This window comes from Pseudomonas sp. GW822-FHT02G04 (assembly GCF_058802085.1).
In genome coordinates this window covers 282,028-339,377 of the sequence record NZ_JBXANU010000003.1, presented here as the reverse complement: position 1 = coordinate 339,377, position 57,350 = coordinate 282,028, and the positions used below count along the sequence as shown (strand labels likewise).

Genomic DNA, 57,350 nt, shown 5'->3' with positions numbered 1-57,350 from the left:
CCCCTACCGGCAAGGTTCCGGGGAAAAATCTCCTGCTCCTTGCGCGCAATAACGATCTTGATCACCCCCGTCTCGGGCTGGTTATCGGGAAAAAGAGCGTAAAGCTCTCCGTCGAGCGCAATCGCCTCAAACGTCTGATGCGCGAATCGTTTCGCCTGAACCAGGATTCACTGGTCGGTTGGGACATTGTTATCGTCGCGCGCAAAGGTTTGGGTGACGTAGAAAACCCCGAATTGATTCAGCATTTCGGCAAACTCTGGAAGCGTCTGGCACGCAGCAAGCCGGTACCAGCAGTCAAAGCCGAAACTGTAGGGGTAGACAGTCCCGATGCGTAAACTGGCACTCGTTCCGATCCAGTTTTATCGCTATGCCATTAGTCCCCTGATGGCCAATCACTGTCGTTTCTACCCCAGTTGTTCCTGCTACGCGTTAGAAGCCATAGAAAATCATGGCCTTCTGCGCGGTGGCTGGCTGACCTTTCGTCGTTTAGGTCGCTGTCATCCGTGGAATCCCGGTGGTTATGACCCGGTTCCACCTATCCCTACCTCCCGTTCTTCTTCGATGGCCGAGTAATCATGGATATCAAACGCACGATCCTGATCGTCGCCCTGGCAATCGTGTCCTACGTTATGGTTCTTAAATGGAACCAGGACTATGGCCAGGCTGCCCTGCCGACTCAGAATGTTGCTTCCAGTACTACCGCACCGGGCCTACCGGATACGGCGACTGGCAATAATGCTTCCGCCAGTGACGACATCCCGCGCGCCGCAAGCGATACCAGTGCAACTGCACCTGCTGAAACGCCAGTGGCTGCAAGCAAAGACCTCATCCAGATCAAAACGGATGTGCTCAACCTGGCCGTTGACCCACAAGGTGGCGATGTTGCCCAGTTGACGCTGCCGCTGTATCCACGTCGCCAGGACCATCCGGAAATTCCATTCCAGCTGTTCGATAACGGCAACGAGCGGACTTATCTGGCTCAGAGCGGCCTGATCGGCACCAATGGACCGGACGCAAGTCCTGCCGGTCGTCCGGTTTACTCCTCCGAGAAGAAGACTTATCAACTGGCTGACGGTCAGGACCAATTGGTCGTGGACCTGAAGTTCAGCAAGGACGGCGTCAACTACATCAAGCGTTTCACCCTGAAACGTGGCCTGTATGACGTAACCGTTTCCTACCTGATCGACAACCAGAGCGCTCAGCCCTGGTCCGGTGCAATGTTCGCGCAACTGAAGCGTGATGCCAGTTCCGATCCTTCTTCCAGCACTGCCACCGGCACCGCGACTTACCTGGGCGCCGCCCTGTGGACAAGTAACGAGCCGTACAAGAAAGTGTCGATGAAGGACATGGACAAGGCTCAGCTGAAAGAAACCGTCAGCGGTGGCTGGGTTGCCTGGTTGCAGCACTATTTCGTGACCGCATGGATTCCGGCCAAGGGCGAAAACAACGTCGTCCAGACCCGTAAAGACAGCAAAGGCAACTACATCATCGGCTACACCGGTCCTTCGCTGACCGCTGCGCCAGGTGCCAAGGTTGAAACCAGCGCCGTTCTGTACGCAGGTCCAAAAAGCCAGGCTGTGCTGAAACAGTTGTCCCCAGGTCTGGAACTGACCGTCGACTACGGCATTCTGTGGTTCATTGCCCAGCCAATCTTCTGGTTGCTGCAACATATCCACGCACTGGTTGGTAACTGGGGCTTCTCGATCATCTTCCTGACCATGCTGATCAAGGGGATTTTCTTCCCGCTGTCGGCCGCCAGCTACAAATCCATGGCTCGCATGCGTGCAGTGGCACCGAAACTGGCCGCGCTGAAAGAGCAACATGGCGAAGACCGGCAGAAAATGTCGCAAGCCATGATGGAGCTGTACAAGAAAGAGAAGATCAATCCACTGGGTGGCTGCTTGCCAATCCTGGTGCAGATGCCGGTTTTCCTTTCGCTGTACTGGGTTCTGCTGGAAAGCGTGGAAATGCGCCAGGCGCCATTCATGCTGTGGATTACTGACCTGTCGATCAAGGATCCGTTCTTCATTCTGCCGATCATCATGGGCGCAACCATGTTCATCCAGCAGCAGTTGAACCCGACACCTCCGGATCCGATGCAGGCCAAGGTGATGAAGCTGATGCCAATCATCTTCACCTTCTTCTTCCTGTGGTTCCCGGCCGGTCTGGTACTGTACTGGGTAGTGAACAACTGCCTGTCGATCGCCCAACAGTGGTACATCACTCGTAAGATCGAAGCGGCTACCAAAGCAGCTGCCTGATTTACACTGTGGATAACCACTCAAAACGCCCCCTAGTGGGGCGTTTTGCTATCTGTCACTTTTGTCTGGATACCGGTTTATGAGCGTTCCTCGTGAAACCATCGCTGCCGTCGCCACCGCTCAAGGTCGCGGTGGTGTGGGCATCGTCCGTATTTCCGGGCCGCTGGCGAGTGTGGCGGCCAAAGCCATCAGCGGCCGCGAACTGAAACCGCGGTTCGCCCATTACGGCCCGTTCCTCAGTGAAAACGAAGAGGTGCTGGACGAAGGCATCGCGCTGTATTTCCCGGGACCGAATTCGTTCACCGGCGAAGATGTGCTGGAGCTGCAGGGCCACGGCGGACCAATCGTCCTGGATATGTTGCTCAAACGCTGCCTTGAACTGGGCTGCCGTCTGGCCCGACCGGGTGAATTCAGCGAACGCGCCTTCCTCAATGACAAGCTTGACCTGGCTCAGGCCGAAGCCATTGCCGACCTGATCGAGGCGAGTTCTGCACAGGCAGCACGAAATGCCCTGCGTTCGTTGCAAGGGGCGTTTTCCCAGCGTGTCCATAACCTTACCGAGCAACTGATAGGCCTGCGCATTTACGTCGAAGCGGCCATCGACTTCCCTGAAGAAGAAATCGACTTCCTTGCCGATGGCCACGTGCTGAGCATGCTGGATAAAGTGCGCGACGAATTATCCACAGTGCTTAGGGAAGCCGGGCAGGGGGCCTTGCTGCGTGACGGCATGACGGTAGTCATTGCCGGCAGGCCGAATGCCGGCAAGTCCAGCCTTCTGAATGCCTTGGCCGGACGTGAAGCCGCGATCGTGACCGAGATAGCCGGCACGACCCGGGACATTCTTCGCGAACATATCCACATCGATGGCATGCCGTTGCACGTGGTCGACACTGCAGGGCTGCGGGATACCGATGATCAGGTGGAGAAAATCGGCGTCGAACGGGCATTGAAAGCCATCGGCGAAGCGGATCGGGTGTTGCTGGTGGTCGATGCCACGGCTCCCGAGGCCCTTGATCCATTTGCCTTGTGGCCTGAATTCCTTGAAACCCGCCCGGATCCGGCAAAAGTGACGCTGATTCGTAACAAGGCAGACCTGACGGGCGAAGCAATTGCCCTGGAAGTCAGTAACGATGGCCACGTCACGATCAGCCTCAGTGCCAGGTCCGCCGGCGAAGGCCTGGAGTTGTTGCGCGAGCATCTCAAGGCTTGCATGGGTTACGAGCAGACCTCTGAAAGCAGCTTCAGTGCTCGCAGGCGTCACCTGGAGGCACTGCGTCACGCGAGTGCGTCCCTCGAACACGGCCGCGCGCAGCTGACGTTAGCGGGTGCCGGTGAACTGCTGGCCGAAGATTTGCGGCAAGCCCAGCAGTCTTTGGGCGAAATCACCGGCGCATTCAGCTCCGATGATCTGCTGGGCAGGATCTTTTCCAGCTTCTGCATCGGTAAATAGTCCTTCTGCGTTACCCACAGACAGGCCGTTCTGGCCTGTCTGCTCCTCTTCTTCTGAAATAGCCCTCTACTCCCGAGCAGATTTTTCTGTTCGGGCGGATTTTCCGTGCACGGGATTTACTCGGTCAGCCCTTTTCTGTGGATTAAGCCCTGTGAATAACTGCCGCTAAGGGCAGTTGATAACAAGGCCTCAAAACTGAAGATAACCGCCTCTGTGGATAACCACCCCTTTCATCCACAGGCTTACACCGGTTATCCAAGGGCCTCCTTGGCACATGACCACAGGGTTTTGAATCTCTGTACACATTGAAAATAAAGGCCTGTATGAATCTATCCACAGAAAGGTGGATCAGTAGAAATAAACATAAAAACAAAGATTTAATAAATTTCTCTCTTTTTAATTTCTATAACCCCGACTTCTCCACAGCTGGTTAAATTTTGTGCAAAGGGTTCTTTAGGAAGGGCGAAGTCCCTATACTTGCCGACCAGGTCCAAGAACCTGAGCTCAAACTATTCCGGATTACCTGACTAAAGCAGGCACGAGGTGCGTGGTGGATTTCCCTTCCCGTTTTGAAGTGATCGTCATCGGCGGCGGTCATGCCGGTACCGAGGCAGCACTTGCATCAGCACGTATGGGGGCAAAAACCCTGTTGCTGACGCATAACGTGGAAACCCTCGGTGCCATGAGCTGCAATCCCGCCATTGGTGGGATCGGCAAAAGCCATCTGGTCAAGGAAATCGATGCCCTGGGCGGCGCGATGGCCATGGCTACCGATAAAGGTGGTATTCAATTTCGCGTATTGAACAGCCGCAAAGGCCCGGCCGTGCGTGCAACTCGCGCCCAGGCAGATCGGGTGCTGTACAAGGCCGCTGTCCGCGAAGCTTTGGAAAACCAGCCGAACCTGTGGATATTTCAACAGGCCGCGGACGACCTGATCGTCGAACAGGAACAAGTGCGCGGCGTTGTCACCCAAATGGGCCTGCGTTTCTTCGCCGACTCCGTGGTGCTGACGACGGGAACCTTCCTCGGTGGACTTATCCACATCGGCATGCAGAATTATTCCGGCGGTCGCGCCGGTGATCCGCCGTCGATCGCCCTGGCTCACCGGTTGCGTGAATTGCCACTGCGTGTTGGCCGCTTGAAAACCGGAACGCCGCCGCGTATCGACGGTCGGTCTGTGGATTTCTCGGTCATGACCGAGCAAGCCGGTGATACGCCGATCCCGGTGATGTCGTTCATGGGCTCCAAAGAGCAGCACCCGAAACAGGTCAGCTGCTGGATCACCCACACCAACGCCCGGACCCACGAAATCATTGCCGCCAACCTCGACCGTTCGCCAATGTATTCCGATGCCGGGTTGATCGAAGGCATCGGCCCACGTTATTGCCCATCGATCGAAGACAAGATCCATCGCTTTTCCGACAAGGAAAGCCACCAAGTCTTCATCGAACCGGAAGGGTTGACCACTCACGAGCTGTACCCGAACGGGATATCCACATCCTTGCCGTTCGACGTGCAATTGCAGATCGTGCAATCGATCCGTGGCATGGAAAACGCGCACATCGTGCGTCCGGGCTACGCCATCGAATACGACTACTTCGACCCGCGTGATCTGAAGTACAGCTTGGAAACCAAAGTCATCGCCGGTCTGTTCTTCGCCGGGCAGATCAACGGCACCACCGGTTACGAAGAAGCCGGTGCCCAGGGTTTGCTGGCCGGAGCCAACGCCGCACTGCGAGCCCAGGGCAAAGAAGCCTGGTGCCCGCGTCGCGACGAAGCGTACATCGGCGTTTTGGTTGACGACCTGATTACCCTCGGTACCCAGGAACCGTATCGGATGTTCACATCCCGCGCCGAATACCGCTTGATTCTGCGTGAAGACAACGCCGACCTGCGCCTGACCGAAAAAGGTCGCGAACTGGGTCTGGTGGATGACGTGCGTTGGGCGGCTTTCTGCAAAAAACGCGAAAGCATCGATCTGGAAGAACAACGCCTGAAAAGTACCTGGGTCCGCCCGGGCACCGAACAGGGCGATGCGATTGCCGAGAAGTTCGGCACGCCGCTGACCCACGAATACAATTTGCTCAACCTGCTGAGCCGTCCGGAAATCGACTACGCTGGTCTGATCGCCGTGACTGGCGGGGGCGCAGAAGATCCACAGGTCGCCGAACAGGTCGAAATCAAGACCAAATACGCCGGTTACATCGACCGTCAACAGGATGAAATCGCACGCCTGCGGGCCAGCGAAGACACCAAACTGCCTGTGGATATCGATTACACGAACATCTCCGGTCTCTCCAAAGAGATCCAGAGCAAGCTCGGTGCGACCCGTCCAGAGACTTTGGGCCAGGCGTCGCGGATTCCGGGCGTGACCCCTGCGGCGATTTCGCTGTTGATGATTCATTTGAAAAAACGCGGCGCGGGCCGTCAGTTGGAGCAAAGCGCTTGAGTTCGTTGGTTACCTCGCAACATGCAGAAGAGTTATCCACAGGTGCTCGCCAGCTCGGTGTCACACTGACGGAAGCCCAGCACGCTCAGCTGTTGGGTTATCTGGCCTTGTTGATCAAATGGAACAAGGCTTACAACCTGACCGCCGTGCGCGATCCGGACGAAATGGTCTCCCGTCACCTGCTCGATAGCTTGAGCGTGATGTCGTTCGTCGAAAACGGTCGCTGGGTCGACGTTGGCAGCGGCGGTGGCATGCCGGGTATTCCGTTGGCGATCCTGTTTCCAGAGTCCCAGGTGACCTGTCTGGACAGCAACGGCAAGAAAACCCGCTTCCTGACCCAGGTCAAACTCGAACTCAAACTGGATAACCTGCAAGTTATCCACAGTCGCGTCGAAGCCTTCCAGCCTGAACTGCCATTCAACGGGATCATTTCCCGGGCGTTCAGCAGCATGGAGAACTTCAGCAACTGGACTCGCCATTTAGGCGACGCCGATACACGCTGGCTGGCAATGAAGGGCGTTCATCCCGCCGATGAGCTGGTAGCATTGCCGGCAGACTTCCACCTCGATAGCGAACACGCCCTGGCCGTACCCGGTTGCCAAGGCCAACGCCATCTGCTGATACTGCGCCGCACGGCATGATTGGGAACACAAGCAAGAATGGCTAAGGTATTCGCGATAGCGAACCAAAAGGGTGGTGTGGGCAAGACCACCACCTGCATCAACCTCGCAGCTTCCCTGGTCGCTACCAAGCGTCGGGTGCTGTTGATCGATCTTGATCCACAGGGCAACGCCACCATGGGTAGCGGTGTGGATAAACATGGCCTGGAAAACTCGGTCTACGATCTGCTGATCGGTGAATGCGATCTGGCCCAGGCCATGCACTATTCCGAACACGGTGGTTACCAGTTGTTGCCGGCCAACCGCGATCTGACCGCGGCCGAAGTCGTTCTGCTGGAAATGCAGATGAAGGAAAGCCGTCTGCGCAGTGCGTTGGCGCCGATTCGTGAAAACTACGATTACATTTTGATCGATTGCCCGCCATCGCTGTCGATGCTCACGCTTAACGCGCTGGTTGCCGCCGACGGGGTCATTATCCCCATGCAGTGCGAGTACTTCGCGCTCGAAGGGTTGAGCGACCTTGTGGATAACATCAAGCGCATTGCCGAACTGCTGAACCCGAACCTGAAAGTCGAAGGCCTGTTGCGGACCATGTACGACCCGCGCCTGAGCCTGATGAACGACGTTTCGGCGCAGCTCAAGGAACACTTTGGCGATCAGCTCTACGACACGGTGATTCCGCGCAACATCCGTCTGGCCGAAGCGCCAAGCTATGGCATGCCGGCGCTGGCGTACGACAAATCATCGCGCGGCGCGATTGCCTATCTGGCATTGGCCGGCGAGATGGTTCGCCGTCAACGCAAAAATTCACGCACCGCCGCTGCCCAGGCAACTTAAGGAATCCCCATGGCCGTCAAGAAACGAGGTCTCGGACGTGGACTGGATGCACTGCTGAGTGGTCCGACTGTCAGCTCGCTGGAAGAACAAGCGGTGCAAGCCGACCAGCGTGAGCTGCAGCACCTGCCCCTGGACCTGATCCAGCGTGGCAAGTACCAGCCGCGTCGGGACATGGATCCTCAGGCGCTGGAAGAGCTGGCGCAGTCGATCAAGGCTCAGGGCGTGATGCAGCCAATCGTGGTTCGCCCGATTGGCAGCGGTCGCTTCGAAATCATCGCCGGCGAACGCCGCTGGCGCGCCAGCCAGCAGGCTGGCCAGGAAACCATCCCGGCGATGGTTCGCGATGTGCCGGATGAAACCGCCATCGCCATGGCGCTGATCGAGAACATCCAGCGCGAAGACCTCAATCCGATCGAAGAAGCGGTGGCCTTGCAGCGTTTGCAGCAGGAATTCCAGCTGACTCAGCAACAAGTGGCCGAGGCTGTGGGTAAGTCCCGCGTCACCGTGGCCAATCTGTTGCGCCTGATTTCGTTGCCGGAAGTCATCAAGACCATGCTGTCTCACGGCGACCTGGAAATGGGTCATGCCCGTGCCTTGCTGGGTTTACCGGAAAATCAACAGGTCGAAGGGGCGCGACATGTTGTCGCACGGGGGCTGACTGTGCGCCAGACTGAAGCACTGGTTCGCCAGTGGTTGAGTGGCAAACCGGAGCCTGTGGAACCGGCAAAACCGGACCCGGATATCGCCCGGCTTGAGCAGCGCCTGGCCGAGCGCCTAGGCTCTGCGGTGCAGATTCGCCACGGAAAGAAGGGTAAGGGGCAGTTGGTGATCGGCTACAACTCTCTTGATGAACTTCAAGGTGTGCTCGCACACATCCGCTGAAACAATTCCTCTTGTAGCGTGAAGTCGGAAATCACTACCTGACAGTTGAATAGGGGCAGAACCGCCCCTATACTCTGCGCGCATTTTGTCGGCACAAATTATGCCAAGTTATTGAATTTCGGCAGCCGACCATTGGGGAGCAAAAGTGATGGAAAACCGCACGCCAGACCGCTTGCCTTTCCATCGATTGGCTGTTTTTCCGGTGTTAATGGCTCAATTCGTCGTTTTGCTGATTGCCGCTTTGGCGCTCTGGCGATGGTATGGAGTCGTTGCCGGGTACTCAGGACTTTGCGGAGGCCTGATAGCCTTGCTTCCCAATATTTATTTCGCTCACAGGGCATTTCGGTTTTCCGGCGCCCGAGCAGCTCAAGCCATCGTCCGGTCTTTTTATGCCGGCGAGGCGGGCAAACTGATTTTGACGGCAGTGCTGTTTGCATTGACGTTTGCAGGTGTGAAGCCATTGGCGCCGTTAGCAGTATTCGGCGTCTTCGTGCTGACCCAACTGGTCAGCTGGTTCGCTCCCCTGCTTATGAGAACAAGACTTTCGAGACCTTAGGGCGTTTGAGGCAACCATGGCAGAAACAACCGCTTCGGGCTATATCCAGCACCACTTGCAGAACCTGACCTTCGGTCAGCTACCCAACGGCGGCTGGGGCTTTGCCCACTCCGCAGCAGAAGCCAAGGAAATGGGCTTCTGGGCTTTCCACGTCGATACCCTCGGCTGGTCGGTCGCGTTGGGTCTGATCTTCGTTCTTCTTTTCCGCATGGCGGCGAAGAAGGCGACTACCGGTGTACCTGGTGCTTTGCAGAACTTCGTTGAAGTATTGGTCGAATTCGTCGATGGCAGCGTGAAAGACAGCTTCCATGGCCGTAGCCCGGTGGTTGCACCACTGGCACTGACCATCTTCGTCTGGGTGTTCCTGATGAACGCCATCGACCTGGTACCGGTCGACTGGATTCCTCAGCTGGCCATCCTGATCTCCGGCGACCACCACATCCCGTTCCGCGCCGTGTCGACCACCGACCCGAACGCGACTCTGGCCATGGCCTTCACGGTGTTCGCGCTGATCATTTTCTACAGCATCAAGATCAAGGGCCTCGGCGGCTTCATCGGCGAGCTGACCCTGCACCCGTTCGGCAGCAAGAACATCTTCGTTCAGGCGCTGCTGATTCCGGTGAACTTCCTGCTGGAATTCGTAACCCTGATCGCCAAGCCGATCTCCCTGGCTCTGCGTCTGTTCGGCAACATGTATGCCGGTGAGCTGGTGTTCATTCTGATCGCTGTGATGTTCGGCAGCGGTCTGCTCTGGCTGAGCGGCCTGGGCGTAGTTCTGCAGTGGGCGTGGGCTGTGTTCCACATCCTGATCATCACCCTGCAGGCATTTATCTTCATGATGCTGACCATCGTTTACCTGTCGATGGCGCACGAAGAGAACCATTAAGACCAGTCTCGACTGGTCTGATGTCCCACCCGGTCAAACGGGTGGGTGCCCTGAACGGGCTATGAAACGATTTGTTTTACCGCTTTAAAATCTAAAAAACCTAAACCATACGACGTAAAAGTCGGGAGGAAAGATGGAAACTGTAGTTGGTCTAACCGCTATCGCTGTTGCACTGTTGATCGGCCTGGGCGCACTGGGTACCGCAATTGGTTTCGGCCTGCTGGGCGGCAAGTTCCTGGAAGGCGCAGCGCGTCAGCCAGAAATGGTTCCAATGCTGCAAGTTAAAATGTTCATCGTTGCCGGTCTGCTCGACGCCGTAACCATGATCGGTGTTGGTATCGCTCTGTTCTTCACCTTTGCGAACCCGTTCGTTGGTCAGATCGCTGGCTAATTACTCGGATCTTCCGGGTAATTTGGTGTGATGGACAACGTAACTGCGAGGTGTTGGCGTGAACATTAATGCGACCCTGATTGGCCAGTCCGTTGCGTTCCTGATTTTTGTACTGTTCTGCATGAAGTTCGTATGGCCTCCGGTCATCACGGCTCTGCACGAACGTCAAAAGAAGATCGCTGATGGTCTGGACGCTGCCAGCCGAGCAGCTCGCGACCTGGAGTTGGCCCAAGAGAAAGCGGGTCAGCAACTGCGCGAAGCGAAAGCTCAGGCAGCTGAAATCATCGAGCAAGCCAAGAAACGCGGTAATCAGATTGTCGAAGAGGCTGTTGAAAAAGCCCGTGTCGACGCTGACCGTGTGAAGGTTCAGGCTCAGGCCGAGATCGAACAGGAACTGAACAGTGTCAAAGACGCGCTGCGTGCCCAAGTGGGCTTGCTGGCAGTCGGCGGCGCCGAGAAGATCCTGGGTGCAACAATCGATCAAAACGCGCACGCAGAGCTGGTTAACCAACTGGCTGCTGAAATCTAAGCGAGGGCGATCATGGCAGAACTGACCACGTTGGCCCGACCTTACGCTAAGGCGGCCTTCGAGCACGCTCAGGCCCACCAGCAACTGGCCAATTGGTCAGCCATGCTCGGCCTGGCAGCACTGGTGTCGGAAGACGACACCATGCAGCGCGTGCTCAAGGCCCCGCGACTGACGAGCGCAGAAAAGGCCGCCACGTTTATTGACGTGTGCGGCGACAAGTTTGATGCCAAGGCACAGAACTTCATTCACGTTGTTGCCGAAAACGACCGTCTCCCGCTTCTGCCGGAGATCGCCGCTCTGTTTGACCTGTACAAGGCCGAACAAGAGAAATCGGTAGACGTGGAAGTAACCAGTGCTTTTGCATTGAACCAAGAACAGCAAGACAAACTCGCCAAGGTTCTCAGTGCACGACTCAACCGGGAAGTGCGCCTGCAAGTTGCGGAGGACGCTGCCCTTATTGGTGGTGTCGTCATCCGCGCCGGCGACCTGGTTATCGATGGCTCGATTCGCGGCAAAATCGCGAAACTTGCCGAAGCATTGAAATCTTGAGTTTGAAGGGGCAGCAGAGCAATGCAGCAACTCAATCCTTCCGAAATAAGTGAAATTATCAAGGGCCGCATCGACAAGCTCGATGTGACCTCCCAAGCCCGTAACGAAGGCACTGTCGTCAGCGTATCTGACGGTATCGTGCGGATTCACGGTCTGGCCGACGTAATGTACGGCGAGATGATCGAGTTTCCGGGCGGCGTCTTCGGTATGGCCCTCAACCTGGAGCAAGACTCCGTAGGTGCCGTTGTATTGGGCGCATACCAGTCTTTGGCTGAAGGCATGAGCGCCAAGTGCACTGGCCGCATCCTCGAAGTTCCGGTTGGTAAGGAACTGCTGGGTCGCGTAGTCGACGCACTGGGTAACCCTGTTGACGGCAAAGGTCCACTGGGCAACACCGAGACCGACGCGGTCGAGAAAGTTGCTCCAGGCGTGATCTGGCGTAAGTCGGTAGACCAGCCTGTACAGACTGGCTACAAGGCTGTCGATGCCATGATCCCTGTCGGCCGTGGCCAGCGTGAGCTGATCATCGGTGACCGTCAGATCGGTAAAACCGCTCTGGCGATCGACGCGATCATCAACCAGAAAGACAGCGGCATTTTCTGCGTCTACGTAGCAATCGGTCAGAAGCAATCGACCATCGCCAACGTTGTTCGCAAGCTGGAAGAAAACGGCGCCCTGGCCAACACGATCATCGTGGCTGCCAGTGCTTCGGAATCTCCTGCGCTGCAGTTCCTGGCACCGTACTCCGGTTGCACCATGGGTGAATTCTTCCGCGACCGCGGTGAAGACGCGCTGATCGTTTATGACGATCTGTCCAAGCAAGCAGTGGCTTACCGCCAGATTTCCCTGCTGCTGCGCCGTCCACCAGGCCGTGAAGCTTACCCAGGCGACGTGTTCTATCTCCACTCCCGTCTGCTGGAGCGCGCATCCCGCGTTTCGGAAGAATACGTAGAGAAGTTCACCAACGGCGCAGTGACCGGCAAAACCGGTTCCCTGACCGCACTGCCGATCATCGAAACCCAGGCTGGCGACGTTTCCGCGTTCGTTCCGACCAACGTGATTTCCATCACCGACGGTCAGATCTTCCTGGAATCGGCCATGTTCAACTCGGGCATCCGTCCTGCAGTGAACGCCGGTGTTTCGGTATCCCGTGTGGGTGGTGCCGCTCAGACCAAGATCATCAAGAAGCTGTCCGGTGGTATCCGTACCGCTCTGGCTCAGTACCGTGAACTGGCGGCATTCGCCCAGTTCGCTTCTGACCTGGACGAAGCGACCCGTAAGCAACTTGAGCATGGTCAGCGCGTTACCGAGCTGATGAAGCAGAAGCAATACGCACCAATGTCGATCGCTGACATGGCGCTGTCGCTGTATGCCGCTGAGCGTGGGTTCCTGACTGACGTTGAAATCGCCAAGATCGGCAGCTTCGAACAAGCGCTGATTGCTTTCTTCAACCGCGATCACGCCGACTTGATGGCGAAGATCAACGTGAAAGGTGACTTCAATGACGAAATCGACGCTGGCATGAAAGCCGGTATCGAGAAGTTCAAGGCCACCCAAACCTGGTAAGCCGCAGCGGGAGCCGCAAGGCTCCCGCTTGCTAACCTGATAGGTGTTACATGGCAGGCGCAAAAGAGATTCGCAGTAAGATTGCGAGCATCAAAAGCACGCAAAAGATTACCAGCGCCATGGAAAAAGTGGCGGTCAGCAAAATGCGCAAGGCACAAATGCGCATGGCTGCTAGCCGTCCTTATGCGGAGCGCATCCGCCAGGTTATTGGCCATCTGGCCAACGCTAACCCGGAATATCGCCACCCGTTCATGATCGACCGTGAAGTAAAGCGCGTTGGTTATGTCGTAGTGAGCAGTGACCGTGGTCTGTGTGGTGGCTTGAACACCAACCTGTTCAAGGCCCTGGTCAAGGACATGGCGGTAAACCGCGAAAACGGCGTCGAGATTGATCTGTGTGTCGTTGGTAGCAAGGGTGCGGCCTTTTTCCGCAACTTCGGCGGTAACGTCGTTGCAGCTATCAGCCACCTGGGTGAAGAGCCGTCGATCAATGATTTGATTGGCAGCGTCAAGGTGATGCTGGATGCCTATCTGGACGGCCGTATTGACCGCCTGTCCGTGGTGTCCAACAAGTTCATCAACACCATGACGCAACAGCCTACCGTGGAGCAGTTGATTCCACTGGTGGCAACCCCGGATCAAGAACTCAAGCACCACTGGGACTATCTCTACGAACCGGACGCCAAAGAGCTGCTTGACGGCTTGATGGTCCGTTACGTGGAGTCGCAGGTCTACCAGGCGGTGGTCGAGAACAACGCGGCTGAACAAGCTGCGCGGATGATCGCGATGAAGAACGCTACCGACAACGCCGGTGATTTGATCAGCGATTTGCAGCTGGTCTACAACAAGGCGCGTCAGGCTGCGATCACCCAAGAGATCTCGGAAATCGTCGGCGGCGCTGCCGCGGTTTAACGGTTCAAATATTCAGAGGATCCAGCTATGAGTAGCGGACGTATCGTTCAAATCATCGGCGCCGTTATCGACGTGGAATTTCCACGCGACAGCGTACCGAGCATCTACAACGCGCTGAAAGTAGTGAGCGCGGCTGAAACCACTCTGGAAGTTCAGCAACAGCTGGGCGACGGCGTGGTTCGCACCATTGCGATGGGTTCCACAGAGGGCCTGAAACGCGGTCTGGAAGTTACCGATTCTGGCGCAGCCATCTCCGTACCGGTCGGTAAAGCGACCCTGGGCCGGATCATGGACGTCCTCGGTAACCCGATCGACGAAGCTGGTCCGATCGACACCGAAGAGCGTTGGGGCATTCACCGCCCAGCACCTTCGTTCGCTGAACAGGCAGGCGGCAACGACCTGCTGGAAACCGGCATCAAGGTTATCGACCTGGTTTGCCCGTTTGCCAAAGGCGGTAAAGTCGGTCTGTTCGGTGGTGCCGGTGTAGGCAAGACCGTAAACATGATGGAACTGATCCGTAACATCGCCATCGAGCACAGCGGTTATTCCGTGTTCGCCGGTGTGGGTGAGCGTACTCGTGAGGGTAACGACTTCTACCACGAGATGAAGGATTCCAACGTTCTGGACAAAGTGGCACTGGTTTACGGTCAGATGAACGAGCCGCCGGGTAACCGTCTGCGCGTAGCACTGACCGGCCTGACCATGGCCGAGAAGTTCCGTGACGAAGGTAACGACGTTCTGCTGTTCGTCGACAACATCTACCGTTACACCCTGGCCGGTACTGAAGTATCCGCACTGCTGGGCCGTATGCCTTCGGCAGTAGGTTACCAGCCGACCCTGGCTGAAGAGATGGGCGTTCTGCAAGAACGTATCACTTCGACCAAGGAAGGTTCGATTACTTCGATCCAAGCGGTATACGTACCTGCGGATGACTTGACCGACCCGTCGCCAGCGACCACCTTCGCCCACTTGGATGCTACCGTCGTTCTGTCCCGTGACATCGCTTCCCTGGGTATCTACCCAGCGGTCGATCCACTCGACTCGACTTCGCGCCAGCTGGACCCGAACGTAATCGGCCAGGACCACTACGACACCGCTCGCGGCGTCCAGTACGTTCTGCAGCGTTACAAAGAACTGAAGGACATCATTGCGATCCTGGGTATGGACGAGCTGTCGGAAGCCGACAAGCAGTTGGTAAACCGTGCTCGTAAGATCCAGCGCTTCTTGTCGCAGCCGTTCTTCGTGGCTGAAGTCTTCACCGGTGCATCGGGTAAATACGTTTCCCTGAAAGACACCATTGCTGGCTTCAAAGGCATCCTCAACGGTGACTACGACCACCTGCCAGAACAAGCGTTCTACATGGTTGGCGGCATCGAAGAAGCGATCGAGAAAGCCAAGAAACTGTAATCCCGGCGCCCGGCAACGGGCGCTAATTTAGGTTGAGGCAATCAGATGGCTATGACAGTCCATTGCGATATCGTCAGCGCGGAAGGAGAAATCTTTTCCGGTCTGGTCGAGATGGTGATTGCGCACGGTGCACTGGGTGATCTTGGTATCGCCCTGGGTCACGCGCCGCTGATCACTAATCTGAAGCCAGGTCCGATCCGCCTGGTCAAGCAGGGCGGGGAAGAGGAGGTGTATTACATCTCCGGTGGTTTCCTCGAGGTTCAGCCGAACATGGTCAAGGTTCTTGCCGACACCGTGCAACGCGCTGCCGACCTGGACGAAGCCGCAGCTCTGGAAGCCGTTAAGGCTGCCGAGAAAGCCTTGCATGAGCGAGGCGCGGAATTCGATTACGGTTCTGCTGCCGCACGTCTGGCCGAGGCTGCAGCTCAGCTGCGCACCGTCCAGCAGATCCGCAAGAAGTTCGGCCACTAATCGGCCATCGACTTGTTGCGCGATTGATTAAAAAGGGTAGCCTCGGCTACCCTTTTTCTTTTCCGTTTTTTATCACCTGGTCGCAGTTGCTGACCACCCAGGATTGGTAGCCAGTCATGTCCCTTGAAATCGTTATCCTCGCTGCCGGCCAAGGCACTCGCATGCGTTCGGCCTTGCCTAAAGTCCTGCATCCGATTGCCGGTAACTCAATGCTCGGCCATGTTATCCACAGCGCCCGGCAACTTGATCCACAGCGCATCCACGTGGTGATCGGCCATGGTGCCGAAGCGGTGCGCGAGCGTCTGGCCGCCGATGACCTGAATTTCGTCCTGCAGGACCAACAGCTGGGTACCGGTCATGCGGTGGCCCAGGCTGTGCCATTCATCGAGTCCGACACCGTGCTGATTCTCTACGGTGACGTGCCGTTGATCGAAGTCGAAACCCTGCAACGTCTGCTCAAGCAGGCTGCTCCGCAGCAATTGGGTCTGCTGACTGTCGAGCTGGATGACCCGACTGGCTACGGCCGCATTGTCCGTGATGCCGCCGGCAAAGTGACTGCCATCGTTGAGCAGAAAGATGCCAACGCGGTTGAGCGTGCGATCACCGAAGGCAATACCGGCATTTTGGCGGTGCCTTCCCAGCGTTTGGGCGATTGGCTGAGCCGCCTCTCCAACAATAACGCCCAGGGCGAGTACTACCTGACTGACGTGATCGCCATGGCGGTCAGCGATGGTCTGGTGGTGGCCACCGAACAACCCCATGACGCCATGGAAGTGCAGGGCGCCAACGATCGCAAACAACTGGCCGAGCTTGAGCGTCATTATCAACTGCGCGCCGCTCGCCGTTTGATGGCTCAAGGCGTGACCCTGCGCGACCCGGCACGTTTCGATGTGCGCGGTGAGGTTACCGTTGGTCGCGATATCCTGATCGACATCAACGTGATCCTCGAGGGCAAAGTGGTCATTGAGGACGACGTGGTGATCGGCCCGAACTGCGTGATCAAGGACAGCACCCTGCGCAAAGGCGTGGTGATCAAGGCCAACAGTCATATCGAAGGCGCGATTCTCGGCGAAGGCAGCGATGCCGGCCCATTCGCTCGTTTGCGTCCCGGCACCGTGCTGGAAGCCCGCGCGCATGTGGGTAACTTCGTTGAATTGAAGAACGCTCACATGGGCGAAGGCGCCAAGGCCGGTCACTTGACGTACCTGGGCGACGCCGAGATCGGTGCGCGCACCAACATTGGCGCGGGCACCATCACCTGCAACTACGACGGTGCCAACAAGTGGAAAACCGTGCTGGGTGAAGATGTGTTCATCGGTTCCAACAACTCGTTGGTGGCGCCTGTGGATATCTCCTCCGGTGCGACCACGGCGGCCGGTTCGACCATTACCCAGAATGTGGATAACGCTCAGTTGGCCGTAGGCCGGGCTCGACAGAAGAACATCGACGGCTGGAAGCGGCCGGAAAAGATCAAGAAGAGTTAAGTTATCCACAGCGCATGATGTAGCGCCTATGAGATTGCTTTCGCGGGCAAGCCTCGCTCCTACGGACGGTGATATCCCGTAGGAGCGAGGCTTGCCCGCGAAGCTTTTATCCACAGGTCTTTTTTGTCATATCCCGCTTGACGAAGTTTCGCTGATAGGTTTTGATTGCTTACGTTATCTTTCGAATCGAAACTTACCAAGTCATGTCGAAGCGCAACACGCCCCAACGCCGCCACAATATCCTTGCCTTGCTCAATGAGCAGGGTGAAGTCAGTGTGGACGAACTGGCCAAACGCTTCGAAACCTCGGAAGTTACGATTCGCAAGGATCTGGCGGCGCTCGAAAGCAATGGTCTGTTGCTGCGTCGTTATGGCGGGGCGGTCACCATGCCGCAGGAACTGGTCGCCGACATCGGCCAACCGGTTTCCAAATACAAGCAGGCCATTGCACGCGCCGCGGTCACGCGGATTCGCGAGCATGCGCGCATCATCATCGACAGTGGCAGTACCACCGCCGCGATGATCCCGGAACTCGGCCAGCAACCGGGCCTGGTGGTGATGACCAACTCCCTGCATGTCGCCAACGCGTTGACTGAACTCGAGCACGAACCGGTGCTGTTGATGACCGGTGGTACCTGGGATCCGCATTCCGAATCCTTCCAGGGTCAGGTGGCAGAGCAGGTACTACGCTCATATGACTTCGATCAGTTATTTATCGGTGCCGATGGCATCGATCTGGTGCGCGGGACCACCACCTTCAATGAATTGCTGGGCTTGAGCCGTGTCATGGCCGAAGTTGCCCGCGAAGTGATCGTGATGGTCGAGGCCGACAAGATCGGCCGCAAGATCCCCAATCTGGAGCTGCCTTGGAGCAGCGTCCATACCCTTATTACCGATGATCGCCTGCCGCTTGAGGCCCGCGATCAGATTCAGGCCCGCGGCATCAATGTGATTTGCGCCGCTGTCAGTCAGGAGAAATAGCATGTGTGGAATTGTTGGTGCAGTCGCAGAACGGAACATTACCGCCATCCTGCTCGAAGGCCTCAAGCGTCTGGAATACCGTGGTTATGACAGCGCCGGCGTGGCGGTGTACACCAACGATGACGAGCTCTTGCGCCTGCGTCGGCCGGGCAAGGTCAGCGAACTGGAACAGGCGCTGATCGAAGAGCCTCTGGTCGGTCGTCTGGGCATTGCCCATACCCGTTGGGCGACCCATGGCGCGCCATGTGAACGCAACGCTCACCCGCATTTTTCGGGCGATCTGGCGGTGGTGCACAACGGCATCATCGAGAACCACGAAGCCCTGCGCGAGCAACTCAAGGCCCTGGGCCATGTGTTCACATCGGACACGGACACTGAAGTCATCGCGCATCTGCTCAACGAAAAGCTCAATGAGCATCCCGACCTGACCGCGGCCCTGAAAGCGACCGTCAAAGAACTGCACGGTGCATACGGTCTGGCAGTGATCAGCGCTCGGCAACCGGATCGTCTTGTAGCGGCCCGCAGCGGCAGCCCATTGGTGATCGGTCTGGGCCTGGGTGAAAACTTTCTTGCCTCCGACCAGTTGGCCTTGCGTCAGGTCACCGACCGCTTCATGTACCTGGAAGAAGGCGATATCGCCGAAATTCGCCGCGACAGCGTGCAGATCTGGGACATCAACGGCGCGCTCGTCGAGCGTGAAAGCGTTCAGTACCGTGACGGTGCCGAAGCCGCTGACAAAGGTGAATTCCGGCATTACATGCTCAAGGAAATTCACGAGCAACCGGCCGTGGTGCAACGCACCCTTGAAGGTCGCCTGAGTCAGAATCAGGTGCTGGTCCAGGCGTTTGGTCCACAAGCGGCCGAGCTGTTCGCCAAGGTGCGTAATGTACAGATCGTTGCCTGCGGCACCAGCTATCACGCCGGTATGGTTGCCCGTTACTGGCTCGAAGAACTGGCCGGCATCCCGTGTCAGGTCGAAGTCGCCAGCGAGTTCCGCTACCGCAAAGTGGTGGTGCAGCCCGATACCCTGTTCGTGAGCATCTCCCAGTCAGGTGAAACCGCCGACACGTTGGCTGCGCTGCGCAACGCCAAGGAACTGGGTTTCCTTTCCAGCCTGGCAATCTGCAACGTCGGCATCAGCTCCCTGGTACGTGAATCGGACCTGACGCTGCTGACCCAGGCCGGTCGCGAAATCGGCGTGGCCTCGACCAAAGCCTTCACCACTCAATTGGTGGGCCTGCTGTTGCTGACCCTGTCCCTGGGTCAGGTTCGAGGCACGTTGGCCGAAGGCGTGGAAGCCACGCTGGTCGAAGAGCTGCGTCGCCTGCCGACCCGTTTGGGCGAAGCCCTGGCCATGGACAGCACTGTGGAAAAAATCGCCGAGCTGTTCGCCGAGAAGAACCACACGCTGTTCCTCGGTCGCGGCGCGCAATTCCCGGTGGCGATGGAAGGGGCGCTCAAGCTCAAGGAAATCTCCTACATCCACGCCGAAGCCTACCCGGCGGGCGAGCTGAAACATGGCCCGCTGGCGCTTGTGGATAACGACATGCCAGTGGTCACCGTGGCACCGAACAACGAGTTGCTGGAGAAGTTGAAGTCCAACCTCCAGGAAGTCCGCGCCCGCGGCGGTGAACTGATCGTCTTCGCCGACGAGCAGGCCGGCATGACCAACGGTGAAGGCACTCATGTTGTGCACATGCCGCACATCCACGACATCCTGTCGCCGATCCTCTACACCATTCCGTTGCAGTTGTTGTCGTACTACGTGGCGGTGTTGAAAGGCACTGACGTTGACCAGCCGCGGAACCTGGCGAAGTCGGTGACGGTGGAATAAGTTATCCACAGGTGATCAAAACAATAAAAATCGCAGCCTACTACGGTTGCGATTTTTTTTATCTGAATGAAGGACATGCCCGATGGACCGATTCCAGGAAATGCAGGTCTTCGCCGCTGTCGCCCAGGAACAAGGTTTCTCGGCGGCGGCGCGGCGTTTGGGGATGTCGGCGGCCAGCGTCACCCGGGCAGTGGCGGCGCTTGAGCAGCGCATTGGCACTCAATTGCTGACGCGCACCACTCGCAGCGTGCATTTGAGCGAGGCGGGTCAGCGTTATCTGGAGGACTGTCGGAGAATTCTCGCCGAGGTGCAGGAAGCCGAGGATTCGGCCGCCGGGAGCCATGCCCAACCCCGTGGGCAACTGACGATCACGGCGCCGGTGTTGTTCGGCGATTTGTTTGTCACGCCGCTCATGGTCGGTTACCTGACTCAATTCCCTGAAGTCAGCATCAACGCTGTACTGGTCGACCGGGTGGTGAGCATGGTCGAGGAGGGCATCGATGTGGCCGTGCGCATCGGTGAGTTGCCTGACAGCAATCAGCATGCAATTGGAGTGGGCGAAGTGCGGCGGGTGATCTGCGCTTCCCCCGGTTTCCTGACTGACTATGGTCGGCCTCGGCATCCTGCAGATTTGAGCCGCGCCCCGATCATCGCCACCTCGTCGATTGGGCAGCCCAGAAGCTGGCCGTTCCTTGAAGCGGGAGAGCCGATCAGCGTTCGTCCGGAACCGCGTCTTGTGGTCTCCGCCAATCAAGCGGCGATCACTGCTGCCGCCATGGGACTGGGGTTGACCCGAGTCCTGTCGTACCAAGTGGCGAGCAAGATCGCCGCCGGTGAGCTGGAAATCGTTCTGGCTGACTTCGAACTGCCGCCATTGCCCATTCATGTGGTCTACCAGGGTGGGCGCAAGGCCCCGACGCGGGTTCGCAGTTTTGTGGACTTTGCGGTGAAGGTGCTGCGTGAACACCCAGCCCTGCACGGCTGAGGGGTTATTGCGCTGGATGAAATAATGGATTGCGTTTACTGGTTATTCTGTTGCTTTGGTTGCAGATGGAAGATAGCCCTCCATCGGCGCTGATCTTTCCTGAGCGGCGCCACCACCCAGCGGAGTCGACCATGCAAGCCATCAAACTCTACAACTTCCCACGTTCCGGCCATGCTCACCGTGTAGAGCTGATGCTGTCGTTATTGCAACTGCCGACCGAGCTGATCTTCGTCGATCTGGCCAAGGGCGCACATAAACAAGCGGATTTTCTTGCGCTCAACCCGTTTGGTCAGGTTCCGGTGATTGACGATCAAGGCATGGTGCTGGCCGACTCCAACGCAATCCTGGTCTACCTTGCGCAGAAATATGGCAACGGTCGCTGGCTGCCAACCGATCCGGTCGGTGCAGCCAAGGTTCAGCGCTGGTTGTCGGTCGCCGCCGGGCCGATTGCCTTTGGCCCTGGCAGGGCAAGGCTGATCACTGTATTCGGTGCGCCTTACAACGCTGAAGAGGTGATCGCCTATTCCCACACCTGGCTCAAAGTGATCGATCAGGAACTGGGCGAAACGGCCTACCTGGCTGCAAATGAGCCGACCATCGCTGACATCGCCGCATACAGCTACATCGCCCATGCTCCGGAAGGCAATGTGTCGCTGGACGACTACGCCAACATCCGGGCCTGGCTGGCGCGCGTTGAAGCCTTGCCAGGGTTTGTCGGCATGCCGCGCACCGTCGCCGGTTTGCAAAAAACTGCCTGATGTTCACGGCCCTATTCAGTCGGGCCGTTCTTATTGCGCAATGAGCGCAGGGGAGAAGACGTTATGGAACGTTCACCTTGGCACGCAGGCGAGAAACAGTTGCAGGCTCATGTGGATGTCGCCGAGCGAATGGACGCATTGGGTCGTCGGGTGATTCGCGGCGAGATGCCGGATCAGCACCGCACGTTCTATCAGCAACTGCCGTTCATGCTGTACGGTGCGGTGGATGCTGACGGCAACCCTTGGGCGAGCATTCTTGAAGGGGCGCCGGGCTTTGCGAAGTCCCCCGAGCCCGAGCTGTTGCAGCTCGGTAGCCTGCCCGGACGCGACGACCCTGCACAGCTGCAAGACGGGGCGGCGATCGGTCTGCTCGGTATCGAGCTGCACACCCGACGGCGCAACCGTCTCAATGGTCGAGTCGGCGCTGTAACGGCAAGCGGCTTCGAGGTGACGGTGGAGCAATCCTTCGGCAATTGCCCGAAATACATTCAATTGCGCCAGTTTCGCTCGGTGCCATTGGCGGATCCGGCGACCCGTATCGCGCAGCATCTCAATGGGCTGGATGACGCGGCCAAAGCCATGATCGCCAGCGCCGATACCTTCTTTGTTGCCAGTTATGTGGACGTCGATGGCCAGCGCTCAGTGGACGTTTCTCATCGGGGTGGCCAGGCCGGTTTCGTCCGGGTAGAGGGCAATCGCCTGACCATCCCAGACTTCGCCGGCAACCTGTTCTTCAATACCTTGGGCAACCTGCTGATCAACCCACGAGCCGGTTTGCTGTTCATCGATTTTGAGTCGGGCGATTTGCTGCACCTCAGCGGTCGCACGCAAGTCATCCTCGAAGGCCCGCAGGTCGAAGCCTTTCAAGGGGCCGAGCGGCTGTGGACATTCGAGGTGGAGCACGTGGTGCGGCGGCCCGCGGCATTGGCCCTGCGCTGGCGCTTTGACGGCGTTTCACCCACCAGTTTGCTGACCGGCACCTGGGCGCAGGCCAACGCACGTCTGCAAGCTTAGGCCCCAAAAGATCGCAGCCTCCGGCAGTTCCTACAGGGTGCAAACAAATCCTGCGTAGGCGCTGCCGAAGGCTGCGATCTTTTGATCTTCAGGCAGTCCTACAGACGATGATTTTGGGGGATGTTTCCGACAGGTTTTGACGGTTGTCGGGTGGGAAGTGGAGTGGATAGGCTCTGGGGGTCGCTGCAAATTCAGTGATCGGGTTTGGTCGCCCAGGTTTAGAATGGCGCACTTTTGTGCTTGCTTCATGGCGAGCTGTGCGTGGGAGGGCTTAGGCCCTGCCGGGTTCCATTCCCTGGTCGACCAACCCGCGTACGGTTCGCCACCCTTCTGCTTGGTCGCAGTGTTGGCGAACTCCAGTTCTCGAATGGAGTTTCACCATGTTCAAAGCCACACCGAATCCCCCCGAAACCGACGACGTTTCCCCCTACGAATCCCTCGATTCAAAAAAACTCAACGAAGCCGCCGAGCGCGCGCTCGACCACTACCTCAACCCCTCCGCCCTCAAAGCACCGGTTGCCCGCAAGCCGAGCACGATGTTTATGGTTGCGCCGGATATCAAAGACGAAGACCTGTTGGCCCATACCTGTGAATCGTTGGCCCAGGCCAGTGTGATGGCGAGTGATTTTGCGGGGTATCTGGAAGGGCCGCATCGGCACACGGCGATGGCGATTCAGCAGATCGTCATGCTGGCGGAACTGGCGGTGAACCGGATGCTGGATAACGTTGCCATCCCGAAACCTGCGCCACACAGCTGATCCAATGGGGAAGTGGCTTTTGTGGCGAGGGAGCTTGCTCCCGCTTGAGTGCGCAGCACTCACACATTCGGCAATAGTTGCCAGAATCTTGGGGCCGCTACGCAGCCCAGCGGGAGCAAGCTCCCTCGCCACAAAAGCCCGGTTCCGCAGGTTTAGGCGTAGGACAGGGATTTCTCTTCCAGCAGATCCTGATACAACTGCGTCCACTTGTGGCCCATTTCGTCAGCCGTGAACAACTGCCGATAACGGGCTTCCGCTTTAACCCCCATTTGCGCCGCAAGCGTCGGGTTTTCCCACAGGGTGCGCATGGCTTCACGAAATGCCTGTGGATGACTCGGCGGCACCACCAGCCCGGTTTCGTTGTGGATGTTGATGTAGCTGGTGCCGGTGCCGATTTCGCTGGAGATCATCGGTTTGCCGTACATCGCGCCTTCGAGCAGCGAGATGCCGAACGCTTCGGAGCGCAGGTGCGATGGAAACACGATGGCGTAACTCAGTTGCAGCAGCGCGACCTTGTCTTCGTCCCCCAGACGCCCGAGAAAGTGGATATTGCGTAAACCCAGCGCCGCCGCCTGGGCGTGCAGTTCGGTTTCCAGCGGCCCGGCACCGACGATGACCACCGGGTAATCCACGTCTTTCAAGGCGTCGAGCAGGATGTGCAGGCCTTTGTAATAGCGCATCACGCCCACAAACAGGAAAAACTTATCCCCAAGCGTTTGCCGCCAACGGGCCATGCGTTCGCTATCGGCCTGTGGATAACCGGCCTTGTTCAGGCCATAGGGGATGACCCGGGTCTTGTCCTGAAACTGCTGCAACACATCACTGGTGTGCAGGTAGTTGGGGGACGCGGCGACGATTCGGTCGGCGCTTGCGAGAAAGCGGTTCATCAGTGGCCGGTAAAGTTTGAGCAGGTGTTTCTGGCGAATGATGTCCGAGTGGTAGGTCACTACGCTCGGCTTGTTCATGCCGCTGAGGAAATGCACCAGGTCCATGAACGGCCACGGGAAGTGGTAATTGACCACGTCCGCCTCGGCAGCCATTTCACGAAACTGTTTGAAGACACTGTAGGAAAACCCCGTGGAGGCGAACTGAATGTCGAGTTTGGCCCGATGCACCTCGTGCTGCCCCAGTTGCACCACGGGCGGCGTCGGATCGGCACTGAGCGTCAGCACCTGGCCTTCAATGCCATGCTGGGCGCCGCTTTCGCACAACTGGAAGATCACTTGCTCGATCCCCCCGACCGAGTCTGGCAGGTACGTCTTGAAGAAATGAAGAACTCGCATTCAACCTCCCATGGCCTGGCGGTAGGCGCGGGCGGTGACCTTCGCGCAACGCTCCCAGGAAAAAATCCTTGCCTGCTGCAACCCGGCATCCGAGCATGCCTGCCAATGCGCTTGATCGTCGATCAGACGGTGCATCGCATCACGCAAGCCGTCTGGATCGTCAGGTTCAATATAGTTGCCCGCCATGCCTGCGACCTCGGGCATGGCCGAGCGTCGGGTCAGGATCACCGGCGTGCCGCTGGCCATGGCTTCCAGCACGGGTAGGCCGAAGCCTTCATAGAGCGACGGAAAAATCAGCGCCCGAGCACCGGCCAGCAGCTGTGCGACCTGCTCGTCGGGCAGATAACCGAGCAAACACACATGACCGCTGGCCAATGCCTGGTGTAGCTCCTCGTTGAATTGCTCGCGCTGCCAACCGGCCATGCCGACGATCAGCAGCGGAAAGCGCTGACGCAATGCTTCCGGCAGTTGGGCGTGGGCGCGCAGGGCCAGAGTGAGGTTCTTGCGTGGCTCCAGGGTGCCGACGCAAAGGAAGTATTCCCGCGCCTCGACCCCATGGGCCTTGAGCACTGGGTCGATGGCCTCGGGTGCACGTGGGTGGAAACGTGCAGCCACGCCCAACGGTGCGACCACAAAACGCTCGGCCGGCAGAGCGAAATAAGCCTGAGCCTCGTCGGCGATGTATTGCGAATCGGTGAGAATAAGTCGCGCCTGTTGCACGCCCTCGGCCAGTCGCCGCTCGATTTCTCGCAGGCGTGCCGGTGGTTGCGTCTCGGGGTAGTGCAGGTGCGTCAGGTCATGCAGGGTGATGACCGTCGGGCCGTCGAACGACAGCGGCCACAGACTGGGTTCGTGATACAGGTCGATTGCCCGGGAGCGGCCCTGATCGAAACGTTTCTGCGCCAGCCAGCGTCGTGCCTGATACGCACCGGGTATCTGCCGCAGCAACGGCGTCAGTCGTGAGTAGCCCGGCATGGCCGCATCGGGTAGCGAAGAACTCCAGCCCCAGCCATGGAACAGCGACAACTCGACATCCGGTTCACTGGCCAGGGCGCTCACCAGTTCGGCAACGTAATGGCCGATGCCGGTGCGTGGGGCCTGGAGGATGCGGGCGTTAAGGGCAATTCGCATGTTGACTCTCAGGCACCGACTCCGGGCTGTTCAGGTTGCGCTCGATCCGTTGCACCAATTGCGCACTTGCCTCGCGCCAGCTCAGCCAGCGCCATTGCTCAAGGCTCAGTGGCGCCGGAAACACGCCAGAGCGTTCCGTGTCGGTCACCAGATTGGCCAGGCTCTGTGGGTCCGCCAGATCAAAATACGCCATGTAGTCGCCACCGATTTCCCGGAAGACCGGAATATCGCTGCCCATCGCCGGTAAACCGCGCTGCATGGCTTCCACCAGCGGCAGCCCGAACCCTTCGACGTAGGATGGGAACACCAGCGCGGTGGCGTGGGAGTAGGCGTGTTCAAGGCTCCTGTCCGAGAGCGTGTTGAACATGAATAAACGCTGGTTCAGCTCGGGATGTTGTCGGATACGTTCAATCAGCGCGTCACACTTCCAGCCAATCTTCCCGGCAATGCATAACCTGGCCTTGGACCCAACGGCCCAGGCGCGCTCGAAGGCGTCGAGCAGGTACGCATGGTTTTTGCGTGGCTCGATGGTGCTGACCATCAGGAACACCGGTTCCGGCGTCTTGAACATCTGCAACAAGCCTCGATCGACCTCGGATCGGGCATCGCTCAAGTCCAGTTCGGAACCGAGGTGGAAATAGTCGAACCAGCGCTGCTGGACCTGTTGCGGACCGATCCGGCGCAGCATTTCCTGACGCACCTGATCGCGGATGGTGGTGGAGATCGCCACATAACCGTCGGCCGTGCGGGCGATCCAGTCGAACCAGTCGTTGAACACCTTGACCAGCCCGGCGTCGCAAAATTGCGGGTGGGTCAGCGGGATCAGGTCATAAATCACCGAAACGATGCCGACCCCGTCACGCTTGAGTTGTTCGGCCAAGGGGAAAAAGTTGGCGTGCCAGGACGAATCGAGCAAAACCAGCTGATCGCCGGCCCGATGCTGCAACGGCACGCAGCGTTCGGGGATTTGCTTACCCTTGAGTGCCCGATCAAGCAGGCGCATCGGCAGGCTGAAGCACGCAAACGCACCAAGGCGACAACCGACATACAGCACCCGTCGGGCGAAATGCGACTGGCTGAAGGGGCGACGCCGTTCCAGTGTGCGGTGACGCAGCCAGAACGTATTGGCCCACTGTTCCAGCTTCACGCGCAGGCTCATCAGATTGAGTGTCGGTGACTTCAACGGCGCCAGGCTCTTCACCTGATAGAGGCTGCCATTGATCATTACGACCGGGATGCACTCGCGCTTTGCGTCGGCCGTGGGCAGTTGTTGAATGACGTTGCGTACGACACGTTGTATGCCTGAGTTGGCGTTTGGATGTTCGAAGACGTAGGTGCATTCCACCAATAATCGGCTCATCGGGACACTTCCGGGTCAGCTGTGTGCACACTGTTTTCGCTGGAGCGGGTGATGGTGGTCTGCGCCTCCAGCCACGAGCAGCCGACGAAGTCTTCCTGGCGATTGTTGATCACATGGAAGACCAGGCCGTAGTCGCGCCATTCGAAATTGCGATCCAGGTGCGAGTCCAGGCGCGACAGGCTCAAGGCGACCGAATAATTGCCTTTGCCCAGGCGCATGTCGAAGGCGAAGCGGAAGGTGACACGCTCACCGGCACTCAGATCGGTGACGGGTTTGTCCAGGCGATGGGTGTTGATGCCATAAATCGCCTGGCCCAGACGATCTTTGATCATGAAGCCCAGAATCAGTCGTTCGATGTCCTTACGGACTTCGGTCTGTACTTCCAGCACCATCGGCTGGCCAACCTCCGCCACTTCGACGCAGCGCCCCTGCGCGTCGAGCAGGCGCACGCTGAGAATCCCGGCCTCACCGGTACCGGAAATGGTTTGCACCTGACCGTTGGCGAGCATCTCCTGGCGCACCGTCTGGCCTTCGCGCTGGGCGAGCATGGCGTTGTAGTAGTCCATGACTTCTTCGGGTTTGCCACGCATGGCCATGCGCCCGCCTTCCAGCAGAATGGCGGTGTCGCAGATCGACTGAATGGCCGAGCGGTCATGGGAGACGATCAGCAGGGTAGTGCCGGCCTTGCGGAAGTTGCGGATGCGATCGAAGCTTTTGTGCTGGAAATAGGCGTCGCCCACCGACAGTGCTTCGTCGACGATCAGAATGTCCGGGCGCCGCGCGGTGGCGACGCTGAACGCCAGGCGCATCTGCATGCCGCTGGAATAGGTGCGCACCGGGTGATCGATGGCGTCGCCGATTTCGGCAAAGCTTTCGATTTCCGGCATCAATGCTTCGATTTCTTCTACCTGCATCCCCAGCAACTGGCCGGCCATAAAGGCGTTCTGTCGTCCGGTAAAGTCCGGGTGAAAACCCATGCCCAGTTCGAGCAACGCGGCCACTCGACCTTCCAGTTGAATCTGTCCGCAGGTTGGCTGGGTGGTGCCGGTGATCATCTTCAGCAGTGTGCTTTTGCCCGCGCCGTTGACGCCGACGATGCCTACGGCTTCACCGGGTTTGATCTCAAAATCGACACCTTGCAGGATCCAGTGCAGGTGGTGGTGGGTTCCGGAAAACGGTACCAGCCATTCGAACAGCCGGCTCCAGCGATTCGGATACTGTTTGTAGGCCTTGCCCAGGCCACTGACGCGTATATGTCCCATCAGAGCTCGTCCACCATTTCACCGACACGCTGACGGAACAGTCGCAGCGCCATGACGCAGAACAACAGCCCGATCACGATCAACGGGATCAGTGAGTTCCAGTCCGGCCATTGGTTGTAGAGGAAGACGTTCTGGTAGCTGTTCATCAGGGCGGTCATCGGGTTGAGCCCGATCAGGTGCTGGATGCCCGGCGGCAGGATCGAGATCGGATAAACGATCGGCGTCAGCCAGAACCAGAATTGCAGGCAGATGCCGAACAGCTGTCCGACATCACGAAAGAACACGTTGAGAATGCCGAGGATCATCCCCAGGCCGGCGGCGAAGATCACTTGCAGGATCAGTAGCGGCACCAGCGCCAGCAAGGCCATGCCGGGCAACCGCCCGCTGATCAGCAGAAAACCGAAGAACAACCCCAGAATGATTGCGAAGTTGATGCCGGCATTGAGCAGGGCGATCACCGGCAGGCAGATGCGCGGGAAGCTGATTTTCTTCAGCAGGTTGGCATTCTCCAGAAACATGCTCTGGCTGCGTGTGGTGATTTCCGAAAACAGGCCCCAGGTCAGCAGGCCGGCGCACAGGTAAACGCTGTAGGCCAGGCCATCGTCCACGCCCGGCAAGCGGGCGCGCATGATCTGGGAGAAGATCACCGTGTACACGACGATCATCGACAGCGGGTTGAGCACGGTCCACAGGGCGCCGAACAGTGAATTGCGATAACGCGCCTGAAACTCTCGCTTGACGCTACCGAGGATGAATCCGCGGTAATTGCGCAGCGAGCGGTACAGATTAAGTAGCATTCAAACCGTCCTGCCGTATTGGTCTTCGAAGCGGACGATATCGTCCTCCCCAAGGTATTCGCCGCTTTGCACTTCAATGATCACCAGGTCGATCACGCCGGGGTTTTCCAGGCGGTGCTTGTGCCCGGCGGCAATGAACGTCGATTCGTTCTTGGCCACCAGGTGCGTACCGGAGCCGTTGTTGGTGACCTTGGCCATGCCTTCGACCACCACCCAGTGTTCATTGCGGTGATGGTGCATCTGCAGCGACAACTTGGCGCCGGGTTTGACCACGATGCGTTTGATCTTGAAGCGCGGTCCTTCCTCGAGCACGGTATAGGTGCCCCAGGGGCGGCTGACCGTACGGTGCAGGCGATAGGCTTCGTGCTTTTCGTCCTTGAGCTGCCGGGCCACCCGGCGTACGTCCTGGGCGCGGTCGGCGTGGGCGACCAGCACTGCATCGGCGGTGTCGATGATGATCAGGTTATCCACACCCACTGCCGCGACCAGCCGGTCTTCGCTCTGGATGAAGTTGTCGTGGCTGTCGATGAAGATCGCATCGCCGCTGGCGCGATTGTTCTGTGCGTCGGCCGGCACCAATGCCGCCACGGCGCCCCAGGAACCGATGTCGCTCCAGTCGAAACCGGCCGGCACCACGACCACTTTGTCGGAGTGTTCCATCAAGGCGTAGTCGATGGAGATGTCGGTGATCTCGGCGAAATGCATGGGCGACAGTTCCTGCTGCAGGCAACCGCCGGTTTCCACCGGTGCACTGGCCGCCATGCAGGCACGCGCCTGTTCAAGCAGCCGGGGTGCATGAAGGTGCAACTCGGCCAGCAGCGTGGCCACCGAGAAGCAGAACATCCCCGAATTCCACAGGAAGTTACCGCTCTCCAGATAATGCGTGGCGGTTTGCAGGTCGGGTTTTTCGACGAAGCGCTGCACCTTGGCCGCGCCTTTATCGTCCAGCGGCGCACCGGTTTCGATGTAGCCGAAACCGGTTTCCGGGGCTGTCGGCACGACACCGAAGGTCACCAGATGACCGGTCCTGGCCAGCGCCACGGCGTGCTCGACCGCGCTCTTCAGGGCGTCTTCGTTGAGAATCAGATGGTCGGCAGGCATCACCACCATGATCGCTTCATCGCCGTGCAGGGCTTGTAGCGAAAGGGCCGCCGCCGCGATGGCCGGGGCCGTATTGCGGCCCGTCGGCTCGAGTAGAAAATGCCCGCGATGGCGCTCCAGGCGCGCATCCTGATAGTGATCCTTGCTCTGGAAGTAGTAGTCGCGGTTGGTCACCGTGACGATGTCGCCCCAGCCATCGAGCAAACCGGCCGCACGCCGATAGGTCTTGCCCAGCAGCGACTGGCCGTCGGGTAAAGCCATGAACGGCTTGGGATGACCTTCACGAGACACCGGCCACAAACGGGTCCCGGCACCGCCGGAGAGAATCACGGGAATCAGCATGGCCTACTCCTTGGCTACGCGTTTCATGTCCGCATCCATCATCATGCGGATCAAGGTGTCCAGATCGGTTTTTGGTTTCCAGCCCAGAACGCGCTGGGCCTTGGCCGGGTTGCCAAGCAGCACCTCTACCTCGGCCGGGCGGAAGAACGCCGGGTCGATCTTCACGTAGTCACGGTAGTTGAGGTCGATGTGATCGAAAGCGATCCGGCACATTTCGCGCACGGTGGTGGTCACGCCGGTGGCGACCACGAAATCGTCAGGCTTGTCCTGTTGCAGCATCAGCCACATGGCTTCGACGTAGTCGCCGGCGAACCCCCAATCACGCTTCGCGTCGATGTTGCCCAGGCGCAGTTCCTGCTGTTTGCCCTGTTTGATGCGGGCGGCAGCGTCGGTGACCTTACGGGTCACGAACTCGATACCGCGCAGCGGTGATTCGTGGTTGAACAGGATCCCGCTGCTGGCGTGCAGGTTGAAGCTTTCGCGGTAGTTGACGGTGATCCAGTGGCCATAGAGCTTGGCCACACCGTAAGGGCTGCGCGGATAAAACGGCGTGTTTTCATCCTGCTGCTCGGCCTGAATCAAGCCGAACATTTCGCTGGTGGACGCTTGATAGAAGCGGGTGTGCGGACTGAACTGGCGGATCGCTTCGAGCAGATGGGTTACGCCCAGGCCGTCGACGATGCCGGTGGTCACCGGTTGATCCCAGGAGGCGGCGACAAAGCTTTGCGCGGCCAGGTTATAGACCTCGTCCGGCGCCGACTTGATCACTGCACGCTGTACCGAGCAGGCATCGGCCATGTCGCCGTCCAGATAGACGATATCGCCCTCGATCCCCGTCTCGCGCAAACGCCAACGCGAATCGCTGCTGCGCCGCGCTACCAGGCCGTAGACTTTGTAGCCTTTGTCGAGCAACAGTTTGGCCAGATATGCGCCGTCCTGGCCGGTGATCCCTGTGATCAGTGCACTTTTTGTCATTGTTCTTTTACTCGCTTCTCCCAGTCGGACAGGATCGCCCGCAGGGATTGTTGTGTTGTGATTTCAGGCGTCCATCCAGTGGTCTGAGCGAGCCTTGCATGGCTGCCACAAACGCGACGTTGATCGGCGCGACGAAGACGCGCCGGATCCTGAATCAGTTGCATATCGACCCGGGCGAGGTCTCCCAGCTGTTCAATCAAGCTGCGAATGCTTTGCTCGCGCCCCGAGCAAATGTTGTAGACCTGCCCCGGTGTGCCTTTTTCCAGCAACGCCAGGTAGGCCGATACCACGTCGCCCACATCGAGGAAATCGCGGGTGACATCGATGTCACCGACTTCCAGTTGCGGCGCTTGCAGGCCTTGCTTGATCCGGCAGATCTGCCGCGCCGCGCTGGCGATGACGAAGCTGTCCTTCTGCCCGGTGCCGATGTGGTTGAACGGGCGGGCCACCAGCACCGGCCAGTTCTCGCTCAGGCCCCATTGCAGGCTCAGGAATTCCGCCGACAGTTTGCTCACGGCATAAGGATTGCGCGGGCCGGGTGGCTGGAGTTCGGTGATGGGCAGATCGGCTTCGTTGACCTGGCCATAGACGTCACCGGAGCTGACGTACAGGAACGTACCGTTGAAGCCGCGGGCCTTGAGGGCTTGAAGCAGGTTGAGGGTGCCCAGCAGGTTGATATTCAGCGTGCGCGCCGGATCACGGAAGGCTTCGGGGACGAAGGTCTGGCCGGCCAGATGAATGACCGCGTCGGGCATCTCGGGCCACAACCCTTCGAGGCTGTCCGGGTTGCCGAGGTCATAGCGGGAAGGGGCAGGCAGCAGCTCCCATTCCGAGACATCAGCCTTCAGACGCGATTGGATGTGTTGTCCTACGAATCCACTCAGACCCGTCACGAACAGACGCTTTCTCAAGCAGTGGTCCTCAATTCTAAACTTCTGCCATTTCCCACAGAATTGTCCGACAAAACCGGGAAACTTCTCGGAAAGTGGACAGGCGAAGTCATTGTTGTAGTTGTTTGGTCGCCAATCTGTGCCAATTGCGCAGCAATTTCAACAGGTCCCGGCGTGACTGGTCAGTTCTCGTTTTTGCAGGCCTGTTTATTCTCGCCGGACGGTTCACGAACCCTTGATGGATGTGTTTAGAATGCCCCTCGTCACGATTATCCAGCGTTCGCCCGGGTTGTTCCGAGAACCCGCGAAGCTGACCATTAAAACAAGAACATAGACGGGCAGAAGACGATGGACGACGACCGGCAAACGCCGACTCGATCCGTGGCTTTGCCGTCATAGAGTGGGGCTGCCGGGATGGCGGTTTCATCGTGGGATGCCATGAATTTCATTCTTTACTCGGACGTCAACGACAGCTCCATCAGCCAGAGCCTCGGTCGTCCCGAATACAGCTACTACTTCGTGCTCAAGGCTTATCGACCAGTGCTCGAAAGCTTGGGGCGGGTGCATGTGGTGTCGTCGGCCGCCGAAGTCGATCCGCTGTATCGACAGTTGCAACAGGCGGGTCAGGAAAGCCTGTTCCTCTCGTTCTCGCCGCCGCATAAAACCCCAACCGATTTGCAATGCCCGATGGTGTGCGTCGTTGCCTGGGAATTTGACTCGATCCCGGCCGAGCACTGGGACAACGATCCGCGGCATGACTGGAGCCAGACCCTGGCACGTCATGGTCAGGTGATTACCTTGTCCAGCCACACCGCCCAGGCCATCCGTCGCACCCTGGGTGAAGACTTCCCGGTGCTGGTGCTGCCCACGCCGTTGTGGGAACGCTTCGCTGATGTGCGTCAGCAGTATCCGAGTACGCCGGTAAACCCGGGCACCACGTTGCAGATCAAGGGCTGCATCATCGACAGCCGTTCCCTGGGGTTGTCGGCCGATGGTTTGATCGCGCCGTTGCTCAACGAGCAGGAGCTGGAAACCCGTAACCTGAGCGTCGAAGCGCCTGAGCCAGAACCCGTAGCGCCACCTCCGCTGACCTTGCGGCGGCGTGGGTTCATTACCAAACATTACCTGCGCGAAGGCTACAGAGCCCTGGCGACCAACACTGAGCACCGACCGCTGTTTTTGCTCAAGCACAACCTGCTGATGTGGTATCGCGAAGCTGTTCGTGATCTGGTGCCCGATGCCGCCCGCCCGCAGTTGGCCCGGTTTCGCTCGCCACCGCCATTGCCGGAACCATTGCCGCTGGCGACAACCGAGAGCGAAGCGCTGGCGTCGGCCGAGCACCCGCAAGCCTGTCTGCCCGATACCCGCGAACGGGTTGAAATCGAGGTCAGCGGCGTGGTGTACGTGAGCGTGTTCAACCCCGACGACGGCCGCAAAAACTGGCACCATCTGATCACTGCGTTCTGCTGGGCCCTGCGTGATGCCGAAGACGCCACGCTGGTGGTGAAGATGACTCAGAACGACCTGTCGATCTATTACGTCGAAATGATCACCTTGCTGTCGCAGCTTTCGCCCTTCGCCTGCCGAGTCGTGGTCATGCACGGCTATCTGCAGGACGAGGAGTTCGCCAGGCTTTACGGCGCGGCGAGTTTCTACGTCAACGCGTCCCGCTGCGAAGGCTTGTGCCTGCCATTGATGGAATTCATGGCCTGCGCCCGACCGGTGATTGCGCCGAACCACACGGCGATGCGCGACTATATCGATGAGCGGGTGGCATTCGTCGTCAAGTCCAGCCATGAGCCGACGATCTGGCCACAAGACGCACGCATCCTCTATCGCACCCTGCGCCATCGACCAGACTGGGGCTCGTTGAAAGCCGCCTATGAGGACAGCTACGCCATGGCCAAAAACCGCCCGCAGGCTTATCAGGCGATGGCCACGGCCGCGAATGAGCGCATGCGCGATTACTGCAGCTTTGCGCCGGTGCAGCAGCACCTGGCGCAATTTCTCGGGAAGGCGCCGAGCAGCGGAACCACGCCGCAGGCAGCCGAGGCGGGGACTGCATCATGCTGATCATCATTCATTCGGAAACCAACAAGAGCAATATCCAGCAGAACCTGGGACGGCCCGAGTACAGCTACTACTTCGTCCTCAAGGAGTTCCGCCCGGTGCTGGAGCGACTGGGTCAAGTCATTGAAGTCAGCAACCCTGACGAGTTGGTCGATCGCTTGTATTTCGACTGCTTGAGTCGTGGCGAGGACTGCATCTTCCTGTCGTTCTCGCCGCCGCACCGCACGCCGGTTCATTACGCGTGCCCGACCATCCCGGTGTTCGCCTGGGAGTTCAGTACCATCCCCACCGAAAGCTGGCAGGGCGAACCCCGTCACGACTGGCGCGTGGTGTTGGGCGCGTCCGGCATGGCGATTACCCACTCGAGCTTCACGGTAAAAGCGGTGCGCGACGTGATGGGCGCCGATTATCCGATCTGTGCCATTCCTGCGCCGGTGTGGGACCGCTTTGCCGCACGCGGCGAGCACCTGACCAAGCGCCCGGTGGTGGAACCGGTGTGGCTGAACCTGCGTGGCCTGTTGATCGATAGCCGCACTACGGATTTGCGTCCCTATGGACCGCCGGCGTTGTGCGAAGGGACACCGATCTCGTTCGCCGGGCCGCCGCGCGATTGCCAGTTGCTGCTTGAAGGCGTGGTTTACACCTCGGTGTTCAACCCCTACGACGGGCGCAAGAACTGGCAGGACATGATCAGCGCGTTCTGCACCACATTCCGCGACACCCCCGATGCAACCCTGGTGTTGAAACTCACGCACCATGACATCGCGAACGCGCTGAACGACATGCTGCACCATCTCTACAAGAACCAGTCCTACCTGTGCCGGATCGTGCTGATCCACGGCTATCTGGCCGATGTCGATTACGAAGGGCTGGTTCAGGCCACCAGTTACGTGGTTAACAGTTCATTTGGCGAGGGACAGTGCCTGCCGCTGATGGAGTTCATGTCCTGCGGTAAACCGGCGATCGCGCCGCTGAACACGGCAATGGCCGACTATGTCGACAGCGACAATTCATTCATCGTCCATTCCACTGACGAGCTGACGGCCTGGCCCCACGATCCCCGGGCGGCCTATCGCACACTGCGTTACGTGACGGATTGGGATTCGTTATGTACGGCTTATCGCGCCAGTTATGACGTGGCAAAAACCGATGTCGAACGCTACGCCAGGATGTCGGCTCATGCGGTCCGTAACCTGGAGCGGTTCTGCAGCCAGGCCAGCACCGAACAGCGTCTGCTGACGTTTTTCGAACAACGGTTACAACGTGCCAGGACGTTGCCCGTGGAAGCCTCGGGCGCATGATCCGGCGCTTGCTCGCACGACTGTGGCCGGCATCGCTACCGGCGCCAGCACCGCTGCCTGCACCGGTCGGCAGCGTATCGCCGCGGGATGTCGGCTTGCACGACGCCATACTCGACGGCTGGTTTTGCGGCGACAGCGGTGAATTGCTCAAGGGCTTTGCGATCACGGCGCACGACACCTTGCTGGATGTCGGTTGCGGTGAGGGCGTTGCGACGCTGTTTGCGGTGCGTCAGGGCGCCTCGGTGATTTTTACCGACAGTGAACACGACAAGGTTCGTGACCTGGCCAGGCAAGTGGACGCGCAGACGGACAAGCCAAACCTGGGGCTGGTCAGCAATAGCTTGCCGTTGCCGCTGGCCGATGGTTGCGCGAGCAAAGTCGTGTGCATGGAAGTGCTCGAACACATCGACCAGCCCGAGCCGTTCATGGCCGAGCTGGTGCGCATGGGCCGTCCAGGGGCGCAGTATCTGCTCAGCGTGCCGGCGCCGGTGGGCGAGCATTTGCAGCAGGGCATCGCCCCGGCCAGTTATTTCCAGTCGCCCAATCATGTACAGATCTTTACCCCGGAACGCTTCGCCGCCCTGGTGGAGGACGCCGGTCTGGTGATCGAACATCGGCAGGCCAGCGGGTTTTTCTGGGTGATAGGCATGATCTTCTTCTGGGCCAGCGAGCGCGCGGCCGGGCGCGACCTGGGCGGCGCAGTGCGTGACCGGATTCAAACGCCGTATCCGCCGCTGATGGAGAGCTGGGCGAAAACCTGGCAAGACCTGTTGGCGCGACCTGACGGCCTGGCGATCAAGCAGCTGCTCGATCAGCTCATGCCCAAGAGCCAGGTGATCATTGCGCGCAAACCGCTGACGACCGGCTCAACGGCCGGGACCGCGCCATGAGTAGTCGACGGATTCTCGACATCGAGTTGTTGCGCGGAGTCGCCGTGCTCGGCGTGCTGGTGCATCACCTGCAAAGCGTGCCGTTTCCGGGAGGGCTGCCGGGCTTCGAGTCGGGCATGGACTACGGGCAATTCTGGTGGGGCGTGGACCTGTTTTTCGTGATCTCGGGGTTTGTGATCGCCCGTGGCCTGATTCCGCAGTTGCGCGGATGCCAGACACCGCAGGCGTTCTGGCAGGAAACCCGCGACTTCTGGATACGCCGGGCCTTTCGTCTGTTGCCGTCCGCCTGGTTGTGGCTGCTACTGATGTTGTCGGGTGCGTTGTTGTTTAACCATTCGGGTGCCTTTGGCACGGTGCAGGCCAATTTGCAGGCGACGCTGGCGGGCTTTCTGCAGTTTGCCAATTTCCGCTTCGCCGAAAGCTTCATGCGCTTCGAATACGGCGCCAGTTTCGTGTACTGGAGCCTGTCCCTTGAAGAGCAGTTCTACCTGTTGCTGCCGCTACTGATTCTCGTCTGTCGCAAACGGTTGGTGTGGGTGTTGCTGGCCTTGGTCGCCGTGCAGCTGTTTACCTGGCGCTCGGCCTTGTTGATGAGCATCAGGACCGACGCCCTCGCACTGGGCGTGTTGCTGGCGATGTGGAGTTCAAGGCCGAGTTATCTGGTTTGGGAGCCGCGGTTGTTGAGCCGTCGTTGGGCAGGCCCGTTGATGCTGATCGGTTTGGCGGCGGTGTTGAGCGTGATGGCGAGTCCACCGTTCAATCTGGCGAGTTACCGGACGGGAGCACTTGCCTTGCTGTGCGCGGTGCTGGTGTGGATCGCTTCCTACAATCGCGATTACCTGCTGCCCAAGGGCAAGCTTAAACAACTACTGGTGTGGTTGGGCGCCCGGTCCTATGGCATCTACCTGATTCACATCCCGGCGTTTTTTGCCGTGCGCGAAGGCTGGTTTCGTTTCGCGCCCGGCGGTTCGCAGGACGTGGCAATGCAGCCGGCATTGGCGTTGTTGTGTGCCATAACCCTGATCGTGCTGCTGAGCGAACTCAACTATCGATTCATCGAGCTGCCCATGCGCAACCAGGGTGCCCGTCTGGTGCAACGCTTGCGTGCGTCCCGATCAGCTCTTCCATCCTCTGGAGTCACCTCATGCTGAGCCTTTTGAAGAAACTCACGGCGGGCACGCCTGCTCCAGCTGCCGCGCAGCCGCAGCCGCCAGCACCCTCTGCCTCGGACAAGGTCGACCCGTACATGCTCGGCCTGCACGATGCGATGCTCAGTGGCTGGTTCAACCAGCAAACCGGCGAGCTGTTCAGCGGTTTCCCGGTCAGCCCCGAGGACACGCTGCTGGATGTGGGCTGCGGCGACGGGGGCAACGTGCATTTCTGCGGTATGCGCGGGGCGAAGATCATCATCGCCGACATTGACGCGGCCAAGGTCGAAGCGACTCGTCAGCGCCTGAGCGACACGCCGGCGCGGGGCGTCGAGTGCCACGTCACCGACTGCAACCCATTGCCGATTGCCGACGCGACCGCGACCCGGGTGGTGTCCACCGAAGTGATCGAACACGTCGACGATCCGGCGCAGTTCCTCGCCGAACTGGTGCGGGTCGGCAAGCCTGGAGCGCTGTATTTGCTCAGCGTTCCACACCCGAGTTCTGAAGACCTGCAAAAAGACATCGCCGCGCCGGAGTATTTCCAGAAGCCCAATCACATTCGCATCATCAGCGAGGAGCAATTCAAGGCGATGGTGAGCGACGCCGGCCTGGAAATCATCAGCCACAGCCAGTACGGGTTCTATTGGTCGATGTGGATGCTGTTGTTCTGGGAAGCCAAGGTCGATTTCAGCAACGCCGACCATCCGCTGCTCAATCATTGGGCCGACACCTGGCAAGCCGTTCTGTCCTCGCCACGGGGCGTGCAGATCAAACAGGCGCTGGACGCGGTCGTGGCGAAAAGTCAGGTGATCATTGCCCGTAAGCCGATAGCTGAGTAGGCTGCCGGGAATTCGTAACCGATCAATTGTGGCGAGGGAGCTTGCTCCCGCTGGGCTGCGAAGCAGCCCCTTCATATCATCAGACACACCACATTGGGTGCATTTTGCGACTGCTGCGCAGTCGAGCGGGAGCAAGCTCCCTCGCCACAGAGGATGAGGGGTTCATTGTGTTTTTCATTCGCCTGTCGGCCTTACTTGGTGCATTGCTGTTGCTCAACGGTTGCGAGCAACCGGACGCGCCGCCGCTCGATCAGCAACTCTATATCTGGCAACGGCAATGGACGCCGGCCCATGAAGCCGCGCTGCGCGACAGCCGCACCGATTTCTCGACCTTGCGCGTGCTGGCCTTGCAGGCATTTCCACAGTCTGGCTGGAGCCGGGCACGGATTGATCCGGCGCTGCTCAAGGGTGATGGCCGACCGCTGATTGCGGTGGTTCGTCTGGACGGCCAGCTCAGCGGGCTGGATCGGGACGAGGTCACTGCGCAGATCCAGCAGGTACTCAGCGATTGGCAAGGGCAGGGGCTGACCCTCTCCGGCGTGGAAATCGACCACGATGCGGGCAACGCCCGGCTACCGGCCTACCGCGATTTCCTCACTCACTTGCGTGGCGTTCTGCCGGCGTCCTTGCCACTGAGCATCACCGCGTTGCCGGCCTGGCTCGACAGTTCTGAATTGCCGGCGTTGCTGGCAACGGTCGACAGCAGCGTGTTGCAGGTGCACGCGGTGAGCTATCCGCGGCGTGGACTGTTCGACCCGGATCAGGCACGGCAGTGGGCCAGGGCCTGGAGCCGCAACACATCGAAACCGTTTTATCTGGCGCTTCCGGCGTATGGCGTGGCGCTGTTGCCGGGGGCCGGGGGCGCGCCGGTCGTGGAAAGCGAAGTGCCCATCGAGCGAGGCGGCGAACGTCGGGAGTTGCTGGCGGACCCGCAGCAACTGAGCAAGCTCGGCGCCGAGTTGCGCGCCGATCCACCGGCCCATCTGGCCGGGCTGATCTGGTTTCGCCTGCCCCTGGCCAATGATCGCAGGGCCTGGAGCCTGACGACGCTGGGTGCTGTGGCGCGCGGCGATACGCTCGACAGTCGTGTGGGGCTGAAACTCTCGGCGCAGGACGGCCTCTACGACATCAGCCTCAGCAACCAAGGCAACCTCGACAGCGCCTGGCCCGAACGCTTGACGCTGGCGGTGCAGGGCTGTGAGGGCGCCGATGCGCTGGCCGGTTATGCGTTGCAACAGCGCCCGGATCTGCTTACCTTCACCCGCTTGCGTGACGGTCGAATCCCGGCCGGCGGGCAGCGCGCCATCGGTTGGGCACGCTGCGCACACATTGATCAAGGAGGTTCGAATGTTCACCCGTAACTGGCCCCGCCATGTGCTTTGCCTGAGCCTCAGCCTGCCGTTGGGTTCGGCGCTGGCCTGCGGGCCGGACTTTCCCATGCGCCTGCTGGACAACCGTGGCCAGTCGCTGGCGGAACTGCCGGAAGGCAACTTCAACCTTGAGATCAACCGTCTGGGGCATGCCATCGCGGGACTGAAAAATGTCACCGCCGCCACCAACATTCCGGGGGACGGTTACGGCGATGCGCCCGATTACACTCGTCAGCGCGACACCGCCGAACAGGCCGGTCTGACGCCTGAGCAGCAAGCGCTGGTGAAACAACTGCGCAGCCTGACCGATGCCCGTCAGGTTGAAGAGCAAGGCGCGAACCTGCCGCCCGAGCACAGGCTCTATCTGGCTGGCGCCGTGGCGTTCAACGCCGGTGACCATGGTCTGGCCGCCGACTACTTCCAGAAAGTGCTGGCGCTGCCGGCGGAACAACGCCCGTTGCGTAGCACCTGGGCGGCGTACTCGTTGGGCCGGGCGCTGTTTGCCATGAGTTCAGAAGCAGGCGCGCCCCCTGACCTGTTGGCTCAGTCCCGCAAGGTCTTCGAGCAGACCCGTCAACTGAGCATCGACGGCTTCAGCGACCCGTTGGAACTGGGTGTCGCCAGCCTCGGTGAAGAAGCGCGAGCGGCCCGCACCGCGGGCGACTGGGACAACGCGATCCAACTCTACGCCACGCAGAACCTTCACGGTTCGGCGGTGGGCTACACCTCGCTGAAGCTGTTGATGGCCGATCTGGCGGCGATGCCCGACGAGCAACTGGCCGGGTTGCTCAAGGGCAAAACGGTGCAGCAACTGGTGACGGCGTCGTTGATCAGTCGACTGGGCTGGTCATTCGGTGATCAACCGCCGAACGAACAGAAACTGATCAAACTGCTGCAAAGCAGCACCCGTGGCAGTCTGGATAACGCAGATCGCCTGGCGGCGATGAATTATCAACAGGGCGATTACGCCAGCGCCAAAGCCTTCCTCGAACAGGCCGGTGACGGCGGCCTCGCGTGGTGGTTGCGGGCGAAGCTGGCGGTGCGTGATGGTGATAAGAACGCCGCCGTGGCGGCCTATGCAAAGGCCGCCCAGGCCTTCCCGCAGAACGAATCCTGGGGCGCGCGGCGGACGCCCGACTGGGATAACGAAACGCTCCAGCCCAAGTGCCGGGTCGAGGGTGAAAGCGCGATCCTGGCCCTGCAACGCGGGGATTACCTGCAGGCCTTCGATCAGCTCTATCGCAGCCAGGGCATCTACTGGTTCGACGCGGCCACCGTGGCTGAGCGGGTGCTGACCCTCGATGAACTCAAGCAGTACGTCGACACCCAGGTGCCGGCACCGCCACCGCTCAGCCAGCAGGATCGCGACAATTATGTGCCGTTGTCGGTGGCCGCGAACCTGCGCAATCTGCTCGGGCGGCGTTTGTTGCGTGAAGAGCGCTACGATGAGGCTCCGGCTTACTTCGACAACGTCGATTTGCAGAACAAGGCCAAGGCGTATGGGCAATTGCGTCAGGAGGCGGACGCTGCCTGGTGGCCGACCAAGCGTGCTGCTGCTCTATTTAACGCGGGTTGGCTGACGCGCGAGTGGGGGATGGAAATTCTCGGCTACGAAATGGCGCCGGATTACGCCACGTTCGGCGGTAATTACAGCCTTGAGAGCAGCGAGCTCAAGGTGGGACCATTAGTGGCTGAAGATGAAGTAAAACGTCAGCAGGCCAGCGCTGCACAGCCCGATCAGCGTTACCACTATCGTTATGTCGCCACGGCGTTGGCCAGCCGCGCTGCCGATAATTTGCCGCATACCAGCCAGGCTTTTGCGGCGGTGTTGTGTGCGGCGGCAGGGTGGAACACCAGCCTTGAAGAAGAAAGCGCCTTCTATCAACGCTATGTGAAGGAAGGGCCGTACGTGGATTGGGCGGTGAACTTCGGTCACCGATGTCCTTATCCGGATTTCCAGAATGCAGATAAGCGTTACGTTACTCAGGTGCTGAGCCCGGTCCGCTCGGCATTGCGACCATATAAAAAGTGGCTGCAGATGGGCAGCGTGGTGGTGTTTACCGCGATTGCGCTGGTGTTGATCAACCGACGCCGGCGCAATGCACGATAGTCATCAGGCTTGTTGAACAAAGGTCAGCCGCACTGCAAAACCAATCAACAGGCTGCCAAACAACCACTGCTGTACCCGCTGGGCCGACGGACTGCGTTGCAGCCAACGGCCCAGCGCAGCGCCGACCAGCGCGTAGGCGCTGTCGAACAGCAACCCGACGCCGACCAGCATCATGCCTAGCGTCGCAAATTGCGCGAGCACCGGCCCGGCTTGAGGGTTGATGAACTGCGGCAGCAGCACCGAGCAAAACAGCAGCGCCTTGGGGTTGAGCAGGTTGGTCAGCAAACCGCGCTGGATCGCCTCCGGCCACCGTGGTTTATCGGTCGTTGCGTCTGCACCGTTCAAGCTCGGCAGCATTGTGGTGCGCAGGCATTGAATGCCGATCCACAACAGGTACGCGGCGCCAGCCAGGCGCACCACGTCGAAGGTCCAGGGCGCAGTCTTGAACAGCGTCGCCAAACCCAACGCCGCCAATGCCACATGACAACCGCGCGCCACGCCCAGCCCCAACGCCGTGGCCAGCGCCGCGCCTTTGCCCTGACGCGCACCGGTCTGCAACAGCAGAATCATGTCCGGGCCGGGCAACAGGTAGACCACTGCCAGCGCCACGAAAAACAGCCAGAGTTCTGTCATGTTGCACCCCATTCGTTGTCGATTTGGTGCGGTCAGTCTACGGCCGAGGGGCAGAGCAGGTGGTTGCGTAGTCAGCTTCTATAACTTCGATATTTGGCATAACCTGCCAGCTTGTGATGATCTAACCATCAGGATCTGCCAAACCATGAAACTGGACGCCTACGACCGCAAAATCCTCGCGGCGCTGCAACGGGATGGACGCCTGAGCAACGTGCAACTGGCCGATGAGATCGGCTTGTCGGCCTCGCCCTGTTTGCGTCGGGTCCGGATGCTGGAAGAGGCGGGCGTGATTCGCGGTTATCAGGCCAACCTCGATCGAGATGAAGTGGGACTTGGGCTGACGGTGTTTGTCGGGGTCAAGGTCGAACGGCATAACGATGAACAAGCCGAAGCGTTTCGCCTGGCCGTGACGGCATTGCCTGAGGTGATTTCTGCGTTTCTGGTGTCAGGGGAGTCGGACTTTCTACTGCAAGTGGTGGTGCCGGATTTGCGCGCCTATGACCGTTTCCTTACAGGGCGATTGCTGAAATTGCCTGGCGTGAGCGATATCCGCAGCAACTTTGCAATTCACACGGTGAAGACGCCGGGGGCGCTGCCGTTAGGGCATTTGCCTGGCTGAAAAAGCGAAAAGATCGCAGCGCCCACAGGCGCGTAGGAGCTGCCGAAGGCTGCGATCTTTTGATCTTGGTCTTTGATCTTTGGTCTTTCTAAATCTGCGTCGCCATCCCCTCCACATTCATCGCCGCCTGGCGCAAGGCCTCGGAGCGGGTCGGGTGTGGGTGGCAGGTCAGGGCGATGTCTTCGGCCGAGGCGCTGAACTCCATGGCCACGCAATATTCGCCGATCATTTCGCTGACACTCGGGCCCACAAGATGCACGCCGAGAACTTCGTCGGTGCGTTCATCGGCCAGTACCTTGGCGAAGCCTTCGGTTTCGTGGTTGATCTTCGCCCGGCTGTTGGCGGTGAAGGGGAATTTGCCGACCTTGTAGGCGCGACCTTCGGCTTTCAGCTGTTCTTCGGTCTTGCCGACGCTGGCCAGCTCCGGTTTGGTGTAGATCACGTTGGGGATCAGCTCGTAATTGACCTCGCCAGCCTTGCCGACGATCTGCTCGATGCAGGCCATGGCTTCGTCTTCGGCCTTGTGGGCGAGCATCGGCCCTGAGGTGACGTCACCGATCACCCAGACCCCCGCAGCCTCAGTGCGGTGGCCCTTGTTGGCGAGCATGCCGCGTTTGTCGGTGGCGAGGCCGACGTTCTCCAGCCCCAGGCCTTGGGTGTAAGGACGACGACCAATAGCCACCAACACGTAGTCGGCTTCCAGCAACTCGGCGGTGCCACCTGCTGCCGGTTCGACGCTGAGCTGAACACCGCTCGCTGATGGGGTGGCGCTGGTGACTTTCGAGCTCAACTTGAAGCTGATGCCTTGCTTGCTCAATGAGCGCTGAAGGGTTTTACCGGCTTCAGCATCCACACCCGGGCAGATTCGGTCGAGAAATTCGACGACTGTCACCTGAGCGCCCAGGCGCCGCCATACCGAGCCCAGCTCCAGGCCGATCACCCCGGCACCGATCACCACCAGGTGCTTCGGTACTTCAGTCAGCGACAGCGCGCCCGTGGAGTCGAGGATGCGTCGGTTGTCGATGTCCACGCCCGGCAGGGGAGTGGGCTCGGAACCGGTGGCGATGATGATGTCTTTGGCGTTCAGCCGGGTCTTGCCACCCTGATTGTCGGTCACCGTGACGCTGCCCGGCCCGTCGATGTGGCCCCACCCCTTGATCCAGTCGACCTTGTTTTTGCGAAACAGAAACTCGACGCCCTTGGTCAGCCCTGTGACGCTTTCATCCTTCTGTTTCATCATCTGAGCCAGGTTGAGCACTGGTTTGACCTCGATCCCGAGGTTGGCGAATTCCGCCCCCATGGCCGCGTCGTAGAGCTCGGAGGCATGCAGTAATGCCTTGGACGGCATGCAACCGACGTTCAGGCAGGTCCCGCCGAGGGTGGCGCGGCCTTCCACGCACGCCGCTTTCAAGCCCAACTGCCCGGCGCGGATCGCTGCGTTGTAACCGCCGGGGCCGGCGCCCAGAATCACGACGTCATAGGTGCTCATGGTGCAACTCCTGGATTGAGAGGGACGGGATCGATAAAAAGTAGTCTTCAGTAAAAAATTACGTACGTAATATGTGCGTTTCTCACCATTTCGGTCAAGGCTTCAGCTTGACGACAGGTTCAGCGCTTTTAGATAGAACGATTCAGGACGAAAATTTCACCATTTTCGTTATATCGTAACGAATTGTGATGTGAGCAATGGCTGGGGTGGTATGCAAGTCGATCTCGATGGCGATGAAGCACAGATAGCAGGGCTGCCGCGCTTCCAGCAGGCGGTCGTTCAAGGACGTCGATTGCGCCAATGGGCAATCGGTTTGGGTGCCTTGGCGGCAGTAGGGCTGGTGCTGGCGTTTTTTGTCGGGTTGTTTGCACCGCAGTCGCTCTGGCCCGCGTTGCTGGTCAATCAGGGCGCCGGTTTGCTGGTGCTGGTCGCCGGCCTGCAGTCGGCCTGGTGGATAACGCAGTGGCGCGCACGAGCGATGAATCCACCAGTGTTGGTGCCGGTGGCGATCACTGAAGAAGTCGTTGCTGCCGAAGGCTGGTACGAGCGGTTGCTGGACGGCATCGGTCAGCGGTGGCTGCGCTTGCTGGGGCAGATCGGTGCACCGACGCTTTGGCTTGGCGGCTGGGCGTTGTTGACGTTGTACGGCATCGAGCAAGTCTGGAACCTCGCTTTGTCACCCGCCGCGCTGGGATTATCGGCCAGCGTTGGCGCGGCGTTGTCGTTGCTGCTGGCGTTCGGTTTGCTGGTGCTGGAGCGGCAACTGGCGCAGGAAAACGTCGCCCAATGGCCCGAAGCCGGGTCGTTGGCGCAGCTGACGCGGGTCGCGATTATTGGCCTGGTGCTCAGCGCCTTGTGTCTGTTGTTCGGCAGCGAAACATCGGTCTGGCCGGTGCGTCTGGCGGTGCTGATCGGCTTGCTGCCGGGGCTGGTCGCCGTCGAGTTGTTGCTGCGCGCCGTGTTGTCGCTGTTCAGTCCCCGTCGTGAACAGCTTGAACCGGCCTTGCTGGCGCGAAGCTTCGTCGCCGACATGTTGCGCTGGCCGCCACAGCCCCTGCTCGCATTGCAGCACGAGTTGCACAACCGCTTTGGCATCGACCTGCGACAAATCTGGGCCTTCACCTACATGCGCCGGGCGTTTTTGCCGGTGCTGGCGGTAGTGGCAATCGTCGGTTGGTCGCTCACCGGCATTCATGAAATACCGCTGCAGGGGCGGGGCATCTACGAACGTTTCGGCAAGCCGGTGGAAGTGTTCGGCCCCGGTTTGCACGCCGGTTTGCCGTGGCCGCTGGGTCGCGTGCTGAGCGTCGAGAACGGCGTGGTCCACGAGTTGGCCACCAGCGTGGGCGAAGCATCTGCCCCCGTCGCGGCCGAACCTGCCGAAGGCCCGGCACCGGCCATTGCCAATCGTTTGTGGGACGCCAGCCATGTGAATGACAAATCCCAGGTTATTGCCAGCAGCCGTGCCGACAAGCAGAGCTTCCAGATCGTCAACATGGACGTGCGCTTCGTCTATCGCATCGGCCTGAGCGATCAGGCGGCACTGGCCGCGACGTACAATAGCGCCGACGTGCCGACGCTGATTCGCAGCACCGCCAGCCGGATTTTGGTCCACGATTTTGCCTCGCGTACCCTCGACGGTTTGCTCGGTGAAGACAGGGTAGGGCTCGCCGAAGAAATCGGCCGCGCTGTGCAAGCGGATCTGCAAAAGCTCGACAGCGGCGTGGAAATTCTCGCCACGGTGGTCGAGGCCATTCATCCGCCAGCAGGGGCGGCCAATGCCTATCACAGCGTGCAAGCAGCGCAGATTGGCGCCCAGGCATTGATCTCCCGTGAGCGCGGTGCAGCGGCAGAGGCGACCAACCAGGCGCAATTGCAGGCCAGTGTCGCTCGCGATCAAGCCACAGCCAATGCGCATGAAATCAACTCGAGCGCTCAGGCCGCCGACCTGAAATTTGCCGCCGAGCGAAAGGCTTATGCCAGCGCCGGCCAGGCTTTTGTGCTGGAGCAATACCTCAGCCAACTGACCCAGGGTTTGGCTAATGCCAAGCTGCTGGTGCTCGATCATCGCCTGGGCGGCAGCAGCAATGCGCCGACCATCGACCTACGTACATTCACGCTGCCGGCTGACCCTGCGCCGCCGCGTAATACCGCTCAGCCAGGAGCCGCCCATTGAGCCAGTCGACGCCTATTCACGATCATCACGACCATGATGACCACGCCGGCCACGATCACGGCCATGGCGGGCATCACCACGGCCATCATCACCATCACCACCACGGTGATCCACACGAAGCTGGCCCGTTCCCGTGGCGGCGAATGGGCTGGGCGGCTCTGCTGGTGGCGTTCGCCATTGCGGCGGCGAGCCTGGTGCAAGTGCGCTCGGGGGAGGCCACGGTGATTACGCGCTTCGGTAATCCATCGCGGGTGTTGCTGGAGCCGGGGCTTGGCTGGCGTTGGCCGGCGCCGTTCGAGGCGGCGATCCCGGTGGATCTGCGTCTGCGTACCACCTCCAGCGGTTTGCAGGATGTGGGTACGCGCGATGGTTTACGCATCATCGTGCAAGCCTACGTGGCCTGGCAGGTACAGGGCGACCCGGACAACGTGCAACGCTTTATGCGCGCTGTGCAGAATCAACCCGATGAAGCCGCGCGGCAGATTCGTACCTTTGTCGGCTCGGCGCTGGAAACCACTGCCAGCAGTTTCGACCTGGCCAACCTGGTGAACACCGACGCCAACCAGGTGCACATCGCCGATTTCGAAGCGCAGCTGCGTCAGCAGATCGATCAGCAGTTGCTCACCACCTATGGCGTGCGAGTGCTGCAAGTCGGCATCGAGCGTTTGACCCTGCCGTCGGTGACACTTACCGCGACGGTCGATCGTATGCGCGCCGAGCGTGAAACAATCGCCACTGAACGCACGGCCATCGGCAAACGCGAAGCCGCGCAAATACGCTCTGCGGCCGAGCGTGATGCGCGCATCGTGCAAGCCGATGCGACGGTGAAAGCCGCAGACATCGAAGCCCAATCCCGCGTCGAAGCCGCGCAGATTTACGGCCGGGCCTACGCCGGTTCACCGCAGCTCTACAATTTGCTGCGTTCGCTCGACACCTTGGGCACTATCGTCGCACCGGGCACCAAACTGATTTTGCGTACCGATGCGGCGCCGTTCCGGGTGTTGGTTGATGGCCCACCGACGCTCGATAACAAGTCCGGGTCGCAGCCATGAGTTTGGTTCCACGTGGAACAAATGAGTTGAGTAGCCCTTGGATTCAGGCTGGGCGCTTGGCTTTTCTCGCGCTTTACGCTGTGACCGTGCTGGCTGCTTTGGCGTGGGCATTTTTCAATGTGCGGCAGATCGACCCGCAGAATCGTGCGGTGGTGCTGCACTTCGGCGCACTGGATCGCATTCAAAATACCGGTTTGCTGTTGGCGTGGCCGCGACCGTTTGAGCAGGTAATTTTGTTGCCGGCAGCGGACCGGGTGATCGAGCGTCGGGTGGAAAATTTGCTGCGCACCGATGCCGCGTTGCAGGCCGACCGGGTGGCGAGCTTCGCCACACCCATCAGCGATGCGCTCGCTGGCTCCGGTTATCTGCTGACCGGTGATGCGGGTGTGGTGCAGCTGGATGTGCGGGTGTTCTACAAAGTCACTGAACCTTATGCCTTCGTTCTTCAGGGTGAGCATGTGTTGCCGGCTCTGGATCGACTGGTGACGCGCAGTGCCGTGGCACTCACCGCGGCGCGAGACCTGGACACGATTCTGGTGGCTCGACCGGAACTGATTGGTGCCGACAATCAGGCTGCCGAACGTCGCGAACGTCTACGCGGCGATTTGGTGCGGGGCATCAATCAACGCTTGGCCGAACTGACGACAACCGGGCAGGGCTTGGGTATCGAAGTGGCGCGGGTCGATGTGCAATCGAGTTTGCCCGGCCCGGCGGTGAGCGCATTCAACGCCGTGTTAACCGCCAGCCAGCAAGCTGACAAGGCCGTGGCCAATGCGCGCACGGAAGCCGAGAAGCTGACTCAGTCCGCCAACGAGCAAGCCGACCGCACGCTGCAAGTGGCTCACGCCCAAGCCAGCGAGCGCTTGGCCAAAGCCTCCGCCGACACCGCCACAGTGTTGAGTTTGGCCAAGGCGCAACAGCAGGGCACCGACCCGCAAATGCTGCTGCGTATTTACCGTGAGCGGATGCCGAAGATTCTCGGGCAGGCCGGCTCGGTGACGACGGTCGATCCGAAAGACGATTCCCGCCTGATCATTCAGGGAGCTGCACAATGACTGCCCAAACCGCCGCCGCGCCGAGCATGTTGTCCTCGGCTGAACAACGTAGCGCCGCGCGCCAGTTGACCCTGGCCATGCTTGCGCTCGGGTTGCTTGCGCTCGGCCTGATCTGGCGCTGGTTGTCACCGGAGCAGACCGGGGTCAGCCAATTGCTGCTGGGTTTTGCCTCGTTGCTGGTGGCCGTGCCGGTCATGCGCTCTGCGTGGTACAGCCTGCGTTATCCGAGCCTGCACGGGATCACCGATCAGTTGATCGCCCTGGCCATGCTCGGCGCCTGGGCTACTGGCGATCTGCTCACTGCGGCACTGCTGCCGATCATCATGATCTTCGGCCATGTGCTGGAAGAGCGCAGCGTGATCGGCTCCCAGGAAGCGATTCATGCCCTCGGCAAACTGACGCGCAGCCATGCGCGCAAGATTCAGGCTGACGGCGCCATCGTCGAAGTCGATAACAGCACACTCAAGTCTGGCGACCTCGTTGAAGTGCGCGCCGGTGATCGCGTGCCGGCCGATGGCCGGGTGTTGTCCGGTCAGGCAAGCCTCGACACGGCATCGATCACCGGTGAGTCGGTGCCCATAGAGGCCGTTGTGGGCATGCCGGTGTTCGGCGGGGCGATCAACCTCGATGGCCTGTTGCGCATTGAAGTGACCCGCACCGGTCACGAGTCGACACTGGGTAAAGTCATCGCGCTGATGCAAAACGCCGAACGTTCCAAGCCACCGATCACGCGTTTGCTCGAACGCTACGCCGGTAGCTACATGGTGCTGGTGTTGCTGCTGGCGGCCGTAACCTGGTTCGTCACCAACGATGCCCAGGCGATGCTTGCGGTGTTGGTGGCGGCCTGCCCTTGTGCGCTGGTGTTGTCGGCACCGGCTACAGCGATTGCCGGGGTGGCGGTGGCGGCCCGGCATGGAATTCTGATTCGCAGCTCGGCGTTCCTCGAGGAATTGGCGGACCTGACGTCGTTGGTGGTCGACAAGACCGGGACCCTGACCTTCGGCACCTTGCGCCTGCAATCGATCGACAGTCCGCTGGAAGATCGCAGTCACGTACTGAAACTCGCCGCCAGCCTTGGCTCTGCCAGCAGCCACCCGGTCAGCCGCGCGTTGGCCGGGTTGGTTACCCAGGAACATTTCCTGCTGCTCTCTGACATTCGCGAGCGTCAGGGGCTGGGTGTTGTGGCGATGACCGAGCAGGGCGAAGCGGCCCTCGGTCGTCCGGAGCTGTTCGCGCAATTGGGCATTTTCACCTCAGCTGTTCCCGAACACGATGGCCCGATTGCCGGGCTGGCACTCGACGGTGAATTTCTCGCTTGGCTGTTGCTCGCCGACAGCGTCAAACCCGAGGCGCGATTTGCCCTGAGCGAGTTGCGTGAACTCGGCCTGGGTCGTCAGTTGTTGCTGACCGGGGATCGACAAAGCGTGGCTCATACGCTGGCCCGGGATGTGGGCATCAGCGATGTCGAAGCCCAGGCTTTGCCCGAGGACAAACTCAATCGCGTGTTGAAAGAAATCGACAGCGGTTTCCGGCCGATGGTGGTGGGAGACGGCATCAACGATTCCCTGGCACTCAAGGCCGGTGTGGTCGGCGTGGCCATGGGCGCGGGCGGCGCGGACATCGCGCTGGCCTCGGCCGATATCGTACTGATCGGCAGCGACCTGCGTCGTCTCGGAACCTGTGTGCGCCTGAGTCGCCAATGCCGGCAGACTTTACAGGTGAACGTAATCATCGGTCTGGGCTGGACCCTGGCGATTGTCGCCTTCGCCGCATTCGGCTGGCTGGGCGCGGCAGGGGCGATGATTGCCGCACTGTTGCACAATTTGAGTACGTTATTGGTGCTCGGTAATGCCGGGCGTTTGCTGCGTTTTCAGGAGCCTTTGCTCAAGCTCAAAGATGAGGTTTGAGCGAGGCGAAAAGTTTTTTCATCACCTCTGTAACGCCGTCAGGGCAGCGCTCTCTAGTGCTGTGTCGGGACTGAACAACCTTCCAGCCGACACCCCTGACGATTACTGAGGATATACAAATGAACTTCAAAAACGCCACCGCCGGTGCCGCGCTCGCCTTCGCCGCTGCAACAATGTTCGCAGGTGTTGCCACTCAGGCTCAGGCCGCCGACGCTGCACAGGTTCACTGCTACGGCGTGACATCGTGCAAAGGCATGAATGACTGCAAGACAGCCGAAAACGCCTGTAAAGGTCAGGCTGTCTGCAAAGGGCATGGCTTCAAGGCAATGACTCAGGCCGAATGCATGAAGGCAGATGGAAAAGTCGGCGAGTAACTGACTGCCGAATGCCGTCGCGGTGGCTCTCTTGCCACTGCGGCACTTTGCGAGGAGTCCGCAAAATGTCTGCTTCCCTTTCTTGTCTGGGCTACGGCCTGGGTTTGCGCAGTGCCTACTACCAACAGATTCTTGAACAGTCGCCAGCCGTGGACTGGTTTGAAGTCGTCTCGGAAAATTTCATGGTCCAGGGCGGCAAGGCACTGTACTACCTGGACGCCATTGCCGAACGGTATCCCGTAGTGATGCATGGCGTATCGCTGTCTATTGGCGGTCCTCATGCCCTCGATCCGCAGTATCTGCAACAGCTGAAACTTCTGGCGGAGCGAGTTGAACCGGCATGGATCTCCGATCACTTGTGTTGGAGCCGCGGCAACGCCCATCAACTTCATGATTTGTTGCCGCTGCCGTACACCGAAGAAAGTCTTTATTACGTGGCCGGCCGAGTGCGGCAGGTTCAGGACGTCTTGCAGCGTCCGCTGGTGCTGGAAAACGTCTCCAGTTACGTGCGCAGCGCTGGCGACGAATTCAGCGAATGGGAGTTTCTTGATGCGCTCAGCCGGTTGAGCGACTGTGAGCTGTTGCTGGACATCAACAACGTCTATGTCAGCTCCCGCAATCATGGCTTCGATCCGTGGACATTCATTCAAGGGCTGCCGGCCAAAAAGGTTCGACAGTTGCACCTGGCCGGCCACAGCGACCACGGCGATTACGTGATCGACACTCATGACCAGCCGGTGAGTGATCCGGTCTGGGCGCTCTATCAACAAACCCTGGAACACCTCGGGCCGGTCGCTACACTGCTGGAACGCGATGATCATTTCCCGCCTTTTGAAGAGCTACTTACCGAGTTGCAAAAGGCCCGGGCATTGGGTGATAGCGTGTTGACCCGGAGACTGAGATGCGCCTGAACGACTGGCAGCTGGCCTTTGAAACGTATCTGCTGGGTGAGCAGACAGCAGCCGATACCGCGCTAGGCGCGAGTTTTATGGGGGGGCCGACACTGGATGTGAGCACCGGGCTGGCGATCTATCACAACGCCTATCGGGCAAGGCTTCAGGAAGTTCTGCGCGGCGACTATCCGGTCATTTGGCATTGGCTGGGTGACGATGAATTCGAGCAGCTCGCGGCGGCTTACATTCACCAGTGTCCGTCCGCTCATTACAGCCTGAGGTGGCTGGGTGAAGGGTTCGAGTCGTTTATTCGACAGCATTTGGTGCAAGAGCAAAGTGCAGCGCTGGGGGAGTTGGCGGCACTTGAGTGGGCATTCACGCTGGCGTTCGACGCGCCTGAAGGCGCGCCGCTGACGATACAGGACATGGCCGCCCTGAAGCCTGAAGACTGGCCGACGTTGCGGGTCAGCCCCAGCCCCTCTGTGCAATGGCTTGAGTGTGCTTTCAACAGTGTTGCGTTGTGGCGGGCAGTGAAGGATGAAACCGGGTTCCCCGGCAGTGCAGCGTTAGGGGCCACCCAAGTATTGGTGATCTGGAGAGCGGGGCTGGTTTGTCATTACCGCAGCCTGGAACCTGCGGAGGCGGCAGCTCTAAACGGCTTGTTTCAGGGCGACTGGGATTTCGCTGAACTGTGCTCCGAATTAGCAGTCATCTATGGTGAGGATGCACCCCTTCAGGCTGTTACATGGCTGAAACAGTGGGTTCAGGACGGTTGGTTGCAGCCTCGTGAATCATAGAGAGCAGCTATTAAATCGATAGCCGGCTATTTTTCAAGGATGGACTACCCTCAAATCAGACGTCTGAAAATCAGGGGGATTATCCATGCTCGCGCAACTTCCACCGGCCTTACAGAATCTGCAGTTACCGCTTCGCCTGCGACTCTGGGACGGCCACGAGTTCAACCTGGGGCCGACGCCCAGCGTTACCATTGTGGTCAAGGACCCGCACATGGTTACCCAGTTCACCCATCCGAGCCTGGACGCGCTGGGGGCGGCGTTTGTCGAAGGCAAACTGGAACTGGAAGGCTCCATCAGCGACGTGATTCGTGTCTGCGATGAATGGAGTCAGGCGCTGCTCAACGAAGACGACGATGCGCAACCGGTGCGCCTGGTTCACGACAAGGAAACCGACGCCAAAGCTATCTCCTACCACTACGACCTTTCCAACGAGTTTTATCAGCTGTGGCTCGACAGCGACATGGCGTATTCCTGCGCCTACTTCGAGACCGGCAGTGAAACCCTCGAGCAGGCTCAACAAGCCAAGTTTCGCCACCTGTGCCGCAAGTTGCGCTTGCAGCCAGGGGAGTATCTGCTGGATGTCGGTTGCGGCTGGGGCGGGTTGGCGCGGTATGCCGCGCGGGAGTTCGGCGCGAAGGTGTTCGGGATCACGCTCAGTCAAGCGCAATTGGATTTGGCTCGTGAGCGGGTGAAAGCCGAAGGCCTGGAAGACCAGATCGAACTGCAACTGCTCGACTACCGCGATCTGCCTCAGGACGGTCGTTTCGACAAGGTGGTCAGCGTCGGCATGTTCGAACACGTCGGTCATGCCAATCTGGCCGAATACTGCAAAACCTTGTTCGGCGCGGTGAAAGAGGGCGGGCTGGTGATGAACCACGGGATCACCGCCAAACACACCGACGGTCGCCCGGTCGGGCGCGGTGCCGGTGAATTCATCGAGAAGTACGTGTTCCCCAACGGCGAGCTGCCGCACCTGTCGATGATCTCCGCCGAGATCAGCGAAGCGGGGCTGGAGATTGTCGATGTCGAGAGCCTGCGCCTGCATTACGCGCGGACCCTGGACCACTGGAGCGAACGCCTGGAAGACAATTTGGAAGCCGCCGCCAAACTGGTGCCGGAGCAGGCGCTACGGATCTGGCGGTTGTACCTGGCGGGGTGCGCCTATGCGTTCGCCAGAGGCTGGATCAACCTGCATCAAATCCTCGCGGTGAAAGCCCATCCTGATGGCAGCCATGAACTGCCATGGACCCGCGACGACATCTACAACTAGAGAATCGGCGAAATAAGCCGGACGATCCGCATGCCGACCTGTTGCAGGCGGTGGGTCTCCCGGCTTTCTTCTTTGGCGATTTCGTGAGCCTGGGCGAAGTCGTTGTTGAGCATCTGCTCCACTTCGGCAGCAAACCCGCTGTCGACCGTCAGCAGCATCACTTCGAAATTCAGCCGGAACGAACGGTTGTCCATGTTGGCGCTGCCGATGGCGCTGATCTCGTCGTCGATCAGTACCACTTTCTGATGCAGGAAGCCGGGTTGATAACGGAACACGCGCACCCCGGCGCGTACGGCTTCGAAGGCATAAAAGCTGGACGCGGCGTAGACGATCCGGTGATCCGGCCGCGACGGCAACAGGATCCGTACATCCACACCGCGCAACACTGCCAGCCGCAGCGCAGCGAATACGGCTTCGTCTGGGATGAAGTAAGGGCTGGTGATCCACACTCGCTCCGTCGCCGCATGGATGGCTTCGACGAAGAACAGCGAACAGGTTTCGTAGGAGTCCGCCGGGCCGCTGGCCAGTAATTGGCAGAGTACGCCGTCGTCCGGATAAACGTCTGGCAGGATCAACGGGGGCAGCGAACGGGCTGCCCAGAACCAGTCTTCGGCGAAGGACTCCTGCATGCAGGCCACCACTGGCCCGCGCACTTGCACGTGGGTATCGCGCCAAGGCGCCAGGGGTGGTTTCTCGCCCATGTATTCGTCGCCAACGTTATGCCCGCCGACAAAGCCGACAAGCCCGTCGACCACCACGATCTTGCGGTGGTTACGGAAATTCACCTGGAAGCGGTTGAGCCAGCCGCTGCGGGTGGCGAAGGCTTTGACCTCGACGCCGGCATCACGTAACGGTTGCACATAACCGTGGGGCAGGGAGTGGCTGCCGATGCGGTCGTAGAGCAAGTAAATCGCCACGCCCTCGGCGGCTTTCTTCGTCAGCAGGGTGTGCAGGCGTTGGCCGAGGCGGTCATCGTGGATGATGAAAAACTGGATCAGCACCGCTTCACGGGCGTTGCTGATGGCGTCGAAAATTGCATCGAACGTGGCTTGGCCGTCGATCAACAAGCGCACATCGTTGTTTGCCAGGCATGGCATGCGCCCCAGCTTCGGCATGGCCCGCAAAGACGCGTAAGCGCTGGAGGCACGCGCAGCCAGTGCCTCTTCTACCCAGGGGCGCCAGTTCAGTTCGGAGATGGCCTTGCGCATTTCCTCGTTGGCTTGCCGTCGGGCCTTGATGTAACCATCGAAGGTGCTGCGGCCGAAGACCAGATAAGGGACAAGCGTGAGGTAGGGAATGAACAGCAGTGACAGGGCCCAGGCGATCGAGCCCTGAGCGGTCCGAACGGTCAACACGGCATGGATGGCGGCGATCGAGCCCAGTGTGTGTAACAGTGCGATCAGATAACCGAATACATGCGGTCCGAAATAATCCATGGGGCAGCCTTGCTCCTTGAAGATTCAATGCTTAACAGACCATGTTCCGGGCAGAATGTCGCTATTTAATTGGCCCATGAACCGAAGCCCGTGGCCGACGTCTAACGGCCACCAATGATCAGGAGTTACTCGATGAACGTTCGTCTGCTGGGTTTGGCCATGGCGTTTGGTTTGGCACTTCCTGTGGCCGCTCAGGCACAGATGCTGCAACCGGGTTTGTGGGAGTTGACCTCAAGCAACATGAAGGTCGATGACCAGAACATGCCCGATCTGCAATTGATCCTCGGCCAGCTACAAAACCAGATTACCCCCCAACAACGGGCCATGCTGGAGAAGCAAGGCATCACCATGGGCGGCAAAGGAATTCGGGCGTGCCTGACGCCTGAACAGGTGAAGACCGACAACATTCCGCTGACGGACCCGCAATCGGGCTGCAAGCAGGAAATCACCGAGCGTACCGGTAACCAGTGGAAATTCCGATTCAGCTGTCCGAAAGCCCAGGGCAGCGGAGTGGCCACTTTTATGAGTGATCGTGAGTTCACCACCAAGGTCAACGGCACCTTCAACGCCACCGGCATTCAGCAGAAGGGTAGCCTCGATACCCGCGCTGTGTGGTTGGGCCAGGATTGCGGCACCGTGAAGCCAAGGGCCTAAAAGCTTCGCGAGCAGTCTCGCTCCCACAAGGTCATACGAGATCCCTGTGGGGGCGGGCTTGCCCGCGAAGGTGCCCGCTCAGGCACCTCCAGTCTTGGGCGGGCTCAACAAATCACACACCGTCTCAATCCCTTTCTCCCCGAAATCCTCTCCGCTGCCACTGCGCATGCTGACAAAAGCACCGTCCTTTTCCTTCTCTCCGACCACCAACAGGTACGGCACTTTCTGGCAGTGCTGGCGAATCTTGCGGCTGATGTTCTCGTGACGCAGGTCCGAGTTGGCGCGCAGTCCGCGACGGCGCAGCGCTTCGGTCACCGAGTGCGCATAGTCGCTTTGACGCTCATCGATGTTCACGACCACCACCTGGGGCGGTGCTCGCCAGGTGTCCAGTTCCTGTTGGCTGGACCAGCATGTGCCGTAGATCCGTTGCTGCAATGTGCCGCTGATGTGGTCCAGTGCAAAGGCCTGCAACACCTTGGTGCTGGGAACATGCGGGCCTGCCGCGAAACCCTCGAAGTCCCCGAGGCGATACAGCGATAGCCTTT

General features: G+C 59.6%; 52 protein-coding genes and 1 pseudogene (2 of these 53 only partly in view). 41 read left to right on the top strand and 12 right to left on the bottom strand.

Features of this window, described 5'->3' with window-relative positions; all coding sequences use genetic code 11:
• The 24 genes and pseudogenes from rnpA to AC1RO5_RS06230 form a co-directional block, all read left to right on the top strand.
• Positions 1-335, top strand: partial view of a ribonuclease P protein component gene (gene rnpA, locus AC1RO5_RS06345; protein WP_026286513.1) — the 3' portion only. The gene continues 67 nt to the left of window position 1, outside the view; 335 of the gene's 402 nt are visible here — the last part of the coding sequence; the start codon falls outside the window, past its left edge; its stop codon occupies positions 333-335.
• Positions 328-573, top strand: coding sequence for a membrane protein insertion efficiency factor YidD (gene yidD, locus AC1RO5_RS06340; protein WP_003213574.1), 246 nt, complete (start codon positions 328-330; stop codon positions 571-573). Before rnpA ends, yidD begins: the two co-directional genes overlap by 8 nt.
• A 2-nt stretch (positions 574-575) precedes the next feature.
• Complete coding sequence (gene yidC / locus AC1RO5_RS06335) at positions 576-2,261, top strand: membrane protein insertase YidC (RefSeq protein WP_493173646.1); 1,686 nt, start codon at positions 576-578, stop codon at positions 2,259-2,261.
• Positions 2,262-2,340: 79 nt separating this feature from the next.
• Positions 2,341-3,711, top strand: coding sequence for a tRNA uridine-5-carboxymethylaminomethyl(34) synthesis GTPase MnmE (gene mnmE, locus AC1RO5_RS06330; RefSeq protein WP_018927324.1), 1,371 nt, complete (start codon positions 2,341-2,343; stop codon positions 3,709-3,711).
• A gap of 550 nt (positions 3,712-4,261) precedes the next feature.
• A complete protein-coding gene (mnmG, locus tag AC1RO5_RS06325; RefSeq protein WP_493173644.1) occupies positions 4,262-6,160 on the top strand; it encodes a tRNA uridine-5-carboxymethylaminomethyl(34) synthesis enzyme MnmG in 1,899 nt (632 codons plus the stop codon).
• The gene (gene rsmG, locus AC1RO5_RS06320) at positions 6,157-6,801 is read left to right on the top strand and encodes a 16S rRNA (guanine(527)-N(7))-methyltransferase RsmG (protein ID WP_493173642.1); all 645 of its coding nucleotides are present in this window, start codon (positions 6,157-6,159) and stop codon (positions 6,799-6,801) included. The genes mnmG and rsmG overlap by 4 nt, the downstream gene beginning before the upstream one ends.
• Before the next feature lie 18 nt (positions 6,802-6,819).
• Complete coding sequence (locus tag AC1RO5_RS06315; protein WP_007934331.1) at positions 6,820-7,617, top strand: ParA family protein; 798 nt, start codon at positions 6,820-6,822, stop codon at positions 7,615-7,617.
• Positions 7,618-7,626: 9 nt separating this feature from the next.
• Entirely contained in the window at positions 7,627-8,499 is an 873-nt protein-coding gene (locus tag AC1RO5_RS06310; RefSeq protein ID WP_007934333.1) for a ParB/RepB/Spo0J family partition protein, read from the top strand.
• A gap of 148 nt (positions 8,500-8,647) precedes the next feature.
• Positions 8,648-9,055, top strand: a complete 408-nt coding sequence (locus AC1RO5_RS06305; protein ID WP_064621181.1) for a F0F1 ATP synthase subunit I — start codon at positions 8,648-8,650, stop codon at positions 9,053-9,055.
• Positions 9,056-9,071: 16 nt separating this feature from the next.
• Entirely contained in the window at positions 9,072-9,941 is an 870-nt protein-coding gene (atpB, locus tag AC1RO5_RS06300) for a F0F1 ATP synthase subunit A (RefSeq protein WP_007934337.1), read from the top strand.
• A gap of 133 nt (positions 9,942-10,074) precedes the next feature.
• The gene (gene atpE / locus AC1RO5_RS06295; protein ID WP_003097235.1) at positions 10,075-10,332 is read left to right on the top strand and encodes a F0F1 ATP synthase subunit C; all 258 of its coding nucleotides are present in this window, start codon (positions 10,075-10,077) and stop codon (positions 10,330-10,332) included.
• 58 nt (positions 10,333-10,390) lie between these two features.
• Entirely contained in the window at positions 10,391-10,861 is a 471-nt protein-coding gene (locus tag AC1RO5_RS06290) for a F0F1 ATP synthase subunit B (protein WP_057397315.1), read from the top strand.
• 12 nt (positions 10,862-10,873) lie between these two features.
• Positions 10,874-11,410: a F0F1 ATP synthase subunit delta gene (locus tag AC1RO5_RS06285; RefSeq protein ID WP_019580345.1), complete on the top strand. Its 537-nt coding sequence runs from the start codon at positions 10,874-10,876 to the stop codon at positions 11,408-11,410.
• A gap of 21 nt (positions 11,411-11,431) precedes the next feature.
• Complete coding sequence (gene atpA / locus AC1RO5_RS06280; protein ID WP_007934342.1) at positions 11,432-12,976, top strand: F0F1 ATP synthase subunit alpha; 1,545 nt, start codon at positions 11,432-11,434, stop codon at positions 12,974-12,976.
• A 50-nt stretch (positions 12,977-13,026) separates the two neighbouring features.
• Positions 13,027-13,887, top strand: coding sequence for a F0F1 ATP synthase subunit gamma (gene atpG / locus AC1RO5_RS06275; protein WP_007934344.1), 861 nt, complete (start codon positions 13,027-13,029; stop codon positions 13,885-13,887).
• A 27-nt stretch (positions 13,888-13,914) separates the two neighbouring features.
• Positions 13,915-15,294 (top strand): F0F1 ATP synthase subunit beta, encoded by a 1,380-nt coding sequence (atpD, locus tag AC1RO5_RS06270; protein WP_007911961.1) that lies wholly within the window; start codon positions 13,915-13,917, stop codon positions 15,292-15,294.
• Between the two features lie 45 nt (positions 15,295-15,339).
• Entirely contained in the window at positions 15,340-15,765 is a 426-nt protein-coding gene (locus tag AC1RO5_RS06265; protein ID WP_007985046.1) for a F0F1 ATP synthase subunit epsilon, read from the top strand.
• Between the two features lie 116 nt (positions 15,766-15,881).
• Complete coding sequence (gene glmU, locus AC1RO5_RS06260) at positions 15,882-17,249, top strand: bifunctional UDP-N-acetylglucosamine diphosphorylase/glucosamine-1-phosphate N-acetyltransferase GlmU (protein ID WP_493173639.1); 1,368 nt, start codon at positions 15,882-15,884, stop codon at positions 17,247-17,249.
• 203 nt (positions 17,250-17,452) lie between these two features.
• On the top strand, positions 17,453-18,229 hold the full coding sequence (locus AC1RO5_RS06255) for a DeoR/GlpR family DNA-binding transcription regulator (RefSeq protein ID WP_007934349.1): 777 nt from the start codon (positions 17,453-17,455) through the stop codon (positions 18,227-18,229).
• 1 nt (position 18,230) lies between these two features.
• Positions 18,231-20,063 carry a glutamine--fructose-6-phosphate transaminase (isomerizing) gene (glmS, locus tag AC1RO5_RS06250; RefSeq protein WP_493173636.1) on the top strand — a complete coding sequence of 611 codons (1,833 nt, stop codon included), beginning with the start codon at positions 18,231-18,233 and terminating at the stop codon, positions 20,061-20,063.
• 82 nt (positions 20,064-20,145) lie between these two features.
• A complete protein-coding gene (locus AC1RO5_RS06245; RefSeq protein ID WP_493173634.1) occupies positions 20,146-21,048 on the top strand; it encodes a LysR family transcriptional regulator in 903 nt (300 codons plus the stop codon).
• Between the two features lie 131 nt (positions 21,049-21,179).
• On the top strand, positions 21,180-21,806 hold the full coding sequence (locus AC1RO5_RS06240; protein WP_493173632.1) for a glutathione S-transferase family protein: 627 nt from the start codon (positions 21,180-21,182) through the stop codon (positions 21,804-21,806).
• A 63-nt stretch (positions 21,807-21,869) separates the two neighbouring features.
• A pseudogene (locus AC1RO5_RS06235) lies at positions 21,870-22,817 on the top strand (FAD-binding oxidoreductase); the annotation flags it as partial.
• 383 nt (positions 22,818-23,200) lie between these two features.
• Complete coding sequence (locus AC1RO5_RS06230; RefSeq protein ID WP_493173630.1) at positions 23,201-23,578, top strand: DUF6124 family protein; 378 nt, start codon at positions 23,201-23,203, stop codon at positions 23,576-23,578.
• Positions 23,579-23,730: 152 nt separating this feature from the next.
• Here the strand turns inward: AC1RO5_RS06230 and AC1RO5_RS06225 are convergent, their stop codons facing one another.
• From AC1RO5_RS06225 to AC1RO5_RS06190, 8 genes are read right to left on the bottom strand one after another with little or no spacing between them, the layout of a single operon-like run.
• Complete coding sequence (locus AC1RO5_RS06225) at positions 23,731-24,861, bottom strand: glycosyltransferase family 4 protein (RefSeq protein WP_493173628.1); 1,131 nt, start codon at positions 24,859-24,861, stop codon at positions 23,731-23,733.
• Positions 24,862-25,992, bottom strand: a complete 1,131-nt coding sequence (locus AC1RO5_RS06220; RefSeq protein WP_493173626.1) for a glycosyltransferase family 4 protein — start codon at positions 25,990-25,992, stop codon at positions 24,862-24,864. It abuts the gene before it with no gap.
• Complete coding sequence (locus AC1RO5_RS06215) at positions 25,976-27,352, bottom strand: glycosyltransferase family 4 protein (RefSeq protein ID WP_493173624.1); 1,377 nt, start codon at positions 27,350-27,352, stop codon at positions 25,976-25,978. The genes AC1RO5_RS06220 and AC1RO5_RS06215 overlap by 17 nt, the downstream gene beginning before the upstream one ends.
• On the bottom strand, positions 27,349-28,614 hold the full coding sequence (locus AC1RO5_RS06210) for an ABC transporter ATP-binding protein (RefSeq protein WP_493173622.1): 1,266 nt from the start codon (positions 28,612-28,614) through the stop codon (positions 27,349-27,351). Before AC1RO5_RS06210 ends, AC1RO5_RS06215 begins: the two co-directional genes overlap by 4 nt.
• Positions 28,614-29,411: an ABC transporter permease gene (locus AC1RO5_RS06205; RefSeq protein WP_493173620.1), complete on the bottom strand. Its 798-nt coding sequence runs from the start codon at positions 29,409-29,411 to the stop codon at positions 28,614-28,616. The genes AC1RO5_RS06210 and AC1RO5_RS06205 overlap by 1 nt, the downstream gene beginning before the upstream one ends.
• A complete protein-coding gene (locus AC1RO5_RS06200; protein ID WP_493173618.1) occupies positions 29,412-30,854 on the bottom strand; it encodes a mannose-1-phosphate guanylyltransferase/mannose-6-phosphate isomerase in 1,443 nt (480 codons plus the stop codon).
• 3 nt (positions 30,855-30,857) lie between these two features.
• Complete coding sequence (gene gmd, locus AC1RO5_RS06195; protein WP_493173616.1) at positions 30,858-31,829, bottom strand: GDP-mannose 4,6-dehydratase; 972 nt, start codon at positions 31,827-31,829, stop codon at positions 30,858-30,860.
• Positions 31,826-32,740, bottom strand: a complete 915-nt coding sequence (locus AC1RO5_RS06190) for a GDP-mannose 4,6-dehydratase (protein WP_493173614.1) — start codon at positions 32,738-32,740, stop codon at positions 31,826-31,828. The genes gmd and AC1RO5_RS06190 overlap by 4 nt, the downstream gene beginning before the upstream one ends.
• A gap of 417 nt (positions 32,741-33,157) precedes the next feature.
• Between AC1RO5_RS06190 and AC1RO5_RS06185 the strand changes: the two genes are divergently transcribed.
• The 7 genes from AC1RO5_RS06185 to AC1RO5_RS06155 all read left to right on the top strand — a co-directional run bounded on the left by AC1RO5_RS06185 (position 33,158) and on the right by AC1RO5_RS06155 (position 42,450).
• Positions 33,158-34,792 carry a glycosyltransferase gene (locus AC1RO5_RS06185; RefSeq protein ID WP_493173612.1) on the top strand — a complete coding sequence of 545 codons (1,635 nt, stop codon included), beginning with the start codon at positions 33,158-33,160 and terminating at the stop codon, positions 34,790-34,792.
• The gene (locus tag AC1RO5_RS06180) at positions 34,786-36,090 is read left to right on the top strand and encodes a glycosyltransferase (RefSeq protein ID WP_493173610.1); all 1,305 of its coding nucleotides are present in this window, start codon (positions 34,786-34,788) and stop codon (positions 36,088-36,090) included. Before AC1RO5_RS06185 ends, AC1RO5_RS06180 begins: the two co-directional genes overlap by 7 nt.
• Positions 36,087-36,980: a class I SAM-dependent methyltransferase gene (locus AC1RO5_RS06175; RefSeq protein ID WP_493173608.1), complete on the top strand. Its 894-nt coding sequence runs from the start codon at positions 36,087-36,089 to the stop codon at positions 36,978-36,980. Before AC1RO5_RS06180 ends, AC1RO5_RS06175 begins: the two co-directional genes overlap by 4 nt.
• Positions 36,977-38,131: an acyltransferase family protein gene (locus AC1RO5_RS06170; protein WP_493173606.1), complete on the top strand. Its 1,155-nt coding sequence runs from the start codon at positions 36,977-36,979 to the stop codon at positions 38,129-38,131. Before AC1RO5_RS06175 ends, AC1RO5_RS06170 begins: the two co-directional genes overlap by 4 nt.
• Positions 38,125-38,970: a class I SAM-dependent methyltransferase gene (locus AC1RO5_RS06165; protein WP_493173604.1), complete on the top strand. Its 846-nt coding sequence runs from the start codon at positions 38,125-38,127 to the stop codon at positions 38,968-38,970. The genes AC1RO5_RS06170 and AC1RO5_RS06165 overlap by 7 nt, the downstream gene beginning before the upstream one ends.
• Before the next feature lie 164 nt (positions 38,971-39,134).
• Positions 39,135-40,331 (top strand): DUF3142 domain-containing protein, encoded by a 1,197-nt coding sequence (locus AC1RO5_RS06160; RefSeq protein WP_493173846.1) that lies wholly within the window; start codon positions 39,135-39,137, stop codon positions 40,329-40,331.
• Positions 40,318-42,450 carry a hypothetical protein gene (locus tag AC1RO5_RS06155; RefSeq protein ID WP_493173602.1) on the top strand — a complete coding sequence of 711 codons (2,133 nt, stop codon included), beginning with the start codon at positions 40,318-40,320 and terminating at the stop codon, positions 42,448-42,450. Before AC1RO5_RS06160 ends, AC1RO5_RS06155 begins: the two co-directional genes overlap by 14 nt.
• A gap of 3 nt (positions 42,451-42,453) precedes the next feature.
• On the opposite strand, the gene AC1RO5_RS06150 is transcribed toward AC1RO5_RS06155, so the two are convergent.
• On the bottom strand, positions 42,454-43,083 hold the full coding sequence (locus tag AC1RO5_RS06150; RefSeq protein ID WP_493173600.1) for a LysE family translocator: 630 nt from the start codon (positions 43,081-43,083) through the stop codon (positions 42,454-42,456).
• Positions 43,084-43,228: 145 nt separating this feature from the next.
• Between AC1RO5_RS06150 and AC1RO5_RS06145 the strand changes: the two genes are divergently transcribed.
• On the top strand, positions 43,229-43,702 hold the full coding sequence (locus AC1RO5_RS06145; protein WP_007934374.1) for an Lrp/AsnC family transcriptional regulator: 474 nt from the start codon (positions 43,229-43,231) through the stop codon (positions 43,700-43,702).
• Between the two features lie 88 nt (positions 43,703-43,790).
• On the opposite strand, the gene lpdA is transcribed toward AC1RO5_RS06145, so the two are convergent.
• Positions 43,791-45,191, bottom strand: coding sequence for a dihydrolipoyl dehydrogenase (gene lpdA, locus AC1RO5_RS06140; RefSeq protein WP_493173597.1), 1,401 nt, complete (start codon positions 45,189-45,191; stop codon positions 43,791-43,793).
• A 211-nt stretch (positions 45,192-45,402) separates the two neighbouring features.
• On the opposite strand from lpdA, the gene hflK (AC1RO5_RS06135) reads away from it, so the two are divergent.
• The 8 genes from hflK (AC1RO5_RS06135) (at position 45,403) to cfaB (ending at position 54,715) form a co-directional block, all read left to right on the top strand.
• Positions 45,403-47,367: a protease modulator HflK gene (hflK, locus tag AC1RO5_RS06135; RefSeq protein WP_493173844.1), complete on the top strand. Its 1,965-nt coding sequence runs from the start codon at positions 45,403-45,405 to the stop codon at positions 47,365-47,367.
• On the top strand, positions 47,364-48,419 hold the full coding sequence (hflC, locus tag AC1RO5_RS06130) for a protease modulator HflC (RefSeq protein WP_493173595.1): 1,056 nt from the start codon (positions 47,364-47,366) through the stop codon (positions 48,417-48,419). Before hflK (AC1RO5_RS06135) ends, hflC begins: the two co-directional genes overlap by 4 nt.
• The gene (gene hflK, locus AC1RO5_RS06125; RefSeq protein ID WP_493173593.1) at positions 48,416-49,474 is read left to right on the top strand and encodes a protease modulator HflK; all 1,059 of its coding nucleotides are present in this window, start codon (positions 48,416-48,418) and stop codon (positions 49,472-49,474) included. Before hflC ends, hflK (AC1RO5_RS06125) begins: the two co-directional genes overlap by 4 nt.
• On the top strand, positions 49,471-51,381 hold the full coding sequence (locus tag AC1RO5_RS06120; RefSeq protein ID WP_493173591.1) for a cation-translocating P-type ATPase: 1,911 nt from the start codon (positions 49,471-49,473) through the stop codon (positions 51,379-51,381). The genes hflK (AC1RO5_RS06125) and AC1RO5_RS06120 overlap by 4 nt, the downstream gene beginning before the upstream one ends.
• A gap of 119 nt (positions 51,382-51,500) precedes the next feature.
• Positions 51,501-51,755 (top strand): BufA2 family periplasmic bufferin-type metallophore, encoded by a 255-nt coding sequence (gene bufA2, locus AC1RO5_RS06115; RefSeq protein WP_019651267.1) that lies wholly within the window; start codon positions 51,501-51,503, stop codon positions 51,753-51,755.
• A gap of 65 nt (positions 51,756-51,820) precedes the next feature.
• Positions 51,821-52,666 carry an MNIO family bufferin maturase gene (bufB, locus tag AC1RO5_RS06110; RefSeq protein ID WP_064621173.1) on the top strand — a complete coding sequence of 282 codons (846 nt, stop codon included), beginning with the start codon at positions 51,821-51,823 and terminating at the stop codon, positions 52,664-52,666.
• Entirely contained in the window at positions 52,657-53,445 is a 789-nt protein-coding gene (locus AC1RO5_RS06105) for an HvfC/BufC family peptide modification chaperone (RefSeq protein WP_493173588.1), read from the top strand. The genes bufB and AC1RO5_RS06105 overlap by 10 nt, the downstream gene beginning before the upstream one ends.
• An 85-nt stretch (positions 53,446-53,530) precedes the next feature.
• The gene (cfaB, locus tag AC1RO5_RS06100) at positions 53,531-54,715 is read left to right on the top strand and encodes a C17 cyclopropane fatty acid synthase CfaB (protein WP_493173586.1); all 1,185 of its coding nucleotides are present in this window, start codon (positions 53,531-53,533) and stop codon (positions 54,713-54,715) included.
• Here the strand turns inward: cfaB and cls are convergent.
• Positions 54,712-56,151 (bottom strand): cardiolipin synthase, encoded by a 1,440-nt coding sequence (gene cls, locus AC1RO5_RS06095; RefSeq protein WP_493173584.1) that lies wholly within the window; start codon positions 56,149-56,151, stop codon positions 54,712-54,714. The two genes, cfaB and cls, sit on opposite strands and share 4 nt — an antisense overlap.
• A 132-nt stretch (positions 56,152-56,283) precedes the next feature.
• Between cls and AC1RO5_RS06090 the strand changes: the two genes are divergently transcribed.
• Entirely contained in the window at positions 56,284-56,805 is a 522-nt protein-coding gene (locus AC1RO5_RS06090; protein ID WP_413695192.1) for a DUF3617 domain-containing protein, read from the top strand.
• 78 nt (positions 56,806-56,883) lie between these two features.
• Here AC1RO5_RS06090 and AC1RO5_RS06085 read toward each other — a convergent pair whose 3' ends face one another.
• On the bottom strand, positions 56,884-57,350 hold the 3' portion of the coding sequence (locus AC1RO5_RS06085) for a His/Gly/Thr/Pro-type tRNA ligase C-terminal domain-containing protein (RefSeq protein ID WP_493173582.1). Its footprint extends 427 nt past the window's final position; the window shows 467 of its 894 coding nt (coding positions 428-894); its start codon lies beyond the right edge, outside the window; the stop codon is at positions 56,884-56,886.

What these genes read in the sequence shown, in the direction of transcription:
- yidD (WP_003213574.1), top strand. Translation starts at nt 328, where the DNA reads ATGCGTAAACTGGCACTCGTTCCGATCCAGTTTTATCGCTATGCCATT.
- yidC (WP_493173646.1), top strand. Translation starts at nt 576, where the DNA reads ATGGATATCAAACGCACGATCCTGATCGTCGCCCTGGCAATCGTGTCC.
- mnmE (WP_018927324.1), top strand. Translation starts at nt 2,341, where the DNA reads ATGAGCGTTCCTCGTGAAACCATCGCTGCCGTCGCCACCGCTCAAGGT.
- AC1RO5_RS06315 (WP_007934331.1), top strand. Translation starts at nt 6,820, where the DNA reads ATGGCTAAGGTATTCGCGATAGCGAACCAAAAGGGTGGTGTGGGCAAG.
- AC1RO5_RS06310 (WP_007934333.1), top strand. Translation starts at nt 7,627, where the DNA reads ATGGCCGTCAAGAAACGAGGTCTCGGACGTGGACTGGATGCACTGCTG.
- AC1RO5_RS06305 (WP_064621181.1), top strand. Translation starts at nt 8,648, where the DNA reads ATGGAAAACCGCACGCCAGACCGCTTGCCTTTCCATCGATTGGCTGTT.
- atpB (WP_007934337.1), top strand. Translation starts at nt 9,072, where the DNA reads ATGGCAGAAACAACCGCTTCGGGCTATATCCAGCACCACTTGCAGAAC.
- atpE (WP_003097235.1), top strand. Translation starts at nt 10,075, where the DNA reads ATGGAAACTGTAGTTGGTCTAACCGCTATCGCTGTTGCACTGTTGATC.
- AC1RO5_RS06285 (WP_019580345.1), top strand. Translation starts at nt 10,874, where the DNA reads ATGGCAGAACTGACCACGTTGGCCCGACCTTACGCTAAGGCGGCCTTC.
- atpA (WP_007934342.1), top strand. Translation starts at nt 11,432, where the DNA reads ATGCAGCAACTCAATCCTTCCGAAATAAGTGAAATTATCAAGGGCCGC.
- atpG (WP_007934344.1), top strand. Translation starts at nt 13,027, where the DNA reads ATGGCAGGCGCAAAAGAGATTCGCAGTAAGATTGCGAGCATCAAAAGC.
- atpD (WP_007911961.1), top strand. Translation starts at nt 13,915, where the DNA reads ATGAGTAGCGGACGTATCGTTCAAATCATCGGCGCCGTTATCGACGTG.
- AC1RO5_RS06265 (WP_007985046.1), top strand. Translation starts at nt 15,340, where the DNA reads ATGGCTATGACAGTCCATTGCGATATCGTCAGCGCGGAAGGAGAAATC.
- glmU (WP_493173639.1), top strand. Translation starts at nt 15,882, where the DNA reads ATGTCCCTTGAAATCGTTATCCTCGCTGCCGGCCAAGGCACTCGCATG.
- AC1RO5_RS06255 (WP_007934349.1), top strand. Translation starts at nt 17,453, where the DNA reads ATGTCGAAGCGCAACACGCCCCAACGCCGCCACAATATCCTTGCCTTG.
- glmS (WP_493173636.1), top strand. Translation starts at nt 18,231, where the DNA reads ATGTGTGGAATTGTTGGTGCAGTCGCAGAACGGAACATTACCGCCATC.
- AC1RO5_RS06245 (WP_493173634.1), top strand. Translation starts at nt 20,146, where the DNA reads ATGGACCGATTCCAGGAAATGCAGGTCTTCGCCGCTGTCGCCCAGGAA.
- AC1RO5_RS06240 (WP_493173632.1), top strand. Translation starts at nt 21,180, where the DNA reads ATGCAAGCCATCAAACTCTACAACTTCCCACGTTCCGGCCATGCTCAC.
- AC1RO5_RS06230 (WP_493173630.1), top strand. Translation starts at nt 23,201, where the DNA reads ATGTTCAAAGCCACACCGAATCCCCCCGAAACCGACGACGTTTCCCCC.
- AC1RO5_RS06225 (WP_493173628.1), bottom strand. Translation starts at nt 24,861, where the DNA reads ATGCGAGTTCTTCATTTCTTCAAGACGTACCTGCCAGACTCGGTCGGG.
- AC1RO5_RS06220 (WP_493173626.1), bottom strand. Translation starts at nt 25,992, where the DNA reads ATGCGAATTGCCCTTAACGCCCGCATCCTCCAGGCCCCACGCACCGGC.
- AC1RO5_RS06215 (WP_493173624.1), bottom strand. Translation starts at nt 27,352, where the DNA reads ATGAGCCGATTATTGGTGGAATGCACCTACGTCTTCGAACATCCAAAC.
- AC1RO5_RS06210 (WP_493173622.1), bottom strand. Translation starts at nt 28,614, where the DNA reads ATGGGACATATACGCGTCAGTGGCCTGGGCAAGGCCTACAAACAGTAT.
- AC1RO5_RS06205 (WP_493173620.1), bottom strand. Translation starts at nt 29,411, where the DNA reads ATGCTACTTAATCTGTACCGCTCGCTGCGCAATTACCGCGGATTCATC.
- AC1RO5_RS06200 (WP_493173618.1), bottom strand. Translation starts at nt 30,854, where the DNA reads ATGCTGATTCCCGTGATTCTCTCCGGCGGTGCCGGGACCCGTTTGTGG.
- gmd (WP_493173616.1), bottom strand. Translation starts at nt 31,829, where the DNA reads ATGACAAAAAGTGCACTGATCACAGGGATCACCGGCCAGGACGGCGCA.
- AC1RO5_RS06185 (WP_493173612.1), top strand. Translation starts at nt 33,158, where the DNA reads ATGAATTTCATTCTTTACTCGGACGTCAACGACAGCTCCATCAGCCAG.
- AC1RO5_RS06180 (WP_493173610.1), top strand. Translation starts at nt 34,786, where the DNA reads ATGCTGATCATCATTCATTCGGAAACCAACAAGAGCAATATCCAGCAG.
- AC1RO5_RS06175 (WP_493173608.1), top strand. Translation starts at nt 36,087, where the DNA reads ATGATCCGGCGCTTGCTCGCACGACTGTGGCCGGCATCGCTACCGGCG.
- AC1RO5_RS06170 (WP_493173606.1), top strand. Translation starts at nt 36,977, where the DNA reads ATGAGTAGTCGACGGATTCTCGACATCGAGTTGTTGCGCGGAGTCGCC.
- AC1RO5_RS06165 (WP_493173604.1), top strand. Translation starts at nt 38,125, where the DNA reads ATGCTGAGCCTTTTGAAGAAACTCACGGCGGGCACGCCTGCTCCAGCT.
- AC1RO5_RS06155 (WP_493173602.1), top strand. Translation starts at nt 40,318, where the DNA reads ATGTTCACCCGTAACTGGCCCCGCCATGTGCTTTGCCTGAGCCTCAGC.
- AC1RO5_RS06150 (WP_493173600.1), bottom strand. Translation starts at nt 43,083, where the DNA reads ATGACAGAACTCTGGCTGTTTTTCGTGGCGCTGGCAGTGGTCTACCTG.
- AC1RO5_RS06145 (WP_007934374.1), top strand. Translation starts at nt 43,229, where the DNA reads ATGAAACTGGACGCCTACGACCGCAAAATCCTCGCGGCGCTGCAACGG.
- lpdA (WP_493173597.1), bottom strand. Translation starts at nt 45,191, where the DNA reads ATGAGCACCTATGACGTCGTGATTCTGGGCGCCGGCCCCGGCGGTTAC.
- hflK (WP_493173844.1), top strand. Translation starts at nt 45,403, where the DNA reads ATGCAAGTCGATCTCGATGGCGATGAAGCACAGATAGCAGGGCTGCCG.
- hflK (WP_493173593.1), top strand. Translation starts at nt 48,416, where the DNA reads ATGAGTTTGGTTCCACGTGGAACAAATGAGTTGAGTAGCCCTTGGATT.
- AC1RO5_RS06120 (WP_493173591.1), top strand. Translation starts at nt 49,471, where the DNA reads ATGACTGCCCAAACCGCCGCCGCGCCGAGCATGTTGTCCTCGGCTGAA.
- bufA2 (WP_019651267.1), top strand. Translation starts at nt 51,501, where the DNA reads ATGAACTTCAAAAACGCCACCGCCGGTGCCGCGCTCGCCTTCGCCGCT.
- bufB (WP_064621173.1), top strand. Translation starts at nt 51,821, where the DNA reads ATGTCTGCTTCCCTTTCTTGTCTGGGCTACGGCCTGGGTTTGCGCAGT.
- AC1RO5_RS06105 (WP_493173588.1), top strand. Translation starts at nt 52,657, where the DNA reads ATGCGCCTGAACGACTGGCAGCTGGCCTTTGAAACGTATCTGCTGGGT.
- cfaB (WP_493173586.1), top strand. Translation starts at nt 53,531, where the DNA reads ATGCTCGCGCAACTTCCACCGGCCTTACAGAATCTGCAGTTACCGCTT.
- cls (WP_493173584.1), bottom strand. Translation starts at nt 56,151, where the DNA reads ATGGATTATTTCGGACCGCATGTATTCGGTTATCTGATCGCACTGTTA.
- AC1RO5_RS06090 (WP_413695192.1), top strand. Translation starts at nt 56,284, where the DNA reads ATGAACGTTCGTCTGCTGGGTTTGGCCATGGCGTTTGGTTTGGCACTT.